Below are 57,671 nucleotides of genomic sequence, written 5' to 3'. Positions count from 1 at the left end.
GATCGTTTGCTTAATCAAATTCAAAACAGTCGGGTAATTGCTGCGGATGGTGGTATGCGTCATGCGGCAATGCTTAATGTGATGCCTGAATTGTGGTTAGGAGATTTTGATTCATCAGATGAGAATTTAATCCGCCAATATAGTCATATTCCTCGTGAAATTTTTCCCTCTGATAAAGATATGACAGATAGTGCTCTGGCATGTGAAAGAGCGCTGCAAAAGGGTGCTAAAAAGCTTATTTTATGCGGTGCTTTGGGAGGGGAGCGAAGTGATCATAGCCTTTCTCATATGACGCAAGCGTTGATGATGGCTGAAAGCGGCATTGCAGTGTTGTTGACAAGCGGTTCGGAAGAAGGTTGGCCGGTTTTGCCAAAACCTTATTCATATGATTTGCCTAAAGGGTGTTTGTTTAGTATTATCGGTTTTTCTGATTTACAAGGCTTAACGCTTACAGGAGTAAAATGGCCGATTTGTGATAAAAATGTGTCATTTGGCTCTTCTTTAACACTTTCTAACCGTATTTTTGGAACCTTTTCTTGCCATTTAGGTTCTGGAAAAGCTATATTGCTAGCGTCTGTGCCTATTCCGTAAAGCTCTTCCAATATATTTTAAATAAGGCAGGGGGGGGCTCTAGTGATGAAGTGCTGACATAAACGATATAATTTGTATTGATCTTGAGAAGGAAAGGTTTTGATATGTTAAAATCAATTTTTAAAGTGGCCGTTGTTTCAGCCATTGGTTTCAGTTCGGTTGCTTGTACTACAAATGATGAACGTGTTGCACGTTACGGCGTAGGAGGGGCAGCAATCGGTGCTTTGGCTGGAACTGCTATTGGTGGAAGTACGGCTGGAGCCGCGCTTACCGGTGCAGCATTTGGTGCTTTGGCTGGAACAGTAACCGGTGCAGCCGCAAATCAAAGAAAACAACAAAGACAGGCATCACAATTGTGCACGTATCGTGGTCGTAGAGGGCATGTTTACCAAGCACCTTGTGGGCAGAGAGTCCCTGTACGGCAATTGTGTGCTTACCGTGATGCAAGAGGGGTGATGTATAAAGCACCTTGTCCGCGCCGCGTTCATTAATGGTAGTGCCATTACTGCGGCTTGACCGCATTTTCCTAAACTTTGGAACAACACCTTTGTTCAACCAAGCTTCTTTATCGGTTGAGCGGGGAGCGCGTATAGCGCTGGTCGGCCGTAATGGTTGTGGAAAATCGACCCTGTTAAAAATTGCCGCAGGAATGTTAGAACCTCATGGTGGCGAAATTTTTCGCCACCCACAAGTGACGCTCCGTTATGTCTCACAAAATCCAGATTGTTCAGGATTTGAAGATATTAACGCTTATATGGAGGCGGGGCTGGACGATACATCTGATGTCCAGTGGATCAATACGCTTCGCACAAATTTAGGGTTTTCGGGGACGGAAAAATTGGAAACGCTTTCGGGAGGCGAAAAGCGGCGTGTTTCGTTGTTACGGGCCATTGCTGCAAAACCCGATATTTTGTTCTTAGATGAACCAACCAATCATCTTGATTTACCAACTATTGAATGGCTGGAAGCTGTTTTGTCTTCTTTGCGTTCAGCGATTGTGGTGATTTCCCACGATCGGCGATTTTTAGAAAATGTTACGCGGTCAACGGTATGGCTTGATCGTGGCACAACCAAAAGACTGGAAAAGCGTTTTTCAGAATTTGAAAATTGGCGTGATAAAGCACTGGAAGAAGAAGCCATCGAACAGCATAAATTGGGGCGCCAAATTGCTCGTGAAGAGCAATGGTTGCGTTATGGCGTGAGCGCACGGCGTAAGCGTAACGTACGGCGCTTAGCCGAATTAAAAGACTTAAGACAGCGTCATCAAACCTATAAAGGGCAGCCAGGAAATGCACTTTTGACAGCAGCGAAAAGTCATGATTCTGGGCAATTGGTGCTTGAAGCAAAGAAAATTTCAAAATCCTATGGTGAGCGCATGATCGTGAAAGATTTCTCTTTGCGCATTCAGCGGGGTGATCGAATCGGTTTGGTAGGGCCCAATGGTATCGGAAAGACAACGCTCCTTTCTGCATTAATTGGGCAAGAAGCCTTGGATAGCGGAACGGTGAGGTATGGCTATAACCTCTCTATGGCATTGCTAGATCAGCAACGTATTTTAAATGAAGAAGAAACTTTAGCGCATTATTTAACGGGAGGAAGGGGAGATACTCTTGTGATCAACGGGCTGGAGCGGCATGTCGTTTCTTATATGAAAGACTTTTTATTTTTGCCTGAACAAGCACGTACTCCCCTTAAAGAATTTTCAGGGGGAGAAAGAGCACGCCTCATGCTTGCACGCCTTCTTTCGCGTCCTGCAAACTTTTTGATTCTTGACGAACCGACCAATGATTTGGATATGGAAACTTTGGATTTGTTGCAAGAATTTATTGCTGATTTTGCGGGAACAGTATTGTTGGTCAGTCATGACAGAGACTTTTTAGATCGTACTGTAACGCATATGTTGGCACCTCAAGGTGATGGTCATTGGGTTTTGTATGCGGGTGGCTATAGTGATATGATAGCGCAAAACCAGCATGCTCTTCGTTTACAACGCAAAAAAACAGAATTATCGCAGCGTAAAGCACCTTCAAAATCTCAAGCGGGTGAGCTTTCAAAGCAGGACTCATCAACAGATCATAGCTTGGTAGGGCGGGAGAAAAAAACACGAGGTAAATTGTCTTATAAGCAGGTTTATGCATTAGAAAAATTGCCTGAAGAAATCGCTATTTTGCACAATGAAATAAAAAAGATTGAACAAGAGCTCTCTGATCCAACCCTTTATTGCCGCGATAAAGAACGTTTTGAGCGTTTATCAACGGCATTGGAAAAAAAGAAAAATACTTGCACACAAAAGCAAGAAGAATGGCTAGAACTTGAAATTTTACGCGAAGAAATGAAAGCGTGTTCACGTTAATGTTTAAGATATTTTAAAAGTCTTATATCATTACTTTATGTATAGTGTTTTAGGGCATTAAATTATAAAGAGCAGATGTGGAAAACATGCTTTTGATTACGGTTAAAAGTTATGATTATGGTTAATGGATGCTTAAAGAACATTTTACTTTTCTCAATTTTTTTCGTTTGGCTTTTTTGTACAATTCTTGATAAAGAAAAAATTATTGTAGCGGTGAGTTTTTCAAAATGTTCTGTATGCAAGCACGTCAGCACCATCGCACACTTTGTTTAGCTTCCAATGTGCTACAGTTCTTGCGTCTAAAAGGACTCATGGGATATATTTAGTTCTTCTTAGTTTTTATCTCTATGTCGTCTTGAGCTTGTAAGCCAATCCAGCTTATGATGCGCAAGAGATGTGATTTTTATAATTCAGAATAAGAAGATTAGAGATGAGAAAATCCTACGATAATTGGGATTCTTATTGAAGAAGGGTAATGATAAATTATCATTATAAATATATTATAATGTGTAAAGCTTTATCGATATATGGTCGCTTGATAGGACGGGAGAAAAAACACGAAGCAAATTGTCTTATAAACAGATGTAAGCATTGGAAAAATTTCCTGAAGAAATCGCTATTTTGCACAATGAAATAAAAAAGATTGAACAAGAGCTCCTTGTTCCAGCCCTCCTATTGCAATGATAAAGAATATTTTGTGCTTTTATCAACAGCGTTGGAAAAAATACTTGCACACAAAAAACAGCTGGAATTTTTATGCAAAAAGCGTGCAAAAGAAATATCTGCGGATTCGTAAGGTTTATATTTTATTGTTCTGTAAAATGCCATAATGAAGTCAACATATTGATTTATAATGATAGTTTAACGTTGTTCAACTTGAATTAGAGTCCCGAATAATGTACAATTCTCTCATTTCAAATTTGTCCCATGTTGAATCAACCAAAACCATTTGCTTGCACGTCACAAGTCGGTAGCCATATGGGTAAAAACTGTACAAAAAAGGATTAAAAATGCCTATAATGCACCGTCTTAAGTGCTAAGGGTTGCCGGTAATATTGGGGGAGAAAGTGTGTGATTTTAGGCTTACTTCTTCATAAGTATAAAGAATGGGGTTGCTCAATGGCTTTATTGTTATACCATTCATGGTTGATGCTGTAAAATGGCTTTGGAGCATTGAGAGATGTTTCTTTAAAAACAAGTCCATGAATTGGCAACCCAATGGCGTTCTGTTTTTCGTAAGGAATGTGAAGCCCATTAAAGCATGTTATAAACAAAAGCGTGAGGCAATGCGTAATCTCTGTTACTTACAAAAAATTGCTCTGGATACTTTTTTGAAAGTCGTAAAGCTGAATTAAAAGATGATGGTAAGACTGGAAATCAGTTTTTACCCTTAAAACTTCATATTTTATCAAAATTAGACTGCTTCCCTGTTTAGAGGGGAAGAGGTATGTTAATTTATCCATGAGGTGTTCATGATCTTGCATGTTTCATGAAACAGCGTTCTTTGAGGTGTGGTGATATGAATTCCATGAAGTGGTTAGGAGGGGTAAGCGGCTTTAAGAAAAACGAGATGGGGTTACAGATTCTTGTTTGTAAACTGGCGCGGGGAGGGGGATCCTTGAAGGGGGAAGGCCGTTGGTATATTTAAATATTTGGTAAAAACTCTATAGCGTTTTATCGTTTGTTGAGGTTAAATCATTTATTCGGGAAGTGAGAATGTGATCTCGCCATTTGCCAGAAATCATCAGATAGTCTTTGGCATAGCCTTCTTTTGCAAAACCAAGGCGCTTGAGTAAAGTTTCGCTTCTTGTGTTCTCAGGCATATAATTTGCCATGATTCTATGCAGATAATAAACGTGAAAGATATGGCGTATCAGAGCCGATAAGCTCTCGAACATGAGACCTTTGCCTTGTTGTTTTTCATCAAGAGAAAAACCAAGATGACAGGCTTGAAAAACACCACGAACCACATTTGTAAAGTTGACAATACCGATAATTGTGTTTTCATTTTTTAATCGTACGGCATATCGGTATGCTTGTCCTTGTGCGCTTTCACAAGAATAAGCATTGGCTCGTGTTTTCCAAGCTGTTAGGGTGTAGTAATCATCAGATCTTATGGGTTCCCAAGGGTGCAGATGAATCGCATTACGCAAGGAATAAGAAGACAGTTCTGCTGCATCTTTTAAACCGATTAATGTGGAAATGGTTCGCTTTGTTTTAATGGACATCGTTCTCTTTTCCTAGACGTTACAATAAACGTCAATTTATTGTGATAAATTATCATTTTAAAATTTAAATTATAACGTTGAATACAGTAAGTTTCTCTTATCACAATGCTTCTCATTTTAGAATCGATGAGGATCACTTTACTTGTCTGTTACAAGTGGGATTGGCGTGTTGAGGGTATAAGATCTAAAGGGAATACTTTATTATGAATACTCTCGAATACCAAGGTTTATAGCAATATTCAGGGATGTGTATAAATGGTGTCTGCTTGTTTACGAAGCCATATATTTTTCATGAAATTTTTCAAATATCTTTTTGTTTTTTGCAAAGCAGCGATTTATTTAGGAAAATTTTTCAGTGTATAAAACTGCTTACTAAGACGGATTTGCTTTATGTTGTTTTTTTGTCCTATAGCTGCGATTTGTTGATGAGGCATGTTTTGCATAGCTTGAGGATTTGATAACACTTTATGCTGTGATGATACTCTCTTTATCGAGAACCATGACAATAAAGCTAAGTGTGAAGAACAAGAAAAAGCGATTGATATTTTTTACAATATTCTAGATATTAGCGGAAGTGCTTCACTGTTTTTGCGTAAAAGTTTAACTCTTCTTTTTCTTTTGGCATTAGCATTTTTATTTTTTTCAGAGCTGTTTATAAACATTTGAAACGATTTTTCTACTTGTAATAGAAGGGGGAGAGAATTCTCATATTGTGTTTGGAGCAAATCACTTTCAAAAAGTGGAAAGTTAACGGTTTCATTAGCAATGATCATTTGAAGAGGAAAGAGAAATATTGCAAAGAATCAGATACCATTACGGATCATAATTGTTAAGTGCACTTTGTTTATGGTAAAATTTCTCTTTTATGGCAAGATATTGATTTATAATAATTTAGTATTGCTCATTAGTGGGTTAAAATTCTGAATACCGTAAGACTTTCTCATTTAAAATCTATTCTATGTTGAGTCAATCAAAATCCTTTGCTTGCACGTTACAAACGGAAAGAGCTATGAGGTTGATCTTCTCCTCACACCTCAAAGGATAGAGATTCTTACTCGCCATTGGCTTGTCAACGGTTCACCTTTTCATGGCAGGTTCCACCTGCTGACTACTCACGCAGTTTACTTCATAGGCGCGCGACAGACAAGCACAGCCCCGAATACTGATCACGATATCTAAAAACACTTAATATGTAAAGCTTTTCATGCCTTATATCATCGCTCTAAACAACGGTGTTTTACGGCATACATAAGATAAAAAAAACATTAAAGAAAGGAGTAAAAATGTCTCATCATATTCTGTTGTCCTGTAAAATATCGTCATTTATGGTGGTGATATAAGACATGCAAGATTTATTAAGTGATTTTAGAGTGTGTGCTAAATAGTCAAGGTAGGGCTTGCCTGTAGAGTCTTGTGAAGCAGTCCTATGAGTGGGAAACCAAGGGCAATATGCTAAAAAAGAAGCCGAATTGTTTGCAAATTAGTCTTGGTAAGGGGCTTTGTCTTTGTGTGGGGAGAAAGTACTGTACGCAAATGGGAATGCATAAAATTTTGGTGATTGAATGCGCCGTTGTGAATGATTTATTTTGTAACGGTTCTGTCTTTTCCTTTAAATGCCTGTCTTTTCCTTTAAATGATTGTGTCATGTATGCTTCATGATCATTCTCCATTTTTTGCTTTTTATACTTTTAATTTGTGTGCAGAGATGTAATCGTTTCGTAAGACGTTTATCATCCTATTTTAAAGGGAATGTTCTTACGGTTTAATCCGCAGCAGCTCTTTTGCCATGTGATTTGTGTAAAATCAGGTATATCATCAGTTATCTGGTACTTTCATTTTACCTGTCTCACTTTGCATCTTAACGACTGATTGCGCTATAAGAATAATTTGGGGTTCAAGAGATAGTATGCCCCTTCCAGTCATCTATACACAAATTATTTATCATATTGATTTATAAAGATAATTTATATTTTGCATGTTGAATGAATTTTCAGAATATTGTGAGATTTTCTTATTTCAAACCTTATAAGTTGAAGCAATCAAACCCCTTCTCTTGCACGCACAAAAAGGGTTGGCTTACGCGTGAGGGCTCGTATGGGTAAAAATGGTTGGATAATAAAAAGGCTTTGCATAAATCCTTTCAAATGTGAGGGCTGTTGCAATGGCATGTATTCTGTGATCGATAGTCTCTTCACAAGTTACACAAACTGCTTATTGTTGGTTGAAATTTTTATGTATTCATTCGCTTTTTTGCATTTTCCATTTTCTTTTCTTAGGAAAATTCCCAATGTTCTCAATGGTGTTAATTCATACCAAGCGCATTTTTATATAGCTCAATGATTGCTTCTTCTTCCATTCGTTCATGTTCTTCTTTTTTACGCAGGCGTATAATGCTTCGAACAGCTTTACTATCAAAACCAGAGCCTTTAAGTTCAGTATAAACGTCTTTAATATCATCAGAAATGGTTTTTTTCTCTTCTTCTAGGCGTTCAATACGTTCGATAAAAGAGCGTAATTGGTTTACGGATATAGCGTGTGTTTTATCAGTTACTGTATCGTTCATTATATTTTTCTCCAGGTTATATGTTTTAAGTTGTTTTTCAACGATAAATTTGTATTGAAAAAGCTTGAAAAACAAAAAGTAAATCAAGCTACACAGTTTTTTTACAAATTGACTTTAAATATTTTGTAAAATTTTTAAAATATATGCATTGATAAAAGGGCTATAAAAAGAAAAATATAAAATATATTTTTTGACTTGAAAGGCTTTTGAAAAAAGAGATGTTTAATTTGTTTTAAAAATGGGCATTATAAAGGAAGTTTTTGTGATTTTTAACAAAAAAGATTGGGCGTTTCAGAAAGGATTAAAGGTTTTTCTCTCGAGCATTTTGCTCTTGTTTCCCCTTGTCATTTTTGCAAAAGCTGACTTTAGAGTTTGTAATACAACCCAACAGTCTGTTGGGGTTGCTCTTGGATATCGTACGTTTTTCGGGTGGGTGAGCGAAGGCTGGTGGGTGGTTCCCGTCACAGAGTGTAAAACCTTAATTGAGGGGCCTCTTGCTTCACGGTTTTATTATTTTTATGCGGAAGGGGCACAAAAAAAAGGAAATTGGGCAGGTTCTGTAACTATGTGTGTGCAAGATAGCCAATTTACAATTCAAGGGGTTCATGATTGTTTCCCTCGAGGATATCAAAAAGCTGGATTTAAAGAAATCGATACCGGAAATCAAACCAGTTGGATGGTACAGTTGACGGATGAATCTTTGCTAAACAATTCAGTTATACCTTCTCTTTCAGGAAATTCTCCACCGTGAAACGTGCACGTAAAGTAAAAATTATTGCGACTCTTGGTCCTTCTTCTTTTTCTCGTTCGATGATTGAAAAGCTTTTTAGGGCAGGAACAGACGTTTTTCGTCTTAATATGAGTCATACTGATCGTGACACAATGGGTGATTTGGTTAAGTCCATACGAAAAGTTGAAAAAACGGTTCAGAGACCCATTGGTATTTTAGTGGATCTTCAGGGGCCAAAACTACGTGTTGGTTCTTTTGCCAAAGGTCAAGAGGATTTGCGTGTTGGGCAAAGCTTTACATTAGATAATCACGATGTTCTTGGTGATGCGCAGCGTGTTTTTTTCCCTCATGAGGATGTATTTTCGGCTGTTAAACCAGGCGACCGGTTGTTGATTGATGATGGAAAACTGGAACTACGTGCAGAGTTATGTGATGGTTATTCTGTCCAGTGTCGTGTGGTTGCTGGATCCCGTATTTCTGATCGAAAAGGTGTGAGTTTTCCCGATACCATTTTGCCTTTTGATGCGATGACGTCAAAAGATAAAGAGGATCTTCAGGCTCTTTTACAGCAGCCTGTTGATTGGGTTGCTCTTTCTTTTATTCAGCGTCCGGAAGATATTATAGCGGTGCGTCAGTTGACGAAAAGCAAGGTGTCTTTGATGGCTAAAATCGAAAAACCTCAGGCCTTGGAGCATATAGAGAAGATTATTGATGTATCTGATGGTATTATGATTGCACGGGGAGATCTTGGAGTGGAAATGCCTTTGGAAAAGGTTCCTGCACTTCAGATGGAGCTCATAAAAGCTTGTCGTTTAGCAGGAAAGCCTGTTGTGGTGGCAACACAAATGCTCGAATCAATGATCACATCTCCAGTTCCGACACGCGCAGAGGTGTCAGATGTTGCGACAGCCGTTTATGCTGGAACAGATGCGGTGATGTTGTCTGCTGAATCTGCTTCTGGTCGTTATCCTGAAGAAGCCGTGCTTATGATGGATCGAATCGCACGGCAAATCGAACAAGATCATACTTATGCTGCTCAGGTTGGAGCACAACATCCTGCACCAGAATCAACAGGAACGGATGCAATTTCTCTTGCAGCACGTCAGATTTCTGAAACGCTTGCATTATCAGCTATTGTTGCCTATACGACTTCAGGAACAACCGGGGTGCGCGCTTCTCGTGAACGTCCCAATCGACCTATTATTGCTTTATCGCCCATTGTAGAAACAGCACGGCGTTTGGCTCTCGTTTGGGGGCTTCATTGTGTTGTGAGTGAAGATGCTCGCAATTTAGAAGATATGGTTGATCGAGCAGCAGCCATTGCGTTTCAGGAAGGTTTTTGCCAAGGAGGGGATCGTTTCCTTGTAACAGCTGGTGTTCCCCTTGGAACGCCTGGGGCCACAAACCTTTTACGTATTGCTTCTGTTTCTCAGGATGGAACGAAGGGGATTTAAGCTGTTTAGGGAACTAGGAGTGTGTGCTTTTCGTGAAGGCTCCAATCGACCTGTTACTGCTTATCGCCTATTGTGGAAACAGCACGGTATTTGGACATCAGATTTGGGAGCGGGATGTGGTGATGTTGTCTGTTAAATCTGCTTTTGGTCGTTATCTTGAAAAAGTTGTGGTTATAGTGCGGCATTGATGGGAAAATTGCCAGTAGAATCGAATAAGATTGTATCCCTAAAAAGTGAGTTATTTAGATGTCATAAACAAAGTGATGGGTGAATGTGTTTCGTGTTCTTATGCGCGGTTTTTATGCAAATGGCATTGGCTTTATGCATTGTCATAATCAATAGGCAATATATTGATTTATAATGATAATATAGCGTTATTTGTCTTGAATTAGAATCTCTAAAACTGTAAATTTTCCTTATTTGAAATTTGTTTATGTTGAGTCAATCATAACTATTTGTTTGAATGTCACAAGCGGGTGGGCCATGTGGGTAAAAACTGTATAAGAAAAGACTAAAAATACTTCTTATAAATCGTTTTAAGTTCTAAGAGCTTATCGCAACAATGAGGGTTGGCAAAGTGTGTGATGGTGCTGGCTTTCTCTTTTATTAAGCGTAGAGATTTTTGAGAGTTGGGAAGAGGGGCGTATTGTTGTGTTATAAGGATAAAAATGGTGGTAGGGGATATTTTCAAGCGTTATTATTGTTGTTGATGATGTTTGAAATTGTGGGAGATGAATATAATCTTTGGGGTGGGCTTTTTTCCTGTCTTAAGGAATGAAAATTCTTAACTTACGCTGGTTTGTAAATGATACGGCTCTTCTCGACGAGTTTCATTTTCTAGGTAGTTCAGGTGCAAAAACTATATCGTCAAATGACGGAGTTTTATAGTATGGAGGTGAATAATAATTGGGAAGTATTTTTTAATATGTCTATCACAATCCCATGATCTTACATGGACTATATGGGGCATTGTATGGCACTTTATTCTGGATATTTTATTTTATGTGAGAGATATAGCGTCCATTAAAAACAAGAAAAACCCAAAAATTGAAACAATACGTCTCTCATTAACACACGCTTTACAGCAACTTTATAGGCATAAATTATAGAGTATAAATTGATTTATAGGACCTTGCGATATTTGGCATAGTCTGATTATTTTCATAGCCAAAACAAAACCACACGATATATCAAAAGAAAGTGTTCCAGCTGCAATAAATTGGAGCCGATTCTCTAAAAGATCAATTACATCCCATTCCATCGTTTGAAAACAAAACCTTTTTGCCATAAGCTTAAGATCTTTTTCTAGACTCAAGTAGAAATGAGGGGGGAAAAGCACTCTAGATTGGTTTTCGTTGTGAAATTTTGGTTGTAAAAAATGGATATACTGCTCTAAATATCTCAAGAAAGAAGCAAGGAGCTATTTTTCTCAGAATGCCCAAAAGCTGTTTTCAGTAATTCGATTTATTTTTCCACTGGATTATCATCGTTCAAGATACAGCGGCCGCTTATTGACCAAAGCGCTTAAACTACAGCAGCATCTCTAAATGAAACAAAATGCACGCTTCTAAACGCAATGAATGAGAAATAAATTGGCGGAAAGTTTCTGGCAATTCATGCCAATAAAAGGGAAAAATTCCAATGTCGGTGTATGAAGTGACACTTTTACAATTTCCTTTTTTATTTGTTCTGATGATATTTTCCCTTCGCGCAAAACAAGGGGAGTACCTCTAAGAACGCCCAAAGGCTGTTTTGAGCAATTCGATTTGTTTTCCTACTGGATTATCATCTTCTAAGGTACAGGAGGCCGCAGTTTCCCACCCAGCACGCAAATAGGTTATGCGCGCTTCTAAACGCAATGAATGAGAAACAAATTGGCGAAAAGTTTCTGGCAATTCATGCCAATGATGGGTTTCAAGTTCCAATGTCGGTGTATGAAGAGATACTTTTACAATTTCCTTTTTTATTTGTTCTGATGACATTTCCCCTTCGCGCTCTGCTCGAAGAAGAAGGAGTTGAGAAGCGATTTGCATAAGTCGTGTACTTAAATACATAGCCTCTTTCGCATAGATTGCAGAAACTTCTGTTGAAAGGGAACGTGCCACTAATTTCCCTTCTGAGTCAATGTATGCTGCAGTTTTTTCAATCAGCGCCATTGTTTCTTCATAGAGACGATTAAAAGCATTTTCAAAAGCATTATGCTCAATCATGATAATAGGTTCATCATATGGACGTTTATGTACGCTCACGCTTTTATACTCCAAGTATCAGCACAAAATCATACCCCTTAACGAACAGAGGATTAAAAAGTTTCTTTTATTGCTGTATAGAATGCTTTTTTTTTAAAATTGCTACCTCTTTTAAATCTTTTGCGCAACGCGCTTTTTATACTAAGGTTAACGCGCCAAACAAACACTATAGGAATGTTTTTTATAAACGGATCATTTTCCTTGAAAAGGACCACTGCCAAGATTGCCGTTTTTCACAATAATAAGCGACTCCAAATTGCAAAGCAATACCCGTTATTATTAAGAAGGTATCGGAAAAAACCGTTTCTGTCATCACTGTTTTTACAATTTGTCCAAACATCGCAAAAATGGTTCCCGTTACAAAGACCGGTAAACTATGTTTTCCTAAAATTGCTAAAGGATGTTTTGGAGAGACATAAAACCATTTATTGACATGTGGCAAAGAAAAAATGAGAAAGGTTAATGCAAGAACATGAAGTAAACGTGGCAAGCTTAAAAAGGTTTTATTAAAGTTCATCAACGGGGAAGACCAGCCAAGCCAGCCCAAAATGCCCCACCAGTTTAAGCGAACCCATAACAGCGCCAACAAGAGATACGCTGCCGCACAAACAATCCAAAAAGACTGAAACGCGATTTTTTTTCCTTGTTTAAGCGCTAAAGTACTGGTCAATCCTATGACAAATAAGAATTGCCAAGACAAAGGATTTAAAAACCACTTTCCCTCTAAAGGATAAGAAGGAGGAGCAATTTTATAAAATCCGCAGATAAGATACAGTGTAAAGGAGCCCAAAAGCAGCCATTTTGTCTGTTTACAACTCAAATAAAGGATAAAAGGCGCAAAAAACATCAAAACGATATAAAGAGGAAGAATATTATTATATCCCAATTGATGGCCAAAGCTTAAGGTACTCAAAAATGCGATAACAGGCTCTTTAAAAAAGAGTCCTACATTGTTCATTGATAAAAGTTTTTCTGTTCGCCATAAGAAAAATGCCCCTAAAAAAAGGCTTAAAGTTACAAAAGTCGTAAAAAGATATGCACCATAGAGCTGCAGAGCTCTGTACCAAAGTTTTCGGATAATAAAAGCAAAGGATTTTTGCTGTAACCGCGCATGAAAGCTTAACCCCAGAGAAACCCCTGAAAGCAAAACAAATATTTCTGCACAATCAGAAAAACCGAAATTTCTATGAGTAAAAGACTCATAGATCGTTCCGGGAATATGGTTAATGAAAATCGTCAATAAGGCTAAAGAACGAAAAACATCAATACGTGTATCTCGATGAGAAGATTGTGTATTATACTCAAGAACACCTTGGTATTTCATCAGTGGACTCCCACACGTTGCAAACCCCTTGAAGTCCCATAAAAATGGTGCTTACCCTTATTGCCAACAAGCATGAACAGGATGAAATTTTAATTTTTAAGTGTCAAGTTTCATTTTAAGCGTTTATTTTTTAAAAGGCAAAAGTTTTTTAAAGGCAAAAGAACGAAAAGCGTCCATACGTGTATCACAGCAAAAAGGCAACATATTATGCTTAAAAACACTCTCATTTCTCATAAGCAGGCCTCCACACACCCACAAATCCTTTAAATTACGTGAAAATGGTGGTCACTTTCATCGCAAATAAGCATAATAGAATGAAACTTTAATTTTTAAGCGTTATTTTTTCTAAGAAACAGGGATTTGACATGACACAACAAAAAAATAAACCAATTGATCCACCTCTTTTCCCTCAGTTGATTTTAACACTTGATGTTCGGCGCAACACCCCACAAACATTTTTGCAGCAAATTTTACAAACAAAGTCTTTTGCATGCGTCATCCTCTATGATTCTGAAAAGTTGAAAGATGATAGCTCTTTTTTACAACAACAAGCGCAAATTTACGCAGAAGATATTCAACATCATGACGCAGCCCTTCTCATCGCTGATGACAGCCGCATTGCTGGGCGCATAAAGGCTGATGGATTGCACATAGAAGATGATCTTAACGCTCTTGAAAGCTTCAAAAATCAGCAAAAGGAACAAAAAATCATAGGCTTTGGCAATTTACGCAATCGCCATAGTGCTATGCTTGCAGCGGAAACAGGTGTTGATTATCTATTTTTTGGCAAATTAGGGGCTGATAAAAAACCCCATGCTCACCCCCGCAATCTCCAGTTAGCAACATGGTGGGCAGAAATTATGGAAATCCCTGCTGTTGTGCAAGCAGGAAGCGATTTTTCAACCTTTGATGAAGCCTTAAAGACTGGATGTGAATTCATTGCTGTAGAAGAAGTGATTTTTGGGAACGACAACCCCTTAATACTGCTTAAAACAATGCAAGAAAAATGTGAGAAAACCCCCTTGTAATATAGGAGGAGAATTTATAAATAAAGCGTTAACTTTTGTGTTTCTTATAGAGAACATAATGATATATAAAAATAGGAGAAAAATTCTTTTCGTTTATTCATAATTCAATCAGATCGCTTCATCACGCAGTAAAATTTCCCATCATTTAGTTAAGTTTTCCCACGTTTCAATCAATTGAATGGAAGGTGACTGTCTCTTTTTGTGCATAGTATAAGAAAATGAAATCATAGCGCTCTTTAAATTCAAATAGTTATAAAAATAAACCACCATTTTATATTAACAGCCAGCAATATTGAAAGAATACAAACAGTGAAATATAGCGGAACCGTCGAAGACCTTAAAAATATAGTTAAAACAGCTGGATATAAAATCATAGAAATTAAGTCTCTATCACTTAATTCTTCTAGAGGATATCAGATCAAAACCTCCGAAGGAGGCGTTATTAATTGGTATGAAAGCACAGGAACAATCAACGTTCAAGGCAAAGAAAACATAAAACAAAAGTTAATAGAAGATTTAGCAAAGCATCTAGAAGAAACATCAACGATTCCTTCCTCAAAAACTGCTTCCAATCCTTCAAATAAAAAAATCTTTATCGTTCATGGCCATGATTGTTATGCCTTAACGGAGCTTGAAAATGTTCTTCTCAAGCTTGGTCTCAAACCATACATCTTACAAAATACGAGTGGCAATGGTTTACCCATCATTCAAACTTTGAAAAAAGAAATTTGTGACAGTTCTATAAGTTTTGGTATTGTACTCCTCACGCATGATGACATGGGTTATGCTATATCTCAAGGTGCAGAAAAAATTCAACCCCGTGCACGACAAAACGTTATTTTCGAAATGGGCATGTTAGCTGCCACACTTCCTCTTGAGAGGATTGCTATTCTACAAAAAGAAGGTATTGAAATGCTTTCAGATGTTGGTGGAGTTTACTACCTTTCTTTTAAAGAACACGTAAAAGAAACATTTCCCAAACTTATAGAGCGCTTACAAGAAGCTGATTTCTCTTTTAATACAGATACAATTCATGCATTAAAGTAAATTTGAATAATGCTTATGTTTATTTTTTAAGTGCACACCTAAAACTACAAGGCACCCCACCACATGCCACAGACACACTCATCCTATAGGCTCAAAGAAATGATTACCCCCACCCTTCTTCAAACAGCAAGCGATTGTGCAAATTTTAATGAAGGAACAGCAATTCATTACCGTGGAAGAAATCATTTTAGTCTCTTTGATAAACGCGGGGCTGTTGTCATAATTTTGATGCACTTGCAAAGTTTAAGAGGCAGATAGACTCTCATTAGATTAAAGAAAAATAGGAAATTCACGTCGGGCATGTACTACAGCTACAATTTCGATTTGATTTGCAGCTACTCGATACAATATAAGGTAATTTGGATGCGCTACAATTTCTCGTAATCCTGATACCTTCCCGCTTTTTTTGTATAAATATGGATGTTCAGCCAATGGCAGTACGGATGCTTCCAAAAACCTTTTCATTCGGCACGCCAGCGAATGGATTTTCGCGAGAAATGTGAGTAAAATCTGACGCAAATCGTCGCGCACCGAAGACAACCAAACAACCGGAAGCATCACTTTTTCTGTTCAGCTTCAAGCTGACTGATTATAACTTCCATTTCAGCCATAACCTCATCATGCGGAATAGGAGGATATGGATTTGCAAGACTTCTCGCTACCTTATCGCGCAGCCATGCAGTGTAGCTGCTTTCCTGTTCAACGGTTTCGAACTCTGAAATTAGCGGAGAAAGGGTGGTCTTCATAATATATGTATATATGTCCTTTCTATTCCTGAATATTGAAGATAATTACTCTTGGCTATGTTGTCAATACTAGCGAATTGAAAATGTTTAACTTTTAAGCGTCCAAAGTTCTTTTGATCTTGAAACTTAAGGCTTTTTAACCCTCTCAAAAAACACGGGGCTGTTGTCATGATTTTGGTAATTATTCCAGAAAGGTTTAAGAGGCAGATAGCCTCTCATAAAAAAACAAATTTTGTAAGTAAAAAACTATTTTTATTGTAAATTTCCTGAAATTACTTTATGAATTAAAAGATGTTTTGGTCGCATACGCAACGACCAAGAGGGAACTGAAAACCCTAGATCCGGGCGTAAAAATAAACCCACTCCTGTGGGTATCCCGGAATTCCGGGAGTTTTTGCTATGTCCAGGTGCTTTAAGCACTAAAAGCAAAAAAAGCTGATTAGATTTCAGTACTTTCAAGCTCCCGGAATACTCATGCGAGGGCGCTCGCGACCGGCGGGGGGCTTTAAAATGCAAACCAGAGATCTTGATAACGACATTTTCATTGGCAAAAAAATTCGTTTGAGACGAAAAATGTTGAAGATGTCTCAAAAACATTAGGTCAGCACTTAGGTATCACTTTTCAACAAATCCAGAAATATGAAAACGGCTTAAATCGTGTCAGTGCAGGACGATTAAAGAGAATTTCTGATATCTTGGATGTTCCCATTGCCTTTTTTTATGCGGATATCTTAACAAAACAACAGCCCCCATACCTTCATGATGAAATCGCATCAAGCACAGAAGAATATCTGCTACTCAAAAGATTTAGAGTTTTACCAACGGTAAAAAAGAAAGCTTTTTTACAGCTGATCTCTGATGAGAATGCAAGCTAATATCACGCGATAGCATGCGCTATTCATAATCCCCCTTTGTGAATACTTTATTGCTTGAAGGAAAAACATGCCACCTCTCTGTTTTAAGAAACGACACGTTAAGAGACACTATTTTAATTTTTATTGTAAATTTCTTGAAATTACTTTATGAATTAAAAGATGTTTTGGTCGCATACGCAACGACCAATAGGGCCTTGAAAACCCGAAAACTCAAACATGAATTTATCCCACTTTGTGGGTATCCCGGAATTCCGGGAGTTTTTGCTATGTCCAGGTGCTCTCAGCACTAAAAGCAAAAAGGCTGATTTGAGTTCAGTATTTTCAAGCTCCCGGAATACTCATGCGAGGGCGCTCGCGACCGGCGGGGGGCTTTAAAATGCAAACCAAAGATCTTGATAACGACATTTTCATTGGCAAAAAAATTCGTTTGAGACGAAAAATGCTAAAAATGTCTCAAAAAACATTAGGTCAGCACTTAGGTGTCACTTTCCAACAAATCCAGAAATATGAAAACGGCTTAAATCGTGTCAGTGCAGGACGATTAAAGAGAATTTCTGATATCTTGGATGTTCCCATTGCCTTTTTTTATGCGGATATCTTAACAAAACAACAGCCCCCATACCTTCATGATGAAATCGCATCAAGCACAGAAGAATATCTGCTACTCAAAAGATTTAGAGTTCTAACCTCGATAAAACAGAAAGCCATTTTACAGTTACTCGCTGATCGGAATGAGAACTTTTAACATCATGATACAGAGCACTATACTCTCTGTTCTTGGCTTTCTTTCCACACTTCAAAGGACGAAAATCCCTTTCCTATCCGGTTGGTAAACAATCCTGTTTCTCAAGAACTGCTTCTTCTTAGCTTCCCATTTCATATGGTTCGTTTCACAAGATTGTATGGACAAGCCCTCTTTTGAAGATTTACCACATACTCTTATAAAAACACTATATGGTAAATTTTACACCTTACAGTACTACAGCTCGAACAATAGCATTTTATAGTACAACAGGATAAGCACTCATGTGTATTTTTCAAAAAGCGCCCCTCAAAAGCAATGCTTGAAAATTTATTTGGTTGATCTGGAGCAGTATACGCATCATTTTATAAGGATGATGAAGGATGTAATCTTAACATGTAGGTGCAAAAGATCGCCTTTTTATCGCAATCACTAAAAGTAAAAGTTTATTTAAAATAGGCGCTGCAAGAGGCACTACAAGAAGCCTTAAGTTAAGGCTGGAACCATTATTTATTGATGAATTACCGCTTGAGTGAAAACCGATATGTTGTTAATAAAGTTATGGACAGAATTGCTGTTATTTCAATGTAAGAGCTTTGCAAAAAAGAGCAACAATAAGTAAGGGGAATTAAAGATGTTAAAATATTTATTGTTGTCACCAGTTGTGTTGGTGGCTGGTTGCGCATCTGTAGGGAGTTATTCATCAAATTATGTTGATCAAAGTCTTACAAAGCGTCAGGCACAATTAGTCGCTAACAAATTTATTAGCGATATCAAGAGACCTCTACCACCAGCTACAACCACACTTCTTATAAAGAAAAATAATACAGCAGACAACTTTACTCCTGTATTTATCAATCTGTTGCGACAAAATGGATATAATGTGATCTATACAGATCAACCTCAAAAGCAACAAAACATGGGTGTGAATTTGAGGTATAGAATAAGATTAAATAGTAGCACTATAGTGTCTCTTTTTCAGTATAACGTGAACGGAGAACTACGTGCTCATATAAGTACTCAGCCCAAATGAACCCGCTATTTAATGTAAACATTCTCTATATTTTACACGTAAAGACTTAAAAGCTCTTGTTAAAGAAAAGAGGTTTGCACCTCAATAAAAACTCTTGTTTTTTAGCCAGAGTGAACAAATTTTTCTGTATTTCATCACGATATGAGAAACAATACGTACGAGAAAATAAGTTATGATTTTAGGTTTAAGTATAAGGGAAAGAAGAGTATTAAAAAATAATGAAAAATCCTCCACACTCTAGTGAATTATTGTGCGAAGATTTAAGTGCAAAACTTAGTTTATTTAGTGATTCAAGCAGTTGAATAGTCCGCTGTTTGCAAAAAATGAGTTTTTTAAAAATAAAAGGAAAGACAATGGCAAAAAACACTGTCCAACTGCACTAATAGAAGAACCTTTTAAAATATCATAGTAATAAAAAATGGATAGTTTCCAATGTAATTTATCCACGGTGGTTTATTCAAAAGAAATTTTGTAGAAATAGGATATTTTTAACGTTTTTTGCTTCTCATTTAGTGTACCATAATTCTAGCATACCACAATTCGGAGGTTTTGTGGTTTTCATTGCTAATTGTTATGGTACTATGATGAACGAACAGAGTTTACAACAGCTATTGCAATGCTTTGCGCTTGTGTAAAGAAAATTATGGCTGTTATTGGAGCACTTTAAAAATATCCTCCGTTAAACTTGAAAAAGCCATTGGGCTTTTAAACTTTTAAAATGGATGCTAAATCGTCGTTTTTCTCATAAACAATGGTATGCACATACTTGCCTTTCACTCCTCAAAGGAAAAAAGCTCCTACAGTTGCCGATCTGTAAAAAGTTCAGCGTCTCTTAGGACTAGTTTTCACTGCTTGATCCCTCATGCGGTTCACTTCATAGGGTTTTATGGATAAGCTACCTTGAAGATTTATCACACTTACCCAAAACACTTGATATAGTAAATTTACTACGCCTTATATCACTGTCCTAAAGAACAGTGTTTTAGGCAAAAACAAGATATACAACCTCTCACTTAATAAGTCATTGTAGCAAAGCTGATAAAAAGCCACACTCTCACCCTCGTAATCTCCAATGAGCAAGGTGGTGGACAGAGATCTATGGAAATTTTTGCTGTTGTTCAAATGGGGAGCGATTTCTCAGCCTTTTACAACTTTAATGCGGGAGAGAAAACCGCAATATAAATTTATGTCCTTGAAGATAAGTATTTTTACGCAAGATAATTCTTTGCTCATACTTGATATGATGAAAGAAAAATGTGAAAATTCTGTTCGGTAATGAGGAGAAAACACCATGATCAAGAGAAGCGTTAAGCTGCTTATCTTAGGAATGATTGGGCTTGCAAATTCTGTTGTAAATTCTTCTGGAAATACTGAAGAATTCTCAAGTTTTGAACGTTCTTTCAATACGGTTCAAGATGCGTCAAACACACAAAAACCTTTTCAGCCTTTAAAAGCTGGAGATTATGACCAAGCCTATGACTATTACATTCAAGGTTATTATTTAAAAGCTTTTCGTGAAGCACTCCGACGTGCTGAAAAAAATGATCCTTTTGCACAAACTCTTCTTGCCCGAATTTATATGGAAGGATGCGCTGTTCCTGTTGACGGTGCGCGTGCTGCTTTATGGTTTGAGCGTGCAGCAAAACAGGGGGAACCTCAAGCACAATTACGCTATGGGCTTATGTTGTTTGATGGTCATTTTATGAAACAAAATCAAGATCTTGGTGAACAGTTTATTCGAAAAGCTGTCAATGCAGGCGTCAAGGAAGCCTATTTTTATTATGGACAACTGCTTCTTTATAAAGCCTCACGTGAAAAACAAGCTCTCCCTGGTGTTTCTTCCCAAAGTCGTGAAAATGAAGCAATCGAGCAAGCCTTAAAATGGTACTTAAAAGGTGCTGCTCTTGGGGATGCTGAAGCTGCTGTTTCTGCTGCCAAAATTCTGTCTTTAGGCACATTAAATCGACCAAAGGATGATCGTAATGCCCGTAAGCTCATAGAGGTAGCGGCTCAAAACAACCACTTAGAAGCTCAACTTCTTTTAGCGCAATGGCTTGTACAGGGACGTGGAGGAGAAACAGATTTTCACCGTGCTTTTCATTTACTTCAAAGAAATGCCGTCAACATGATTGCGCCGGCACAAATTTCCCTTGCAAGACTTTATCGAGATGGCACAGGAACAAAAGGCGATATAATCATGGCAGCAGCATGGTATATGCTCGCAAAGGAAGCAAAAATGCAAGCCCCTGATCTTGAAATAATGCTCCAAGGCATGGACAAAACACAACTAGAAAAAGCGCACAAAGAAGCAATAAAGCTCCTTCCTGTTTTTTAAAATACTCCTCTCTGCTGCAAAAAGACAAAATTTATAGAAATTCCGGGAGTTTTTGCACTGTCTAGGTGCTCTCAGCACTAAAAGCAAAATGGCTGATTTGGGTTCAGTGTTTTAGACTTCCAGAATACTCATGCGAGGGTGCTCGCACTCGGAGGGGGCTTGAAAATGCAAGCCCAAAATCTTGATAACGACATTTTCATTGGTAAAGAAAACGCACTGGTAACATTTGCTTAAGCAAACGATATCCAATAAGCAAAAGAGCTAGGCTATTCCGAAAATTCCGAAAGCTCTATTTTTTATTTTTTTGCTTGGATGAAAAACACGCCGACTCTTATTAAAAAACTATTTTTTATTGCCAAGCCCCCGAAATTACTTTACATATTAAAAGGTATTTTTGATCGTATACGCAACGATCAACGGGGATTAAAAACCCTAAGGTCCGATACATAAAAATGAACCCACTCTGTGGGTATCCCGGGATTCCGGGAGATTTTGCTATGTCCAGGTGCTTTCAGCACTAAAAGCAAAATGCTGATTCGGACTCAGTGTTTTTAACTCCCGGAATACCAATGCGAGGGCGCTCGCACTCGGAGGGGGCTTTAAAATGCGAGCCAAAAATCTTGATAATGAAATTTTCATTGGCAAAAAAATTCGTTTGAAACGAAAAATGTTGAAGATATCTCAAAAAACATTAGGTCAACATTTAGGTGTCACCTTCCAACAAATCCAGAAATATGAAAACGGCTTAAATCGTGTCAGCGCAGGGCGTTTAAAAGAAATTGCCGATATTCTCAATGTTCCAGTTTCCTTTTTCTATGCGGATATCTTAACAAAACCACAGCCTCCGTACCCTTATGATGAAGTTATATCAAGTACAGAGGAATATCTGCTGCTTAAAAAATTTAGAGTCCTAACCTCGATAAAACAGAAAGCCATTTTACAGCTGATCTCTGATTAAAATGCAAGCTAACATCACACGATAGTGCACACCACGCTCTATCCCATGAGGCACTATAATAAACTCCGTATTCACATGCTCTCAATTAAAAATACCTCATGTTTACGGAACTTATATTATTGCCATCAATGATGATATTTTACGACACAACGGGATAAATTTTCCCAAAATCCCAAAAAATGTTTGTGTAAATTTTTAAAAAGCTTGCGTCTGAGCACTTTTTATGGTCTTGCAAAGAACTGAAAAGCAAAAATACATAAAGGTCCTTTTGTACTTTTTTCTGCAACGCCCATAAGCAAAGACAATGAAGAGCATACAAGGATTATGGAGAGAGCCGCAAGGCTAACAAGGGGGGGTAAACCCGAAAATAAAAAAAGAGCTTGACTGTTAAAGGCAGCAAAGAAAAGTGCCATAAAGACAACAAGAGAGTTCTTTTTGCAAGAATAGAATTGGATAGAAACGATGAAAATTAATGGCAATGAAATTCGTCCTGGTAATGTGATCGAACATCAAGGGAGCTTATGGGTTGCTGTTAAATGTAACGCTGTAAAACCAGGAAAAGGTGGTGCATTTAACCAAGTTGAAATGAAAAATTTGATTGATGGTACAAAACTTAATGAACGATTTCGTGCTGCTGAGACAGTTGAACGCGTGCGCCTTGAACAAAAAGATTTCACCTTTCTTTATCAACAAGGGGATGCTTTGGTCTTTATGGATTCAGAATCTTATGAACAACTTGAACTCCAAAAGGATTTTGTTGGTGAACGTGCCGCTTTTCTCCAAGATGGGATGACTGTCACAGTTGAACTTTATCAAGAAAAGCCTATCGGCATCTCACTTCCTGATCAGGTTGCTGTCACGATTGCTGAAGCCGATCCTGCACTTAAAGGACAAACAGTTACAGCTTCTTATAAACCCGCTATTCTTGAAAATGGGATTCGGATTCTTGTTCCTCCCTTTATGAATGCTGGTGAACGTATCATTGTAGACACCAATGAGTTGATTTATTTGCGTCGTGCAAATGAAAAAGATAAATAAAGGAATAAACAATGGCCCATTCTGCAGTCATGAATGTCATGGTGCAAGCTGCAATGAAAGCAGGACGCTCGTTGGTACGTGATTACGGTGAAGTGCAAAATTTGCAAGTGTCTTTGAAAGGACCTGCAGATTATGTCAGCCAAGCAGATCGCAAAGCGGAAAAAATTATTTTCAATGAACTAAGCAAAGCACGTCCCAAATTTGGTTTTCTGATGGAAGAGTCTGAGGAAATCATTGGCGAAGATTCACAACATCGTTTTATTGTTGATCCTTTAGATGGTACTACAAATTTTCTCCATGGCATTCCTTTTTTTGCTGTTTCCATTGCCTTAGAAAGCCAAGGAAAAATCGTTGCTGGTGTCATTTACAATCCCGTGAGTGATGAACTCTTCACCGCAGAACGTGGGTGTGGTGCTTTTTTTAACGACCGGCGCTGTCGCGTTTCTGCTCGACGCAGACTAGAAGGTTGTGTCATTGCCACAGGCATGCCTCATTTTGGTCGCCCAAATCATGGAACCTATCTTATTGAATTACGTAATGTGATGATGGAAGTTGCTGGATTGCGCCGTTTTGGCGCTGCTGCTCTTGATTTAGCTTATGTTGCTTCTGGCAGAACCGATGGCTTTTGGGAAGATAACCTGCAAATTTGGGATATGGCTGCTGGAATACTGATGGTTCGTGAAGCCGGTGGTTTTGTCACTGATAAAGAAGGCGGCAACAATATATTCCGTAAAAAAAATATTATCGCCGGCAATGAACACATTCGCCTAAAATTAGAAAGAGTTCTCAAAAAAGGCATTTAAGCCTTAAAGAAAATCCAACAGATTACCTCAGCCAAGCAGATCGCAAAGCGGAAACAATATTATCAATGAATGAAGCAAAGCACACCCCAAATTTGGTTTTCTGATGGAAGAGTCTGAGGAAATCATTGGCGAAGATTCACAACATCGTTTTATTGTTGATCCTTTAGATGGTACTACAAATTTTCTCCATGGCATTCCTTTTTTTGCTGTTTCCATTGCCTTAGAAAGCCAAGGAAAAATCGTTGCTGGTGTCATTTACAATCCCGTGAGTGATGAACTCTTCACCGCAGAACGTGGGTGTGGTGCTTTTTTTAACGACCGGCGCTGTCGCGTTTCTGCTCGACGCAGACTAGAAGGTTGTGTCATTGCCACAGGCATGCCTCATTTTGGTCGCCCAAATCATGGAACCTATCTTATTGAATTACGTAATGTGATGATGGAAGTTGCTGGATTGCGCCGTTTTGGCGCTGCTGCTCTTGATTTAGCTTATGTTGCTTCTGGCAGAACCGATGGCTTTTGGGAAGATAACTTGCAAATTTGGGATATGGCTGCTGGAATACTGATGGTTCGCAAAACCGGTGGTTTTGTCACCGATAAAGAAGGCGGTAGCGATATATTTCGCAAAAAAAATATCATTGCCGGCAATAAACACATTCGCATTAAACTATAAAAAACCCTCAAAAAAGGCATTTAATTCTTACAGTTTTTTACAAAACCCTTAGAATCTTAAAAAACCACATGAAGAGAGAGTTTTTAATTTTCTTACAGAAAACGATAGAAACTCGCGAATGAGATAGTGACAAAAAACATCACCACGAACAAAAAATGTACTTGCTATAAGCCCCCACAAAAGCAATCCCCAATAGCTTACCTTATTGACGTTTCTGTTATTCAAATTCCCCTGCAAACAAACTGAAAAAGGCAATAAACAAAAAAACATCATAACCAAACGCCCCAAAAAGCAATTATCGCACCTGAGGCAAAAACCTCTCCTACTTCTCTTGAGAGATCACTCTTATACTGCGCGCAAAAAAATTGACTCTAGAAGAGCCCACTCTCTCCTTTTTGGTAAGAACTGCTGTACATTACTCTCACTGCTTATCAATATGTTTCACCACCGCGTGTGATAACAGAGGTTTCAGTAAATTCACCGATTCATACAATTGTTATCAGCTTCTTCTTCTTTTCAGCATTATTCTAAAGTATGTATCAAATAGGCATAAGATTTATAAAAATGCACATTTTTGTTCTCGAGAATTGCTTCTTGAAATTCGCTCACGAACTGTTCTTGATCTTTTTTGATAGCCTCTTCCAGTGCATTTACCTTTTTATCACCAAAAATGATTTTTAATTTTTCTTTTGAATTTCCTATTTTGACAAGCATTTTCCAAAAAATCCATTGATTATCACATTTCTTACTTGACCACTTCATCCATTCTATGACTCCTAATTTATAGGCTTTTTCATATGTTGGAGTCTCTTTAGCAATACGCAACCCCTTTTTCTTTTCTTTATCTTTCTCTCTACAAACCTCCATTGCCCTTTTAACCGTGGAGTAACAACAATCCTTATCAAAGGCCATATATCCTTCTTTTACCGTATCAATAAGCTGCTTATAGTAAATAAAAGTTTTTCTTGCCGCTTTATAAGCACTGGAAATATCATACAATAATGCTAGAAGCTCTCTTTTACGAATGCATAGTAATTTAGCATCTCTAGGCAGACTAAGATACCAACAAGACAGTATCTCTTCTAGCGTTTCATATTCTGTATATTTAGGTATATCTTCATAATAAATTTCCAAAGACTTTAACTCTTCATAGTATCCTGAAGCCTTTTTTTGTAGTTGCTGTTCATATTCAGCCGTAATCATATTATCAACCATATATAAACACCAATGAAGCGACAACATTGTATGTTTATATCGTTTTTTTTCGTAAGAGGATCTACAAACTTTTGCAAAGTGATCCTATTCTTTCTCATCAATCGCACTGCTTTGAGATAAGTTTTCTTAAAAGTGATTATGAATGCATTTATTTTTTTGATATGTTCATCAGTCAGTTCTTTTGTCAGCGCCTTTTCATACAAAAACCACGCTTCTCCATATCCTTGCATACAAATATCTTTTACCATCAAAGGCCATTGTCCGCTCGATTCAGAAGATAGCCAATGTTCAGGATTTTTTATCTCCAGTAAATCTCTTTCCCAATGCTTTGCTTCTTCATCCCATTGTTTAATCCATTTTGGCGATATTTTTTGAGTTTTTTTAACAAGCCTTTGTTCCCATTGTGCAATAATATCGTGGTATATCGCGCACTCTCGATCTTTTAGCTGCAGTAATTTCTCAAACTGTTCAAGTTGTTCAATTAATTGCTTTTTATGGCTATTTGCGAACGCCAGCATCAAACTTTCCACAAAATAGGCTATAACTGCCACACTTAACAAAGTCTCCATTGAAAATTCGCAAAACCAAAGCACACCGAGTATGATAATGAATAAAATTGTATCTCCGAATCCTTTCCACACCTTTTTCATAACCTCCACAAAAACCTCTGCCACAACCTCAAAAAGATAGTTTAATATAACCATTCCTATGATAGCGATTGCCCCTATGACTATCAGTAATATGAAGCCCATTACCACTTCGCCCAATTCACTCATTCTTGCCTTCTTTTATTCTCACCAACATTTAACGCAGCTCTTTTATCGATCCCTCGATATTGTGTCATTACGTGTATATCTGATTTGAAAATCACTACATATTATATTTTAATAAAAATAATACACAAAATATAGATATTTTTATTGGTAAAATAAAACAATTTGTATTTAATTGTATTGCTCTTATGCTTTATGCACTTTAAAGAAAAGCCTTATAATTCTTAAAATGCACTCCCATAATATTGGTTCAAAGTACTCAAACGCCTAAAGCCCCTAAAACTTGAGACGCTTCATGAAGAGGACTTATTCTTTCTAAAGTGTTTACCTCACGCAATCTTCCCTGCTTGGTATATGCAAGAGACATGGTTTTAACTGATTTAACATAACCAAATTTGAAATACGAAAATCCTATGGTATTCATGATCTCTCATGAAAAACAATGCGTTATCATTATAAATCAACGTGACAGTGCTGTTATGAAGAGAACTCCTTGCACATCTTAATAGTCCATAGCGATTTAACTGGATATTATTTTATATTCTGTACACAAATGAAGTATTTTTATAAAAATGCTTCATCTCAGGCAGAAAAAAGAACAGCCCGTTAAAAAAGAAAAACACCTTAAAGCTTGCCTTTCTTTTTTCCATGAGAGTTTCAAATTGATAAGCCTGTCTGAAAAGAGTGCTGTTTATGCCTTTAAAGATACTGCTCTTGTATCAAGATCACTTACTCAGATGAGAATTGCAGTTTAGCCAAATGCGCATAAACATTATTTTTTATAATGAGTTTTGTGTGTTCCTTCTTCCACAAGAGAGCCTTTATCCATCACGAGAATACGATCCGCTTTTAAAATTGTTGCAAAACGATGTGCAATGACCAAGGTTGTACGATTTTGCATCAACCCTTCTAAGGCATCTTGCACCAACTTTTCACTGTTTGCATCTAAAGAAAATGTTGTTTCATAAAGTAGTAATACTTTGATTTATAATAATAATTCATTGTCTTGTATGTTGAATGAGAATCTCGAATACCGTAGGATTCTCTCATTTCAAATCGGTTCCATGGTGAATCAATCAAAACTATGTTTCTTGCACGTACCAAGCGGGGAGAGTCCGCGTGAATAAAAAAACTATTAAGAAAAGATTTAAAATGCCTCTCATGAATCGTCTCAAGTGCTAAGGGCTGTAACAACATCCACGAGTTGGCAAATATAATGATGGTGCTGGCTTGCTTTTTCATAAGCGTAAATATGCAGGTGCACAATAGCTTTACCGTTATAGCATTCATGGATGCCGTCGCGAAATAAGCTTGGATGCTCTTTGAGAGATATATCTTTAAAATAAGCCTGTGAAACTGTAACAAAACGGCGTTCTGTTTTCCGTGAGGAACAAAATCCCATTAAAAAACGGAATAAACAAAAGTGTGAGGCAATAAGCAATCTCCATTATTTAAAAGATATTGCTCTGAGCTGGCAAAGTGTGTGATGGTGCTGGCTTGCAGTAAGAGGGCTGCATTTCTTAAAATCGCCTATGCAATACCAATGCGTTGTCTTTGCCCTCCAGAAAGCATGGTACTGCGTTCTCCTCCTTGCGTATCAAAGTCGTTTGGTAAAGCTTGAATAAATTCAAGTGCATTGTCCGCTTTAGCGGCAGCAAGAATTTCTTCTTCATGGGTATTTTCAATTCAAAAAAGATGAACTGTTTGCAATCGTTTTATCTGAGATTTTTATACGCTATGAGAAGAGGTGTATGCGTGTATTTCAAAATGATTTTTGAATTTAAAAAACGCAACCACTACGATTTATAAGGGTTTAAGACCTATCTTTTTCTGTTGGATGCGTTTTTGAATTAAATTTAAAGTGCACTCTTTGACAGGATAAAAAAACCATCGTTTGCAATCGTTTTGTTTAAAATTTTTGTACCCCATAAGAAGGAGGCTTTTACATGCCAATATTACCAAAACGATTTTTGAACTTAGAAAGACGACCACCACGGTCTACAAGTGTTTGGGATCCACCTGTCCATGCTGGATGCGTTCTTGGGTCAATATCTAGATTAAGGGTATCACCTTCTTTTCCCCAAGTGGAACGCGTCGTATATTGGGTTCCATCCGTCATTACAACGGTAATTTTGTGATAGTTGGGATGAATATTCGCTTTCATGCGTCAAACCTTTTGCGTTTATAGAATGAAAGAACACTTACTCATTTTTTTAAGTGCGCTTCCTTTGTCTTTTTGATACACTGATTTAAAGTATTTATTTCTATAGCTGAGCACGCATCAAAAAACAAGTGTTCAAGATACATCATTGTATCAAGTGTTATAAATCATTTAATAGAGTGAGCGAAATTTTATAATGTTACATTATCATTCAGAAAAATCTACGAAATCTTCCCATAAAAAATCTTCATTCTCTTCGCTTGCAATTTTTGTTCCTTATCTTTTGCGCTATCGTTGGTTGTTTATCTTTGCCTTTATTGCTTTGTCTGTTGCTGCTCTGATCACATTAGCTTTGCCAGTGGCTATCCGACAAATGTTTGATCATGGGTTTTCTACTTCAAGCCATGGACATATCAATTTTTACTTCGGAATTTTATTTATCTTAGCTTTGTTTCTCGCATTTGCTTCAGCAGCCCGTTATTACTGTGTTATCACCTTGGGAGAACGGATTGTTGCCGATTTACGGCGTGATGTGTTTGTTCATATTATGAGACTCTCTCCTGCTTTTTTTGATCGGTCACATTCAGGAGAGATTGTTTCAAGGCTTCTAACCGATACAACACAAATAAAATTAGCCGTTGGTTCAACTGCTTCTACCGCTTTGCGTCAGTTGATTATCGTGATCGGAGCCGTCGTGATGATGGTGATCACCAATGCTAAATTATCTTTGCTGGTTCTGGCTGCTATTCCTATTGTGGCCATTCCCTTGGTAGTCTTTGGACGTAAAGTTCGTACGCGTACACGTGCCGCGCAAGATCGTCTCGCAGATGCCAATGCTGTTGCTACAGAGCAGGTAAGTGCTATTCGCACTGTGCAAGCTTTTACCGCTGAAAAACTCGTTACAATACGTTTTTCACAATTGATAGAACGTGCTTTTCAAACAGCACGTGCTTCTGTAATCTTGCGCTCCTTTTTTACGGGGTTTGCAATTTTTTTGGTTTTTAGCAGTGTGGTTGCTGTTTTATGGATTGGATCGCGTGATGTTTTGAATGGAACGATGACAGGAGGGACCTTAGGACAATTTGTCCTTTATGCGGTTTTTGGAGCTTCTACTTTTGCGCAATTATCGGAACTGGGAGCAGAATTAATCCAAGCAGCAGGCGCTGCTGAACGGCTTGCCGAATTGTTACAAGAAAAACCTACTATTGTAGCTCCTAAAAATGCTTTATCATTAGAGCAACCTGTTCGAGGTGAACTTGTTTTTGATCAGGTTGATTTTACCTATCCCTCTAGACCACAAGAGAAGGTTTTACGCTCACTTTCATTTTCTGTAAAAGCAGGCGAAACGGTTGCTTTTGTTGGGGCTTCCGGAGCAGGAAAAAGCAGCATTTTTTCTTTGATCCTTCGTTTTTATGATCCAATAAGTGGAACAATTCGGTTGGATGGCATGGAAATTAATCGCCTTTTTTTACAAGATTTACGCAGTGCAATTTCCTATGTTCCACAAGATGTCGCCATTTTTGATGGAACATTGCGTGATAATATTATTTTTGGAACTGAAAATACCCATGAAGAGGAAATCCTTGCTGCTGCTAAAGCGGCTAATGCACTTGAATTTATTCAAGCTTTACCAGATGGCTTGGATACGCAAGTAGGAGAACGCGGTACCATGCTTTCTGGGGGGCAAAAACAACGCATTGGTATTGCGCGGGCAATTTTAAGAAATGCACCCCTCTTGCTGCTTGATGAAGCAACATCTGCTTTGGATGCAAACAGTGAAAAGTTGGTGCAAGACGCCTTAGACGGGTTGATGCAAAATCGAACAACATTGGTCATTGCGCACCGTTTGGCAACAATTTTAAAAGCAGATCGTATTCTTGTGATGGATAAAGGCGCTCTTGTGGAAGAAGGAACCCATGCCGAACTTGTGGCAAAAAATGGCGTTTATGCCTATCTCGCAAAACTCCAATTTTCACCTGAGTGAGTGATCTTGATACAAGAGCAGTACTTGGGCAGCAGTACTTGGGCGTGAATACCGCGCTTTACAGGCAGAGGATTATTAATTTAAGGGCTCATGGAAAAAAGAGGGATAAGAATTAAGATGAAAAAGAGGAGCAAGAATTGAGGCAGTTTCTTTTTGAATTACAGGTTGTTCTTTTTTCTGCATAAGTTAGATCATTTTTATAAAAACGCTTCTATGTACAGAATATAAAACGATGCCAAGTTAATCTCTATGATTAAGGTGTATAAAGAACTCTCTTCATAATAAAACCGTCATGTTGTTTATTATAAAGATAATTTATTATTTTTCGTGAGAAATCCTAATACCATAGGATTTTCTTATGCTGAACTCTCATAGTGAATCAAACAAAATCTTTTGCTTGCGCATCACAAGTGGGGTTGGCGTGTGGAGTGAAACTGTACAAGAAAGGAGCAAGAACCTCTCTTGCCCCTTTAAGTTCCAAGAACTGTCACAACATTGGAGCGCTGACAAAAGAATATACGCTGGCAAAGATTAATAATGGTGCTCGCTTGCTTGAGTCCCTTATGCAGCTTACTTGATAGATTCTACCCTAAAAACTTACCCCACTCTTTAAAAAAAATTAATATGAAAAATTTTTCATGCCCTCTATCTCAGCGCTCTAAACAATAGTGTTTACCGAAAATCATGACAAGCTGTAATTTATAAATACGCTTCTCTCATCTGTAAAAGTATCCTTTTATTCTCTTTTAAAAAACGAACATTGTTTGCAGATTCTTATTATTGAAAAAGAGCAAAGATTTTTTTAGCGTTTTTGGGTGTCTCTATAATTTTTGTGTGAGCGCGTATGAGCAACAGCTTTTGTAATAAACCCGCTTTTGGCAAAATTGTAAAATTTTATCAAATTTATTGTTTGTAAATATCACCACGACCACTGTTCTTCTCTTGCAGACACAACAACCTCAAAACACTTTCTCTTTGCTCACAAATCGTCTCTCCAACTCTCTCTTCCAGTCATAGCCTATAAAAGTAAGGATAGAGTGCTTTGATTGGACACCATCTTCTCATCCCCAAGACCCACAATCCCATCATTTATATTTACAGCCCTCATTTATAGCACCTCCTGTCGTGCTTTAAGAAGGCATTTTAACGATGATAGGAACGTGTACAAAAGTATCTAGAGCAATATTTTTTAAATAATGGAGATTGCTTATTGCTTCACACTTTTGTTTATTCCGTTTTTAATGGGATTTTGTTCCTCACGGAAAACAGAACGCCCTTTTGTTGCAGTTTCATGGGCTTGTTTTAAAGATATATCTCTCAAAGAGCACCCAAGTCCATTTCGCGACGGCGTCCATGAATGCTATAACGGTAAAGCTATTGAGCACCTTCATCTTTACATTTGTGAAGAAGAAAGACGGCACCATCACACTCTTTGCTAGCTCGTGGATGTTGCGACAGCCTTTGGCACTAGAGAGGGGTCATAGGAGGGATTTTAATCTTTTCTTAATAGTTTTTTTATTCATGCGAGCTTTCCCCGCTTGTGATGTGCAAGGGAATGGTTTTGATTGATCCAAGATAAACAGATTTGAAATGAGAAAATCTTACGTTATTCGGGAAACTAATTCAATATAAATAATGCTAAATTATCATTATAAATCAATGCATTGTGCAAATATGATATATCTTTAGGGTCTTTATGTTTTAAAGCTTGCACAAAATCATAATTTTTTTGTATAGCGAGCCAAGTGTGTGTAAAATACACACCCTAACCATTTCAAATCATTCAGCTGTTTCAAGAACAGATAAGCCAAGTTCTACGATTATATCTTCAATCACAAATTCATCGAAGTGCAGCGGATTTTCATCATTTGTTAGCGCTCCCTCTTCAGTAATCCTCTAGATAATTAACTCATTCAGCATCTATACCAGCAAAGCGAAATATTATGTGCTAATTTTTCTTTACATTCATTAACCAAGAACCCTCAAAATGACCTTTTAGCGGATAGAGCCAAAAGGATGAGTCATTCAAAAATCATTTGGTGATATAACTATATCAAGAGCACCGAGAATATGTCTTAGTTTCTAAGTATAGGCGATTTACTCCCTTTTATCGTATCAGTCTTGTCGAAGGCTTTAAGTCTTTTATGTTTAAATCAAAAAATCATAATTGGATTATATTGCATAAAGATGCTTTTTTTGATTTTTTCATTTAACACACGATAAGGTACCATTTAGGCACGATGAGAAGCTTTCCCCTTATATCATGATTTCAGAGCTGCATGAGAAGAATAAAAGATGATGTGGCTTAATAAGAGAGTTTGTTCATAAGCCGTTTGGGTGTCTTAATCAAGGATGCCGTTAGGCGCCTCTGTAAGGTTTTCCTTGAGCTTGAGGAACCAAGGCTTGTTAGTCCCTTCGTTAAAAGCGGGTCTGATGTCATGATTTTGGAGAGCAATTATGAAGAATTTGAGAGGCTGTCGGCCTCTTATTTTGGATTAAGTTATGTATAAACGAAGGGCGCTTTTTTTATTCAGGGAGAATAAGAACATATCCAGAAGGGGCTAAACGGAATAAGAGAGCGTCGTAACCCCACGCAGCAGACATGCATACAACAGAAAAAACGCCTTCACCAATTATTAACATCAATGCGGACGATATAGCGGCTTCATCTGTGGCTTCGCGGCATTCTATAAGATATCCGAAAAAAAATAAAAAGCACGCTAATCCACTCGCACCTGCAAAGAAGCTTAATACGGCATGAACCGGTCCACGAAGACGGAACAGGATAAGAAAAATTATGAAAGTAAATACTGTAAAGATCCCTTCGAATACCCCACGCACCATATTGCACAATTTTCGCATCATAATTGCAGAAAAGCTCTGTTCTGCGTATCGATTTTTTCTTTTGATGCTTGTATTCTTAGAAGATATGCCGTCCAGAATTCCCCCCGTTTTAAAGCAAAAACGCTATAAATCTAGTCGCTTATAATTATATCATCACAAAAGACAAGAAAAATTTATTCATTTTAACGAAAAAATAGGTGTTTTATTGAGGGGCAAATCTATTTTCTTTTGCAAAAATTATTCAATCCGTTCGTCAATAGAAAGTCTACCCCCATTGAACAGGAAACTATCCTGATGCACAAAAATTTCATAAGCTGTATGTCTAATCAATTCAGAAATCGTAATTCTTCAATCTATCAGCTTATCCACTTTTGCAACTACACTCAAATGGATTCTGCTGATGATAAGTAATGATAACATGAAAAAACATCACACTATAAAACTCTTCAATACAGTATTTGCTTTATGATTTTCACTCAAAAAGCAAGTGCCCATCCATGAACGACACCATACTAAAGTGCTGTGCATTCACAAATTTCCTAGCATTATCTCCCCTTCTCAAAATTGCACCTTTCCCGCAATCTTATCTCTCAGGTAGCACCCATTAAAGACTTTTAAAATATCCAAGGAAACAATTTTCTGAGAAGCTTTCAAGCCTAAAACGCCCCCGCCATTTTATCTATGGTGAGGGCACCCCAAATCACGCAGAAACATGAAAAATCTCTCCGCATTTAAAAACAGAGCTTGTGCTTCAATTGCACGCTTTTTCCTGTTCTTTGGTCCATTGTCCTAAAGCCGCAAGATGATTCATCCGAGCCCGATGACTAAAGGCTTTCTGTGCAACAGCAATATTTTCATTTTTTCCAGCCCATGCTTTTAAGGCAGCTGCTTGCAATGCGCGTCCATAGGAAAAGGTCAATTTCCAAGGCAATGAGCCTAAAGAATTCATGGCAGATAAATGCGCTGTTGCTTCCTGATCAGACTGTCCTCCAGAAAGAAAAGCAATTCCAGGAACAGCAGCAGGAACCGTTTGTTTAAGCACCTGGACGGTCTTTTCAGCAACTTCTTCAACACTAGCCTTGCGTGCATCCTTGCCATCAATCACCATATTGGGCTTTAAAATCATCCCCTCCAAAAGAATACGGGCTTCAAACAATTCTTTAAAGACAGCCTGTAAAACAGCGCGTGTCACCTCAAAGCAACGCGTAATGGAATGCCCACACGACGGTCCATCCATTAACACTTCCGGTTCAACAATTGGCACAATATTCAACTCCTGACACAAAGCAGCATAGCGTGCGAGAGCTTGTGCATTTTGGTTGATGGCCCCTCTTGTTGGCAAAGTATCGGCATTAATAGCAATTACCGCACGCCATTTAGCAAAACGTGCTCCCAAAGCATAATAATCTTTTAGCCGCTCACGAAGACCATCCAACCCTTCGGTAATTGTCTCTTGGGGAAAAGCAGCCAATGGTTTGGCTCCCGTATCAACTTTAATGCCTGGCAAAGCGCCTGAATCCCGAATAAGATCCGTCAACATTTGTCCAGTTGATGCTTTTTGCCGAATGGTTTCATCAAATAAAATGACTCCAGAAATGGCATTTTCCATAGCTTCTTTTGCGCTAAAAAGCATTTCACGATAAGCACGGCGACTATCTTCATGAGATTCAACACCAATGCTTTCAAAACGCTTGCCAATGGTTGCCGTACTTTCATCTGCTGCTAAAATACCTTTACCTGCATACACCAAAGAAAGTGCAATATCTTCAAGCCGTTCGTTCATAAAAAAATCCTCTTTAATTTTGTCTTTAAATTTTCCAAAAGTGCGCACCACGCGCGATATACTCTACACAACAACACACAGTTCTTTTTTTAGCTGCTCTTTAAATAGACATTTAAGCTTGCATAAGGGCAAAAATGCCAGGTAAAATCTTACCTTCCATCCATTCCAAAAAAGCTCCTCCAGCAGTCGAGAGATAAGTAAAATCATTGGCAACACCAGCATGATTAAGGGCGAAAACCGTATCGCCTCCTCCCGCAATTGAAACCAATTTTCCTTTTTGACTACGTTCTGCTGCGTGGCGTGCCACGGCAATCGTTCCTTTATCAAAGGGAGGCATCTCAAAAACACCAAGGGGTCCATTCCACACGAGGGTAGCAGCTTCATCAATTGCAGCATTGATATGCACAATAGAACGTGTACCAATATCCAATATCATGCCATCTTGTGGAATATCTTCAATATCATAGAGACGATGTGGTGCATTTTTTTCAAAGCGAAAGCCAACAACAGCATCTACCGGAAGCAGAAGCTTACATTGACACTCTTGCGCTTTTTTAATGATTTTTTTAATCGTTTCCATCAATGTATGTTCACAGAGTGATTTTCCAACATGAACACCTTGCGCCGCTAAAAAACTGTTGGCCATGCCCCCACCAATAACCAAGGAGTCGACTTTTTCCACCAAATGATTGAGCACAAAAAGCTTACTAGAAACCTTGGCACCTCCCACAAGAGCAATTACAGGACGTGTTGGATTGCCCAATCCTTTTTCTAATGCCTGCAACTCACCTTGCAAAGAACGCCCCGCATAGGAAGGCAACAAATGTGTTATGCCCTCTACCGAAGCATGAGCACGATGAGAAACTGAAAAAGCATCATTAACATAGAGATCGCCATTATGGGCTAAAGCCTCAGCAAAAGAACAATCATTTTTTTCTTCCCCTGAATGAAAACGAACATTTTCAAGCAGTAAAACACTACCATTTTGTAATGCTTCAACAGCTATCTGTGCTACTGTACCGATACAATCGGGAGCAAAAGCAACCGGCTGATTAATGATCTTTTCCAATACTTGTACAACAGGACGGAGTGAAAATTCTGGCTCTACCTTTCCTTTAGGGCGACCACAATGAGAAAGCAGAATAAGTTTAGCACCACGCTTTTGTAGCTCAACGAGTGTTTCTTTATGTCGTACAAGACGTGTCTCGTCACAAACTTTGGCCTGTGCCATAGGAACATTAAAATCCACCCGCACAAGAACACGTTTTCCAGTGACATCAACATCATCAAGTGTGTGAAACCCCATCACTTTTTCCTCTTTATTTTCCATGTGTTTTACATAAAAATGTATCTGCCTAACTTTACTCTCACTTAATGCCTCTTTGCTTTTACATGAATACATGAAAAGGATCTGCTTTTTTTGTTTTTTTCAAACTTTGTCTCGTTTAAATCGCATTCTTTTGAATTCTGTTTTCTCTTGTATTGTTTAAAACCATGTATGTTATTAAAATAAACTGCACCATTCATTTCTCAACAGCGTCTTCTCTTCAACACACGAAACAATCGTCTTTATCTCCTTTTTTAAAGAATGCGCCTTAACTTTTACAAAAACGAGACTTTTTCTTATTCTTATAAGAAAAGGACCCGAAGGTCCTTTTTTCTCCCTTTTTTCTAAATTGTTTGAGCAAAAGCTACAGCCGTATCACTCATACGGTTAGAAAAGCCCCATTCATTATCATACCAAACCAAAACACGACAGAGCTGACCATCAATTACTTTGGTTTGATCATTGTGGAAAATCGCTGAATGAGGATTATGATTAAAATCACAACTCACAAGTTTTTCTTCTGTCGTGTCTAAAATTCCCTTCAGAGGACCTCGTGCAGCCGTAGTCATAGCTGTATTAATTTCTTCAATTGTTGTGGAACGCTTAGCGGTAAATGTTAAATCAACCACAGAAACATTAGGGGTTGGAACACGAATCGACACACCGTCAAGCAGCCCCTTTAATTCTGGCAAAACCAATCCTACAGCTTTCGCTGCTCCTGTTGATGTAGGAATCATAGAAAGAGCTGCCGCACGTGCACGATAAAGGTCACGATGCATTGTATCCAATACAGGTTGATCACCTGTATAAGAATGGATGGTTGTCATAAAGCCCTTTTCAATGCCCACTGTGTTATGCAAAACTTGTGCAACAGGCGCCAAACAATTGGTGGTACAAGAAGCATTTGAAACAACGCGATGCTCTTTGCTTAAAGATTGATGATTAACCCCATAGACAACCGTAAGATCTGCGCCTTCAGAAGGAGCAGAAACAAGAACACGCTTTGCTCCCGCATCTAAATGAGCACTCGCTTTATCACGCGCCGTAAAAATGCCTGTACATTCTAAAGCAATATCGATATCCAAATCTTTCCACGGCAATTGTGCAGGGTCACGCTGTGCGCATACCTTGATTAATCTACCCCCTACATCAATGGCATCCCCCACCACCTCAACAGTTCCAGGGAAGCGCCCATGAACTGAATCATAGCGCAACAAATGGGCATTTGTTTCCACAGATCCTAAATCATTAATTGCAACCACTTTAATATCTTGTCGTCCACTTTCTACAAGCGCACGTAAAATATTGCGTCCAATACGACCAAACCCATTAATTGCAACACGAACCGTCATTTCACATGTTTCCTCATCAATTTTTAAAAGCACACCATTTAAAACACAATAAATAGGTATTTCATCAATCCCAAATCATTAATTCCTATAACGTCAATATCTTGATTAATCACTTACTTATCCACAATAATGCACAAGATCATCCACAACACTGTACAGTATAGACGCCCTACGACCAAACCAACTCATGACAACACAAGTTGTCATTTTGTCTTTTCCTCTTTGATCTTTCCAAGCTCTTTTTCTGCGATTGCCACGACATTTTCACACGTAATATTAAAATGCGCATAAAGGGCATCAATCGTTCCACTTGCCCCAAAGCTATCCATGCCAATAAAGATACCATCACAGCCGATAAAAAGTTCCCATCCTTGGCCGACGGCAGCTTCAATAGCAATTTTAATCGGTGCCTCTCCAATGAGAGCACGCTGATAAGAGCAAGATTGTTGAGAAAATAGTTCAAAACAAGGAACAGAAATCACACGCGTTGGGATATTTTTTTCTTCTAAAACCGCATGTGCTTGTACCGCAATTTGCAATTCTGAACCGGAAGCGAATAAAGTCACTTGCGCTTCATCACTGGCCGTTAATAATTCATAAGCACCAAGCATACAGAGATTTTCTTCTTCATACTCTTGACGCAAAAGCGGTAGATTTTGTCGACTCAAAGCCAAGGTAGAAGGTGTTCCGCGTGCTTTCAAAGCCAATTGCCAACACTCGACTGTCTCCATGGCATCAGCAGGGCGAAATACAAGATGATTAGGCATGGCGCGCAGGCAAGCCAAATGCTCCACAGGTTGATGGGTAGGACCATCCTCCCCAAGACCAATAGAATCATGGGTCATGACATAAATTACCCGCAACCCCATAAGAGAAGACAAACGCATAGCGGGACGCATATAGTCAGAAAAGCATAAAAATGTTCCCCCATAAGGAATAAAGCCCCCATGAAGAGCAAGCCCATTCATTATAGCGCCCATTGCGTGTTCGCGAATACCATAATGGAGATAGCGCCCTGAAAAATCACCGGCAGAGATACTTTTCATTTGGCTGCTTTTTGTGTTATTGGACCCCGTTAGGTCGGCAGAACCACCAATGGTTTCCGTAATGACTTCATTGATCACTTCCAGAGCCATTTCCGAAGCTTTACGCGTAGCAACAATAGGGCGCTCTTCAACGAGTTTCTGTTTATAAGCATCGATAGCGCTATCAAATCCCCCCACAAGATCACCACGCATCAATCTTTCAAACTCCACTCGTTCTGATACAGGGAGATCAGCCAATTTTACTTCCCACTTTTGCCGTTTTTTAGCGGCATTAAGCCCCGCTAAGCGCCAACTATCGAGAATATCGGCTGGAATAACGAAAGGCTCTGCCTCCCAGCCTAAAGCGATACGGGTCTCAGCAATTTCCCGTGCTCCTAAAGGGGCTCCATGAACTTTATTGGTTCCAGCCTTATTCGGTGCTCCAAAGCCAATGGTTGTTTTACAGGCAATTAACGTTGGTTTATCACTCTCGCGTGCTGCTTCAATGGCGCTTGCAATTGCGGCTTGATCATGGCCATCCACTTTGTGTGTATTCCAACCGCACGCTTTAAAACGCGCAATCTGATCTGTACTGTCAGCAAGAGAAATCTCTCCATCGATAGAAATATTATTATCGTCCCACAACACAATAAGCTTGTTGAGTTTCAAATGACCGGCAAGAGAAATTGCTTCTTGAGAAATCCCTTCCATAAGGCAGCCATCGCCCACCAACGCGTAAGTGTAATGGTCGATAAGATCACCAAAACGAGCATTTTGCAAACGTTCCCCAAGCGCCATCCCCACGGCATTCGCCAACCCTTGTCCGAGGGGACCAGTGGTTGTTTCGATTCCTGCCACATGCCCATATTCTGGATGTCCAGCAAGTTTTGCCCCTAGTTGGCGAAAATTTTTGAGATCTTCAATGCCAATATCTTCATAACCAGAAAGATACAAGAGAGCATAAAGCAACATAGATCCATGCCCTGCTGATAACACAAAACGATCACGGTTAGGCCAACGGGGTTTTTGGGGGTCATGAGCAAGGAATTTCGTATAAAGAATCGTAGCAATATCGGCTGCCCCCATTGGTAAGCCTGGATGACCAGAATTTGCTTTTTCGATTGCATCAATAGCAAGAAAACGAATAGCATTGGCCATCTGATTTTGTTGTGGGTTGTTTTTCATAAACGATAAACCATTTCGTTAAGTACGTTATTCTGTTGCTTTTTCCGTATTCTCTTTAAAAATTCCTGAGAAATACTATTTTCTAATCCTCAGCGTGAGACTTTTTGACACTACTTTGATCACATTTAAATAACATTCCCCTCACGCATCCTGTATATTCATGTCATTTATGCCAATATGTTCAAAAAATCCAGCTTTTAATTCATATCTATCCCCTGCTTTGCTTGCTAAAATATCCTACTTCCTTAAAAATAAAATGCACGCAATACAAAAGTGTAAGTGATTCGTTTTTGCATAACGCATTGATAAAGGATATAATTACCCAAAGGATAAAGGCAATGAACCAAGAGACTACGGTTCTACAAGATGCTCTAGAACAATTGGAAAAAGCACTCAGAACCTTAGAGATCACTATAATAAATCGCAATGCCGTTATTGATAAAAATAACGAATGGGAAGAAGAAATTCAACGAATGAATGCTGATCGCAGCCATCTTGCTCAAGCGCTTGACAAAGCTGAAGCCCAAATTGAACGCTTAGAGTCCGTAAACAGAGAAGTTTCCAAACGTCTTATTAAAGCAATGGAAACGATTCGTGTCGTCATTGATAGATAAAGGTTTGAATGTATGGAAACTGTTTCCGTTACCATTGATGGTAAAAATTATCGTATGGCTTGTGATAAAGGACAAGAACGTCATCTTATTGCGCTTGCGGCTCAATTGGACCAATATATCGCACATTTAAAGAAAAATTTTGGTGAAATTGGCGACCATCGTTTATCGGTTATGGCAGGCATAATGATTATCGATGAAATGGAAGAAATAAAACGAGAAAATAAAAAATTACAAGAAGACTACAATGCTCTTTTAAGACTCCACAATGAAAGAGATCGTACTATGGGAAAAATTATGCGTGACACCACACAACGCATTGAAAATCTCACCAACCAATTGCTCAAAGATGATCAAAATAGCACACACATTCAAGAACAAGAACAGGAAGGCTTCTAAAAAGTACATCAGCGCGTAATAAACCAGAGATTTGACTTGCCTCTCACACTTTACAGAATAAAAATCCTAAAACCCACATCAGTCTGTAAACAGGTTGGATTCTTAATCAAGACTGGTTTTTCTTGGCTTGCACGTCATGTGATTGACATGCATTAAGCGTAACAAACAAGGCCTTTCCCGAATATCCAATGCCTCTTAAAAAACGCTTAAACGTTTCAAGGAGGCTTGTATCATTACGCTTCAAATAAAGTTTCTTTATGCCGCGCATCAAGATGATAATAAGACCAATATCATTCTAAACAATCATAGAAATTACAACAGAAACCAGCAAAGCATCCTTCAAGAATAAACATCTTTATTCCATTTCCCCAAAAGCTCTAGTTCTATCAAAAGTCCTTGTCCCCCTCGATAGCACCAAGCAGATTCATATGTATATATATTTTAAAAATAACCTTATTCTCTTATATCTTGGTGGCATCATGGTATAATGTAAAAATTTTCCGTGAAGTGTATCCCATCCATTGAGTAGCATCTTTACACTGATGAATGTACAATTTGGTATCATCTATTTGCTCACTTGCGATGTTTAATCGTTATGGTATGGAAGGTGATAGAGAAGGGGAATTTTATATTTTGCTTTTGATTTATAGGTTGCTTTCTTGTGATGTGTGAATGTTTTTGATTGATTTCGTTTGTGCTCTTTAAAGCTGCTGTTTGTTATATGTATAATGTATAAATTCCTTAGGTATGACTATCTTTTTACTTGTTTTGATCTTTGCTGCTGTTTTCTTTCCAGGCGAGCCTTTATCCAAGAGGGATAAAAGTGTATAAACTGAAGTTTATGGCAGAGACGATTCGTATTATAGGCATTGATCCCGGATTACGGCATACAGGGTGGGGTGTTATCGATCTTGCAGGTAATCGTCTTCAGTTTATTGCAGCAGGGACGGTTTCTTCTAATGTACAGTGTGATCTGGCTTCCAGACTCTGTCAGATCCACAAAGGTCTTTCAGAGATTATGCATCAATTTATGCCCCATGAAGCCGCTGTGGAACATGTGTTTGTCAACAAAGATGCTACGGCAACTTTAAAACTTGGGCAAGCGCGCGCGATTGCGCTGCTGGTTCCTGCCCAAGCAAACCTTCCTGTTTTTGAATATGCCCCCAACAAAGTGAAAAAATCGGTTATTGGTGTTGGGCATGGTGCTAAAGAACAAATCCATATGATGGTAAAAGTTCTCCTACCACGGGCTGAATTTGATAGTAATGATGCGGCTGATGCTCTTGCTCTTGCTCTTTGTCATAGTATGCATCGTAAGAGTATGGGCCAATCTTATCAGGCAAGGATGGCGATATGATTGGGGTGGCAACATGATTGGCAAATTAAAGGGCACCCTTGAACATATCTTTGATGATCATATTCTTCTTGATGTTCATGGTGTGAGTTATGTTGTTTTTGTGTCAAATCGTCTGCGTCCTTCTTTACCCTCTGTTGGGGAGGCGTTAAGCCTTTTTATTGAAACGCATGTTCGTGAAGAAGCAATTCGCCTTTTTGGTTTTGCTACAAGAGCTGAACAGGAGTGGTTTTGTCTTCTACAAAATGTTCCTGGAGTAGGGGCAAAGGTTGCTTTGGCAATCTTGGGGACTTTATCGCCAGATGAACTTGCTCAGGCTATCGCTTTAAATGATGTTGCGATGATTAGTCGAGCGCCGGGCGTTGGTAAAAAAGTCAGTGAAAGAATTGTGGGTGAACTGAAAAGTAAAACACTTCCCTTTGAACAAGCGGTCAAGACTGTTTCGGTTCCTCAGCGTGAGATGACCAATCAACCTGCGCATGATGCGCTTTCCGCGTTGATGAAGCTAGGGTTTGAACGGGAGCATGCATCCCGTGCTCTTGCTCTTGCGATGAATGCGCTTGAGGGGGAAACTGTTTCTTCTGCCCTGCTGATCCGCCATAGTCTCAAATTGCTTTCTTCTCTTACTTAGAATCAAGGTAACAATGCATAAAGATGAAGATAAACGCCTTCTGGGTTCCGCCCTCCTTCCTAACGATCCAGATCGTTCCTTAAGACCACAAGTTCTCGATGATTTTATTGGTCAAGAAGCGGCACGGGCTAATTTAAAAATATTTATTGAAGCAGCAAAAACACGGCAAGAAGCGCTGGATCATGTTTTGTTTGTAGGACCACCGGGGTTGGGAAAAACAACGCTTTCACAGATTATGGCAAAAGAATTAGGCGTTAATTTTCGCTCTACTTCAGGGCCGGTCATTGCTAAAGCAGGAGATTTAGCAGCTCTCTTGACCAATCTCGAAGAACGTGATGTCCTTTTTATTGATGAAATTCATCGCTTAAATCCGGCAATTGAAGAAATTTTGTATCCGGCAATGGAAGATTATCAACTTGATCTTATCATTGGTGAGGGGCCTGCTGCCCGCTCGGTTAAAATTGATCTGGCTAAATTTACTTTGGTGGCGGCAACCACACGTTTGGGACTTTTAACCACACCGCTGAGAGACCGTTTTGGAATCCCAATTCGTCTCAATTTTTATACGATAGAAGAATTGGAATATATTGTTCAGCGTAATGCACGACTTTTTGCTGTCAAGATCAGTGATGATGGAGCCCATGAAATTGCACGCAGAGCACGCGGGACGCCTCGCATTGCTGGACGCCTTTTACGGCGCGTTTGTGATTTTGCTCTGGTTAAACAGGCAAAACAAATTGACCGAAAAATCGCCGATGAAGCCCTTTCGCGCCTTGAAGTGGATCATCTTGGGCTTGACCCGCTTGACCGTCGCTATTTGCTCCTGATTGCGGAAACTTTTTTAGGGGGACCGGTGGGGATTGAAACGATTGCTGCTGCTTTATCAGAACCACGCGATGCCATTGAAGATATTGTTGAACCCTATTTGCTCCAACAAGGGTTTATTCAAAGAACCGCTCGCGGACGTATTCTGAGTGAAAAGGCTTGGAGCCATTTAGGGCTTTCTGCGCCTGCTTCTACAATGTCTATACAAAGGCGTGCTCAATTTTCTGATGCTCAAGACAATTCATCACTTCAGACGACTTTATGGGATGGGGAAGATGACTAAGACATTCTCTTTAAAAAAATAAGACATTTTCTTAAAAAAAATTGCGTGAATATTGTATCGCAAGGTTATAAATACAAGAAATGTATTTCTTTTAGCAGATTCTGATCAAAAAGATTTGGAACGATTGAGGATTTTGTGCTTTTGCGTTTCATAACATTAACACAAAAATGTGTTCAATCTTTTGATCTATAAATAATTTGCTCTATTCAATGATTTTATGGGACGTGAAGTAGATGACAGAAGTGACTCCTTTCAAGAGAAATCATACAAGTGCTTTTCATAATTTTCAGGTTCGCGTTTATGTTGCGGATACAGATTTTTCCGGTGTGGTTTATCATGCGCGTTATCTTGAGTTTTTTGAACGAGGACGGTCAGAGTTTTTACGCGATACCGGTTTTAATAATAAAATGTTAGCAGCAGGGCTTGAGGGGGAAAAACTGTTTTTTATTGTGCGTCATATGGAAATTAATTTTGCACGACCAGCCAAAATTGATCATCTTTTAGTCGTTAAAACACGTGTTAATCACATCCAAGGGGCACGCTTTTTTATGGAGCAAGCTATTTTGCATGAAGAAACCACGTTGGTAACAGCGAAAGTTGAAATTGCTCTGATTAATGAGGAGGCAAAACCGCGTCGGTTACCCAAAGAGCTTTTGGTAAAAATACTTGGTTAAAAGTGTTCTTTATGGAACAGAGGTTTCATAGCCGTTTCATGAAACATAAGTTGATCTACAATCTAAGATTATACATCGACCATAGTCTACTTAAATGTTTTTCCTTGATCATCAATAAGGTCACACAATACATTAGAAAAAAGCTTCCCTGCTCCAATAAATTAAAGATAATATCCTCATTACGCCTCATCCATGTTGTGGTGCAAAATCAGCGTCTCACCATCCATTTTCTGCCATGAACTCAAAATGTTTTGCTTCCTCTTGGAAGAGAGTTCGTTTGCATCAGAAAACAGCAGAAAAGTGCAAAATATAAAAAAGAAAAAAATGAATGAAGTTCATTTTTGTGATAAAAAATGTACATACTCAGCAAAATAGTGTAATCAAAGTGATCATAAGCAGCAAGATTGAAAATCCGCTTAAAATACTGAGAGGTAAGGAGTTTGTTTTGTTGCAGGGTTGTCCTTTGATCTCACAAGAGAGAGCTCTCCATCCATAGTGCATGACTTTCATGTGCATTTTTCAACGCAATAAAAACGCAATAAATAAGTGAGAGATCAATACATATAAGGTAGAAATGCATTCTTGATTTAAAGTTTCAAGAGCATAGTATTCTCTAGAATAAAGTGATTGGGAACGGTCATTTATTTTTTCTCACGGCGATAAAGCCCAAGAGAGTAAAACGCTTTCATTTCAAACCTGTTCATGTTGCACCATGTAAAACCATTTGCTTAAACATTATAAGAGCGCAATATATTCCATTGAAAAAAGATGTAAAAATGCTTTTTATATACAATCCTCAATGCAATAACGAACCAATATTGCAAGGGTGCAAAGAAAGTGAAGGGGCGGTTTATTGCTTCATAAAGTAAAGATGGTGACGTGGCTTTTTTCACTTCCCAGAAGTTTTTACGGTATACCATGATGCCATCATCAGAGGGATGATAAGCATTGAAAGGTGTTTTCTAACGATAAAGCCACTGAGCTCCCCCTCTTTACGCTTATGGAGAAGTAAGCCGGCACCATCACACATTTTGCCAACTCGTGGGGGACGACAGCCCTTGGCACTTGAAAAGGTTTATTAGAGGCACTCCTTTCTTATACAATTTTTACCCACACACCAGCTTCGCTTTTGACGTGCACGCAAGTGATTTTTATTGCTTCAACATGGAACAAGTTTAAAATGAAAGAATCTTACGACATTCAAGGTTTTAATTCAATATGAGTAATGCTAAATTATATTTATAAATCAGTATTTATCGTATACATAAATTCACAGAACAATAAAATTTTATGGCATTACATGAGACTTACATAGGAGCATTATGTGGAGAACGTCGGGCGAGGTATGGTGGTTTATTTTTTATGCCCCAAGGGTGTAATCCCATTAAAAATGAGAGAAAGAAAAGCTTTAAGGCAATGCGGTATCTTATCATGATGTTAACATATTTATTTATAATGATAATTCATTGCATTGCAATTTGAAATGAAAATCCTGAGACGTGTCAGATTTTTTCTTTTCAAGCTCTTTTACTGTAAATTAATCAAAAATATTTTCTTGTATGTCACAAGCGGGGTTGGTGAATTGGGACAAAAACACTTGAGAAAGGAATAACAATGCCTCTTATGAACTTTTTCAAAGTGCCAAGATTTAGATCATAACATTTTGAGCTGGGAAAGCGGAGGATGGTTTAGCTTTTTTTTCAAAGTGTAAAGATGGTGGCGCATAATAGATTTTATATTATTTATGGGGGTATCGTTATATCTTTCATAAATGCCGTTGTGAAATGAGGGCGACGTGCATTGAGGCATGCCTCTCATCATCACTTTTAAAAGAAATTTAAGAAATGGCTCTTGTTTTGGCACGTAGATTTATGTGAGTCTAAAGTTTTTTACTTAAATTTAGAAACTGTAAAACAATCTGTTTTATAGAATTTTAATCAATGCACCTTTCATTTAGAGGGACAACAATTATGCCGCAGGTAGAACTAACGAATCTGGAAACAATGGGAATGTTGCATTTGTTTATGCAAGCGAGTTGGATCGTTAAAGGGGTTATGATTGGGTTGCTACTCGCTTCCGTCTGGAGTTGGGCCATTATTTTTGATAAAATTTTTACTTATCGGAGAATGCAGCGTGAAATAAAGCAGTTTGAACGGATATTTTGGTCAGGCAAAGCGCTAGAAGATCTTTATACATCATGTAAAAGTCAACGCACCAATAGCATATCTGCTGTTTTTATGGCGGCAATGGTTGAATGGAAAAAATCTCTTGAAAAAGGGACCCATACATCGAAAAGTTTGCAGAGCAGAATTGATAAGGCTATGGATTTGACGCTGGGACGTGAAAGTGAAAAAATAGAATCAAAATTAAGTTTTCTTGCGACACTGGGGTCTGCGGGACCTTTTATCGGACTTTTTGGAACAGTTATTGGTATTATGGAGTCTTTTCTTTCTATTTCAGTTTCTCAAAATACGTCACTTGCCATTGTAGCGCCAGGGATTGCAGAAGCGCTTTTGGCAACCGCGATTGGTTTGTTTGCAGCAATTCCAGCTGTTATTGCTTATAACAAGTTGACCCATGAAAGTGCGCGCATCATTGCACAAATAGAAAATTTTGCCGATGAATTTTCAACAATTGTATCGCGACGTATTGATGAAACACGCACAGCACCTTCCCCTTTATAAAAAGGAGCTTATCCCATGGGAATTTCTGTTGCTTCTTCTTCTCGCAAAAATACACGTGGGCGGCGTCATTCACGAAGCCAACTGATGAGTGAAATCAATATCACACCTTTTGTGGATGTCATGCTGGTCTTGCTCATTATTTTTATGGTTTCTGCACCTCTTTTGGTGAATGGGGTTCCTTTGGATTTGCCTCGTAGTCAAGCGGGGCCCGTACACGCGCAAAAAACGCCCCTTACGGTTTCACTTGATGCGCAAGGGCGCTTGGCCATTAATCAAGATTATTATGAAACGTCACAAGCGCTGATTGCACACCTAAAAACGCTTCTGGAAGCGGATGCTGCCCAAAAAGATCAACGGATTTTTGTGCGGGTTGCTAAAACTGTTGAATATCAACAAGTATTAAAACTCTTGGCCGATATTCAAAAGGCAGGTTTTTCTCAAGTTGCATTAGCAAGTTTAGCGCAATAAATGATAAATTGCGCATAAATGGTTGTTTTTAAAAAGAGCATAGAGTGATTAAAAATGAAAAAATGTAAGGCGTAAATAAGGCATAAAGAATGAACAAAGACTCCTATCATAGCATGAAACGAGGCTTGGCTTTATCCCTTATGGTCCATGTCATTTTTCTTGGTTGGGGAGCCGTTCAGTTTGCAAGCTTTGTCTCTTTACCACAACAATTGGAAGCAATTCCTATCACTCTGGCTCCTTTGATGGAAGAGCTTTCCTCTCAACAAGGAGCTGTGAAGGCTCCTATCCGTGCGATTCCTGCCATTAAACCAACCATGCAACCACAAGAAAAAGAGGATGCACGCCATATTGGGGAGGGACAAATAGATCGTCTTGCGCCTTTTAAACCAAAAGAAAAGTTGCTCCCCGTTGAGACAACACCGCCGCCAACAAGCGAAAGTACGTCGGAAACATCCACATCCGAACTTACACAACCAGAATTATTAGAAGCAAAAACAGAAGAGATTTCAAAAGAACCAGAGAATGAGCCTAAGGTTGCGCCTGAGATGCCTTTGAAAGTACCGGAAGATGCGCCAAAGCTTGCACCTGAGATGCCTTTGGAAGCACCGGAAGATGCGCCAAAGCTTGCGCCTGAGGTGCCTTTGAGAGTACCGGAGGACGCGCCTAAGGCTGTACCTGAGGTGCCTGTGAGAGTACCGGAAGATGCGCCAAAGCTTGCGCCTGAGATGCCTTTGGAAGCACCGGAAGATGCGCCTAAGGTTGCGCCTGAGATGCCTGTGAGAGTACCGGAGGATGCGCCCAAGGTTGCACCTGAGATGCCTTTGGAAGCACCGGAAGATGCGCCCAAGGTTGCACCTGAGATGTCTGTGAGAGTACCGGAAGATGCGCCCAAGGTTGCGCCTGAGGTGCCTTTGAAAGTATCGGAGGATGCACCCGAGACTGCGCTTAAGCCTTTGCACAAAAATGAAGAGATGGTATCGCCAAAAGAATTGACTCCAACGGTACAAAAAGTACCGACAGAGCAGGTGGTTCATCAAGTGCCCAAAATTGTGCTTCCAGAAAAAATTCTTCTTCCACAGTTGAAACCAAAATTTGACGAAGAATCTACAATGAAAAATAAGGCGGCATTGAATCAAAATACGCCAAAGCTTAGCAAGAAACACCAAGAGAAACAGACCATTGAAGATATTCTGGCCATGGAGGAAAATAATTTGCTCAATCGTGCGCGGTCACAAGGAGGAGGAGCAAAACGTTCTCATACACCAGAAGCTTTGGGGGCAAGAAAAAATATTAGTGATACCACAAAAATGGCACAAACATTGGTCAATATTGTTGGGGGGTGTATTCAACAGAAGCTTAAACTTGTAGCGCTTGGTGGCGATTTAAAAAACCGTCCGGTCGTGCGGTTGCGATTTTATTTGGACCGTGAAGGAATGGTTGTGGGTGATCCTATCATTGATCCTGTAAGCGGTCTTGAGAGTCAACAAGCTATTATGATAAGGCAGGTATACGCGGCTGTTTTTTCATGCCAACCTTATGCAGATCTCCCACGTGATCAATATGGCCTGTGGGGGCAAGGTTTTGACTTTAATGTTGATCCCCTCCAAGAAATAAGATGATAAAAAAATCGCTTAACGAAAGGACGCATTCCATGATGACTATAACGAGATATAAAGTTTTTGCTTGGTTTATTGTCACTTGTGGGTTGTGGCTTTCAAATATTTCATTGGTTTATGCGCAATTGAAAGGGACGATTTCAAGCGCTGATTTTAATCCCATTCCCATTGCAATTACAGACTTTATTTCCAATGATTCGATTGGATCTAAAATAACGGCTGTGGTGACAGCCGATCTGGAACGGTCGGGGCTTTTTTTACCGCTTGATAAAGCAAATTTTGTTGAAAACACTTCTAGTCCTAATAAACAACCGCATTTTGCTTATTGGCAGAAAATAAAAGCGCAAGGTTTGGTAACGGGGCAAGTCATGAGAGAAATCGATGGACGATTGAGAGTCGATTTTCGTTTATGGGATGTTTTTGGAGAGCGACAACTGAAAGGACGGCGTTTTTATACCGCGACAGAACGGTGGCGGCGTGTGGCCCATATAATTGCAGATGAGATCTATAGTGAGATGACAGGAGAAAGTGGTTATTTTGATACAAGAATTGTTTTTATCGATGAAACAGGACCTCAAAATGCACGCATTAAACGCTTAGCCATGATGGATCAAGATGGAGCAAATTTGATTTATATGTCCGATGGAAGTGAATTGGTGCTTACACCGCGTTTTTCCCCAAAAAGACAAGAATTGACCTATATGGCTTATGAGGAAAATCAAGTACCTCATGTTTATCTCCAACAAATTGAAATGGGGCAAAGAGAGTTGATTGGAACGTTTAATAACATGACAATTGCTCCGCGTTTTTCTTCTGATGGACAAAAAGTCATCATGAGTTTGTTACAAAATGATGGGAGTGCCAATCTTTACACCATGGATTTACGAACCCGTACGATGACGCGACTTACAACAACTTCTGCTATTGATACTTCTGCTTCTTATTCACCGGATGGCAAACAAATTGTTTTTTCTTCAGATCGTAGCGGAAAGCCGCAAATCTATAAAATGAATGCAGATGGGAGTGATATTCAACGTATTTCTTCAAACGAGGGGAGTTATTCAACACCTATTTGGTCTCCACGGGGTGACTATATCGCCTTTACAAAACAATTAAGCGGACAATTTTCTATCGGTGTTATGCGCCCAGATGGACAAGGAGAACGAATTTTAACCACGGGTTTTCACAATGAAGGACCAACTTGGGCGCCAAATGGTCGTGTGCTAATGTTTTTTCGCAAAAATCCGGGTATGGGACCAAAAATTTATACCATTGACATTACGGGACGCAATGAACGTCAACTCCCCACACCCAATGATGCTTCTGATCCAGCATGGTCGCCATTGCTTACTATACAATAAAACAAAGTGCTTAAAAACAGAACATAGAGGGAATATAGTCTATACAGTTTCAAGTTTACACAATCTCAATTGTCTTTAATTATTTAAAAGAAGGAATTGATTATAGTGGGCATGGGGAGTTATGTATATTTCACCTATCATCTACGGTTATTTGTAAATAGTGAAGTTTCCTTGGGGAAAGGGTTTTAAAAAACAATACCTTAAAAAGTATAACCGAAAGTTTTGAGGTTTCTAGATTTCAACTTTTTATGCAAAGTGCTGCTAGATATATTTTTTTTGATTTTCTTTCCGATTTAGTTTGTGAAGAATCCGGATTTTTGTCGAGGATGTTTTCTCTGCTGGCTCTTCATGCGTTTTCTGTAATTAAAGGAAGCTTTAAGAATATTGGTCACGGCCTTTAAAAAATATTGAATGTGTCAATGAATTCTAGATGCTTAATAAAATAGAGTAAGTCGGCACCATCATATGTTTAGCGTCTAATGTTGCAACAGCCCTTTTCCCTTGAAACGGTTCATAAGAAGCTTTTTTATTCTTTTGAAGTGTTTTACGCTACATAGCTCTCCCCGCTTATAACGTGTAAGAGATATGATTTTGATTGATTCAAAAGAGAACAGATTTGAAATAAGAAAAATTTACGATTCACGGTTTTTATTCAAGGTATATAATGCTAAATTATCATTATAAATCAATATGTTGATAACCTTATACTATCATACCGTAGATGACGGTATTTTACTCCATAAAAGGATAATTCATTGTTTTGCATCATAAGAGCTCTCAATATTATAAGATTTTTTCTTATCAAATTATTCTGTTACAGGTCACAAGCGACATTGATGGAAACATTGATACCAGCGTTGATGTATGAATAAAGTTCTTTCAAAAGGGAACTAAAATGTTTTTCATGAATCATTTCAAGGGCTGAGAGTTTACAACATTAGAAGCTAGAAAAGAGCATAATGATGCCGGCTTATCGCTTTACGAAGTAAAGATGGTAGAGAGGCTTTTATACCCTACGGGGAACTTACGTTATACTATGGCTGCTTTCATGAAATGAAAGGCATGCGCATTGAGAGATTTTTCTTTAACAAAAACAGAACCAGAGCATGAATTCGCAATACAATAATATTACGTAGGGAGATTGCGTGGAGGCCATTGGGGGATATTGCGCGTGGCATTTTATCGTGTCGTGTTTTGGGTTTTTTGTTTTGTAAGGAGTTTCTTCTCATTAACGAACAAGAGAAATAAAAGTGTGAGGCAAATGTGGAATCTCCATTCTTTAAAAGATATTGCTTTAGATACTTTTAAAAAGCTGTAAAGTTAAAAAGCCGTAAACTCGTATGAAAGGTGGTGATATGGGTATTAGTTTTTATACGGTTTTATTGTTTTGACCAAATAAGATTGTTTTTTCGTTTCGAACATACCTGATACTGTTGACCTCTTCTGGTTTATACAATACATTGATTTATAATGATAATTTAGCGTTATGCACCTTGAATAAGAACCGTGAATATCGCAAAATTCTCTCATTTCAAATCTGTTCTCTTTGAATCAATCAAAATCATATCTCTTGAACGTCAAAAGCGGGATAAGTGCGTGGATAAAACTGTACAAAAAAGAACTAAAAATGGCTCTTATGAACTGTCTTAAGTACTCAGGGCTGTCGCAACACCCACGAGCTGGCAAAATATATAATGATGGTTCCGGCTTGCTTCTCCACAAACCTAAAGATGCAGGTGTTCAGTGACTTTATTGTTATATCATTCACGGGCGCTGCCGTGAAATGGGCTTGGGAGCGTTCAGACATGTCTCTTTAATAAAAGTTTATAACAGTCTCCAAAGTGCTCAATCGTTTTACTCTTTATCTCAAGTATATTGTGGTTTTCGGTTTGAATATTGAGGGATAGGTAACAGAAAAAGGACAGATTTTATAAGATCAATGACGCTATTTTTAGGAAGCATACAATGCCATAAATTAATGCTATAAAGTCAAAAATTTATCTGCAATAGATTAGAGAGATATACCGGTTTTTTATAAAATACTTTGCCAAACAGCCCGCTCTGGCTTTATAATTACTTATTCTGTTATATCATTATAATATATTGATTTGTAATGATAGTGTAGTATTTTTAAACTTTAATAAGAGCCCTGAATATCGTAAGATTTTCCCATTTTAAATCTGTTCTCTTTTGAATCAATCAAAATCCATATTTCTTGTACGTCATAAGCGAGGAGAGCCGTGTGGAGAAAAACACTTCAAAGGAGTAAAAATGCCTCTTAAACTGTCTCAGAGGCTAAGACTTATCAGCAACATTAGGTGTTGGCAAAGTGTATGATGGGGGTGGTTTGTTCCTTCATAAACGAGAAACACTGTCTTTGAGGTGTGGTGATATAAGATATGTAAATCTCCTTGATATATTTTCAGCGTGTTTTTTAGTGGGTGGTGAATATTTAGAGGAGGGCTTGTTTGACAGGACTTAAGGTACAAACAAATCTCATGCGTGATGCGTAAAGTGATTCGTCATAGGAATACGTCAAGAAAATCAAAACTGTTTACAGATCAGATCGGGGTAAAATCTTCATCACTTGAGAGCAAGGAGGAAAGGTTAATCTTAAAGAATAAAAAGATCAAATAGAAAGGGGATTTATGGATAATTCTTGGGGTATGTAACACAAGGTGATGCTATAGAGTTTTGTGTGCTTTATTATCAGAAGTGTTTGGGCGTTCAAGGGTGCATGCTTTTTTGCAATGCTTTCTTTTTTCTGCGATTGATTGCGGTTTTATTACTACAAAGCTTGGCTTTATAATAATTTATTGTTTTGTATATTGAATGAGAGTCTCGACTATCCTAGGATTCTTTCATTCCAAACCTATTTCATATTGAATCAACCAAAACCATTTGTGTGCACGTTACAAACAGGGAGAGCCGTGTGGAGTGAAACTGTATAAGATAAGGAATAAAAACAGCTCTTATGAACCGCCTCAAGTGCCAAGGGCTGTTGCATAACCTCTATGAGTTGGTAAAGTGTGTGATGATGCCTTGGGTTTTGCACCAATGGTTGACCCCGCTATCGACGCGGGGCTTTTATATCTGCGGATAAAGAAGAAGGATGATAGATACTTTTGCGTCTCTCATAGATGAAGAGAGTGCCTATGCTAATGATGGGAATTATACAGACAGTTTTGCTAAAATCTCATCACTGACATCAAAATTGGCATAAACATTTTGCACATCATCATCTTCTTCTAATGTTGAAATCAACCGTAAAACGGATAAAGCTTTTTCTTCATCTATTGGTGCAAGGGTGGTGGCTTTCCAAATCGTTTTAATCGATTCTGCTTCCCCAAGTTTTGCTTCAAGTGTTTTTGAAACTTCACCAATATCTTCAAATGCGCAGGTAATATGATGTCCGGTTTCTTCTGATTGTACATCTTCGGCCCCAGCTTCAATTGCTGCATCCATGATGTTATCTGCTGTTCCTGCTTCTGGCTTATAAATTATTTCACCAATTCGATTGAACATGAAGCTTACAGAACCTGTTTCCCCCAAGGCTCCTCCTGATTTGGTGAAGGCTGCTCGCACGTTTGAAGCGGTGCGGTTGCGGTTATCGGTTAAAGCTTCAACAATGACCGCAACACCCCCTGGTCCATAGCCCTCATAGCGCACTTCATCATAATTTTCGACATCGGTGCCTGAAGCTTTTTTAATCGCGCGTTCAATATTATCTTTCGGCATTGACTGTGCTTTAGCATTTTGAATAGCAAGTCTTAAACGTGGATTCATGGCTGGATCAGGAGCACCTTGTTTTGCTGCTACAGTAATTTCGCGTGCAAGCTTAGAGAATATTTTCGAGCGCATTGCATCTTGACGCCCTTTGCGGTGCATAATATTTTTAAATTGTGAATGGCCTGCCATAGTTTTCTTTCCTGTTTGAGGGCTTTCTTTCCAGTTGGATACTTTTTAGAATTTCAAGGCGATAAAACGTGCATCCCACCAGAGTAAATGTGCCACAACGTGAGGTGAAATAATCGAATAAAGCCTTTATAAAAAAATTCATCTTAAAGGTAAAGATACCTTGTTGAGGATCATTACAAGAGAGCTCTCTTGTCGTTGAGCAAAAATCACGCTATAACAGAAGGCAGTTTCATGGCAAAATGGTTTATTCCATGCCACGCTTTGTTTTAAGAGTGGGTGGGGAAAACCTGATATGTAATTATGTAATAAAGTTTCAGTGCTCTTAAGTGAGCGGGTAACCTAGGCGCAGAAGAGGATTTATAAAAATGGCAACGCAACTTTTGATGCCCAAAGCAACAGCTGTTTGGTTGGTTGATAATACAGCTCTTTCTTTTGATCAGATTGCAGAATTTTGTAAATTGCATGTCTTGGAAGTAAAAGCTATTGCCGATGGTGAGGCGGCTTATGGTATTAAAGGTTTAGATCCAATTAGTTCTGGGCAATTGACACGCAGTGAAATTGCACGGGTGGAAGCAGATCAAAACGCACGCTTAAAAATTTCTCAATCTAGGGTGCACATTCCTGAAAAAAAACGTAAAGGGGCGCGCTATATCCCTCTTTCTCGACGTCAAGATCGTCCCAATGGTATTCTATGGTTGGTCACTAACCATCCCGAATTGAAAGATGCACAAATTGCACGGTTGATTGGAACAACAAAAGCAACGATTGAACAAATCCGCCTTAGAACCCACTGGAATAGCGCTAATTTGGTCCCTCTTGATCCTGTAGGACTTGGTTTGTGTTCGCAAATCGATTTAGATTTTGAACTCCAACGTGTGGCAAAAAATCGCCCTATTGCTGCGGAAGAAGATAGGTCATTGCTTCCCGCATCTGTGACGGAAAACGCTGCTCTAGAAGACAATGAGCGTGAAGAAAATCTACACAAGACTTTTGATGCCGATAAGGTTTTTGCAAAGTTGAACGCGTTGCAAAAAAATCGTCAAGACCGAGATGATGCATAAACAGCGTGATGTATAAGTACAACGTTTTTTAGGGAAATGTTAGAGGAAGTTAATGGTGAGAGTGAAAAAAATCGGCAGAGATTCAAAAATGGTGACAAAGGACAAAAAAATTTCGTCTTCATTAGGAATTAACAGTTATTTTTAAAAATATTCTAAGAATTTGCCCTTTTTTACGAAACTCAAGGAGAAATAGGCTATGTGCTCTACCCAAAATACTCTCTTTCATTCTTTAGCGGTTATCTTTTTTTTATCATTGTGCTTGGGTGGGTGTGACAAAAAAAATATCGGTGCACTTAACGGTATGAATGGCGCTTATATGAATGATGCTGGTTTGAATCAGGCACCATCAGGTTCAGGACAAGAATTTACAGTTAGTGTGGGTGATCGTGTATTTTTTAGTCTCGATTCTTCTTCACTTGATGCTGATGCTGAACGTATTTTAACGCGCCAAGCAGAATGGTTGCTTCATTATCCTTATTATTCTATTATGGTTGAAGGTCATGCTGATGAGAGGGGAACACGTGAATATAACTTGGCACTTGGACAGCGCCGTGCTGTTGCTGTGCGAGACTATTTGGTGTCTCTAGGTGTGTCTGCGCAACGAATTCAAACAATTTCTTACGGGAAAGAAAGACCTGTAGCGGTATGCGATGATATTTCCTGTTGGAATCAAAATCGACGTGCTGTTACAACGTTGAGTAACGCGAGTAGTCATTAAAAAAAATTATTTGTTTCAATTATTCAATGAGCTCTTAAGGGGAGAAAAGAATGTATCGTAAAATCAATTGGAAAGCACTCTTTTATATGGCGGTTTTCATAGTTTTTTCAGCGCCATTTGCTCAAAGTGCGGCGCGAAAGGCTTCTGAATATCCTGCACATGATACGGATAAAGTTGATACCGCCGATAAAGCCGTATCTGATGCGGTAAAGAAAGCCACGGATGCTGCCGATAAAGCAGCTTCTGATGTGATGGAAAATGCCCTTGATGCTGCGGGTAAAGCCGCATCTGATGCGGTAAAGAAAGCTACGGATGCCGCCGATAAAGCTTCTGATGTGTTGGAAAACATCCCTGATGCTATGGGTAAAGCAGCATCTGATGTAATGGAAAATGCCCCTGATTCTATGGGTAAAGCCGCATCTGATGCGGTAAAGAAAGCTACGGATGCCGCCGATAAAGCTTCTGATGTGATGGAAAATGCCCTTGATGCTGCGGGTAAAGCCGCATCTGATGCGGTAAAAAAAGCCACGGATGCCGCCGATAAAGCTTCTGATGTGATGGAAAACATCCCTGATTCTATGGGTAAAGCCGCATCTGATGCGGTAAAGAAAGCTACGGATGCCGCCGATAAAGCTTCTGATGTGATGGAAAA

General features: G+C 38.7%; 46 protein-coding genes and 8 pseudogenes (1 of these 54 running past the window's edge). 36 read left to right on the top strand and 18 right to left on the bottom strand.

Annotated features, from left to right (window positions below; translation table 11 throughout):
- The 6 genes and pseudogenes from ACFIM1_RS05405 to ACFIM1_RS05385 form a co-directional block, all read left to right on the top strand.
- Window positions 1-591 carry the 3' portion of a thiamine diphosphokinase gene (locus ACFIM1_RS05405; protein WP_375608408.1) on the top strand. Its footprint begins 45 nt before the window's first position, so only the last 591 of its 636 coding nucleotides appear in the window; the start codon falls outside the window, past its left edge; its stop codon occupies window positions 589-591.
- Window positions 592-695: 104 nt separating this feature from the next.
- Window positions 696-1,082 carry a hypothetical protein gene (locus tag ACFIM1_RS05400; protein WP_375608409.1) on the top strand — a complete coding sequence of 129 codons (387 nt, stop codon included), beginning with the start codon at window positions 696-698 and terminating at the stop codon, window positions 1,080-1,082.
- Window positions 1,082-2,944: an ABC-F family ATP-binding cassette domain-containing protein gene (locus ACFIM1_RS05395; protein WP_375609442.1), complete on the top strand. Its 1,863-nt coding sequence runs from the start codon at window positions 1,082-1,084 to the stop codon at window positions 2,942-2,944. The genes ACFIM1_RS05400 and ACFIM1_RS05395 overlap by 1 nt, the downstream gene beginning before the upstream one ends.
- 546 nt (window positions 2,945-3,490) lie before the next feature.
- A pseudogene (locus ACFIM1_RS09535) lies at window positions 3,491-3,740 on the top strand (hypothetical protein); the annotation flags it as partial.
- 275 nt (window positions 3,741-4,015) lie between these two features.
- Window positions 4,016-4,376: pseudogene (locus ACFIM1_RS05390) on the top strand (integrase); the annotation flags it as partial.
- Between the two features lie 87 nt (window positions 4,377-4,463).
- Window positions 4,464-4,592, top strand: coding sequence for a hypothetical protein (locus ACFIM1_RS05385; protein WP_375609424.1), 129 nt, complete (start codon window positions 4,464-4,466; stop codon window positions 4,590-4,592).
- 16 nt (window positions 4,593-4,608) lie between these two features.
- Here ACFIM1_RS05385 and rimJ read toward each other — a convergent pair whose 3' ends face one another.
- Together rimJ and ACFIM1_RS05375 are read right to left on the bottom strand one after the other, a co-directional pair.
- Window positions 4,609-5,172, bottom strand: a complete 564-nt coding sequence (gene rimJ, locus ACFIM1_RS05380; RefSeq protein WP_375609423.1) for a ribosomal protein S5-alanine N-acetyltransferase — start codon at window positions 5,170-5,172, stop codon at window positions 4,609-4,611.
- A gap of 2,302 nt (window positions 5,173-7,474) precedes the next feature.
- Window positions 7,475-7,735, bottom strand: a complete 261-nt coding sequence (locus tag ACFIM1_RS05375) for a DUF2312 domain-containing protein (protein ID WP_375609422.1) — start codon at window positions 7,733-7,735, stop codon at window positions 7,475-7,477.
- Window positions 7,736-7,973: 238 nt separating this feature from the next.
- Between ACFIM1_RS05375 and ACFIM1_RS05370 the strand changes: the two genes are divergently transcribed.
- The 3 genes from ACFIM1_RS05370 to ACFIM1_RS05360 are packed head-to-tail and all read left to right on the top strand — an operon-like array spanning window position 7,974 to window position 10,107.
- Complete coding sequence (locus tag ACFIM1_RS05370) at window positions 7,974-8,486, top strand: DUF1036 domain-containing protein (protein WP_375609421.1); 513 nt, start codon at window positions 7,974-7,976, stop codon at window positions 8,484-8,486.
- The gene (pyk, locus tag ACFIM1_RS05365; protein ID WP_375609420.1) at window positions 8,483-9,919 is read left to right on the top strand and encodes a pyruvate kinase; all 1,437 of its coding nucleotides are present in this window, start codon (window positions 8,483-8,485) and stop codon (window positions 9,917-9,919) included. Before ACFIM1_RS05370 ends, pyk begins: the two co-directional genes overlap by 4 nt.
- Before the next feature lie 23 nt (window positions 9,920-9,942).
- The gene (locus ACFIM1_RS05360; protein ID WP_375609419.1) at window positions 9,943-10,107 is read left to right on the top strand and encodes a hypothetical protein; all 165 of its coding nucleotides are present in this window, start codon (window positions 9,943-9,945) and stop codon (window positions 10,105-10,107) included.
- A gap of 902 nt (window positions 10,108-11,009) precedes the next feature.
- Here the strand turns inward: ACFIM1_RS05360 and ACFIM1_RS05355 are convergent.
- The 3 genes from ACFIM1_RS05355 to ACFIM1_RS05345 all read right to left on the bottom strand — a co-directional run bounded on the left by ACFIM1_RS05355 (window position 11,010) and on the right by ACFIM1_RS05345 (window position 13,492).
- Complete coding sequence (locus ACFIM1_RS05355) at window positions 11,010-11,207, bottom strand: hypothetical protein (RefSeq protein ID WP_375694488.1); 198 nt, start codon at window positions 11,205-11,207, stop codon at window positions 11,010-11,012.
- Between the two features lie 442 nt (window positions 11,208-11,649).
- Window positions 11,650-12,168, bottom strand: a complete 519-nt coding sequence (locus tag ACFIM1_RS05350) for a DUF1465 family protein (protein WP_375606544.1) — start codon at window positions 12,166-12,168, stop codon at window positions 11,650-11,652.
- Between the two features lie 181 nt (window positions 12,169-12,349).
- Window positions 12,350-13,492 (bottom strand): OpgC family protein, encoded by a 1,143-nt coding sequence (locus ACFIM1_RS05345; protein WP_375609418.1) that lies wholly within the window; start codon window positions 13,490-13,492, stop codon window positions 12,350-12,352.
- Between the two features lie 365 nt (window positions 13,493-13,857).
- Between ACFIM1_RS05345 and ACFIM1_RS05340 the strand changes: the two genes are divergently transcribed.
- The 3 genes from ACFIM1_RS05340 to ACFIM1_RS05330 all read left to right on the top strand — a co-directional run bounded on the left by ACFIM1_RS05340 (window position 13,858) and on the right by ACFIM1_RS05330 (window position 15,825).
- Window positions 13,858-14,520: a thiamine phosphate synthase gene (locus ACFIM1_RS05340; protein ID WP_375606546.1), complete on the top strand. Its 663-nt coding sequence runs from the start codon at window positions 13,858-13,860 to the stop codon at window positions 14,518-14,520.
- A gap of 309 nt (window positions 14,521-14,829) precedes the next feature.
- On the top strand, window positions 14,830-15,567 hold the full coding sequence (locus tag ACFIM1_RS05335; protein WP_375609417.1) for a TIR domain-containing protein: 738 nt from the start codon (window positions 14,830-14,832) through the stop codon (window positions 15,565-15,567).
- A 63-nt stretch (window positions 15,568-15,630) separates the two neighbouring features.
- Window positions 15,631-15,825, top strand: a complete 195-nt coding sequence (locus ACFIM1_RS05330; RefSeq protein ID WP_375609416.1) for a hypothetical protein — start codon at window positions 15,631-15,633, stop codon at window positions 15,823-15,825.
- 12 nt (window positions 15,826-15,837) lie between these two features.
- Here ACFIM1_RS05330 and ACFIM1_RS05325 read toward each other — a convergent pair whose 3' ends face one another.
- Both ACFIM1_RS05325 and ACFIM1_RS05320 read right to left on the bottom strand, forming a co-directional pair.
- Window positions 15,838-16,125 carry a type II toxin-antitoxin system RelE/ParE family toxin gene (locus ACFIM1_RS05325; RefSeq protein ID WP_375609415.1) on the bottom strand — a complete coding sequence of 96 codons (288 nt, stop codon included), beginning with the start codon at window positions 16,123-16,125 and terminating at the stop codon, window positions 15,838-15,840.
- Window positions 16,125-16,313, bottom strand: coding sequence for an antitoxin (locus ACFIM1_RS05320; RefSeq protein ID WP_375609414.1), 189 nt, complete (start codon window positions 16,311-16,313; stop codon window positions 16,125-16,127). The genes ACFIM1_RS05325 and ACFIM1_RS05320 overlap by 1 nt, the downstream gene beginning before the upstream one ends.
- 474 nt (window positions 16,314-16,787) lie before the next feature.
- On the opposite strand from ACFIM1_RS05320, the pseudogene ACFIM1_RS05315 reads away from it, so the two are divergent.
- The 8 genes and pseudogenes from ACFIM1_RS05315 to ACFIM1_RS05280 all read left to right on the top strand — a co-directional run bounded on the left by ACFIM1_RS05315 (window position 16,788) and on the right by ACFIM1_RS05280 (window position 24,767).
- Window positions 16,788-17,188 (top strand): annotated as a pseudogene (locus ACFIM1_RS05315) (helix-turn-helix domain-containing protein).
- 340 nt (window positions 17,189-17,528) lie between these two features.
- On the top strand, window positions 17,529-17,933 hold the full coding sequence (locus ACFIM1_RS05310) for a helix-turn-helix domain-containing protein (RefSeq protein WP_375609412.1): 405 nt from the start codon (window positions 17,529-17,531) through the stop codon (window positions 17,931-17,933).
- 631 nt (window positions 17,934-18,564) lie between these two features.
- Complete coding sequence (locus ACFIM1_RS05305) at window positions 18,565-18,963, top strand: hypothetical protein (protein WP_375606552.1); 399 nt, start codon at window positions 18,565-18,567, stop codon at window positions 18,961-18,963.
- Between the two features lie 1,291 nt (window positions 18,964-20,254).
- Window positions 20,255-21,298, top strand: coding sequence for a tetratricopeptide repeat protein (locus ACFIM1_RS05300; protein WP_375608417.1), 1,044 nt, complete (start codon window positions 20,255-20,257; stop codon window positions 21,296-21,298).
- A gap of 604 nt (window positions 21,299-21,902) precedes the next feature.
- Window positions 21,903-22,256: a helix-turn-helix domain-containing protein gene (locus tag ACFIM1_RS05295; RefSeq protein ID WP_375608418.1), complete on the top strand. Its 354-nt coding sequence runs from the start codon at window positions 21,903-21,905 to the stop codon at window positions 22,254-22,256.
- Window positions 22,257-22,718: 462 nt separating this feature from the next.
- A complete protein-coding gene (gene efp, locus ACFIM1_RS05290; protein WP_375606557.1) occupies window positions 22,719-23,294 on the top strand; it encodes an elongation factor P in 576 nt (191 codons plus the stop codon).
- Between the two features lie 11 nt (window positions 23,295-23,305).
- The gene (locus ACFIM1_RS05285) at window positions 23,306-24,097 is read left to right on the top strand and encodes an inositol monophosphatase family protein (RefSeq protein ID WP_375609411.1); all 792 of its coding nucleotides are present in this window, start codon (window positions 23,306-23,308) and stop codon (window positions 24,095-24,097) included.
- A 103-nt stretch (window positions 24,098-24,200) separates the two neighbouring features.
- Window positions 24,201-24,767, top strand: a complete 567-nt coding sequence (locus tag ACFIM1_RS05280) for an inositol monophosphatase family protein (protein WP_375609410.1) — start codon at window positions 24,201-24,203, stop codon at window positions 24,765-24,767.
- A 522-nt stretch (window positions 24,768-25,289) separates the two neighbouring features.
- Here the strand turns inward: ACFIM1_RS05280 and ACFIM1_RS05275 are convergent.
- From ACFIM1_RS05275 to ACFIM1_RS05265, 3 genes and pseudogenes are all read right to left on the bottom strand, one after another.
- The gene (locus ACFIM1_RS05275) at window positions 25,290-25,982 is read right to left on the bottom strand and encodes a hypothetical protein (RefSeq protein WP_375609409.1); all 693 of its coding nucleotides are present in this window, start codon (window positions 25,980-25,982) and stop codon (window positions 25,290-25,292) included.
- The gene (locus ACFIM1_RS05270; protein WP_375609408.1) at window positions 25,967-26,758 is read right to left on the bottom strand and encodes a hypothetical protein; all 792 of its coding nucleotides are present in this window, start codon (window positions 26,756-26,758) and stop codon (window positions 25,967-25,969) included. Before ACFIM1_RS05270 ends, ACFIM1_RS05275 begins: the two co-directional genes overlap by 16 nt.
- Before the next feature lie 726 nt (window positions 26,759-27,484).
- Window positions 27,485-27,734: pseudogene (locus ACFIM1_RS05265) on the bottom strand (ABC transporter); the annotation flags it as partial.
- Between the two features lie 305 nt (window positions 27,735-28,039).
- Here ACFIM1_RS05265 and ACFIM1_RS05260 point away from each other — a divergent pair.
- Window positions 28,040-28,224: pseudogene (locus ACFIM1_RS05260) on the top strand (integrase); the annotation flags it as partial.
- A gap of 473 nt (window positions 28,225-28,697) precedes the next feature.
- Here the strand turns inward: ACFIM1_RS05260 and rpmE are convergent.
- The gene (gene rpmE, locus ACFIM1_RS05255; RefSeq protein ID WP_005774581.1) at window positions 28,698-28,919 is read right to left on the bottom strand and encodes a 50S ribosomal protein L31; all 222 of its coding nucleotides are present in this window, start codon (window positions 28,917-28,919) and stop codon (window positions 28,698-28,700) included.
- Between the two features lie 190 nt (window positions 28,920-29,109).
- On the opposite strand from rpmE, the gene ACFIM1_RS05250 reads away from it, so the two are divergent.
- Window positions 29,110-30,900 (top strand): ABC transporter transmembrane domain-containing protein, encoded by a 1,791-nt coding sequence (locus ACFIM1_RS05250; RefSeq protein ID WP_375609441.1) that lies wholly within the window; start codon window positions 29,110-29,112, stop codon window positions 30,898-30,900.
- Between the two features lie 1,166 nt (window positions 30,901-32,066).
- Here ACFIM1_RS05250 and ACFIM1_RS05245 read toward each other — a convergent pair.
- From ACFIM1_RS05245 to tkt, 6 genes and pseudogenes are all read right to left on the bottom strand, one after another.
- A pseudogene (locus ACFIM1_RS05245) lies at window positions 32,067-32,259 on the bottom strand (integrase); the annotation flags it as partial.
- Window positions 32,260-33,426: 1,167 nt separating this feature from the next.
- Window positions 33,427-33,765: a hypothetical protein gene (locus tag ACFIM1_RS05240; RefSeq protein ID WP_375609407.1), complete on the bottom strand. Its 339-nt coding sequence runs from the start codon at window positions 33,763-33,765 to the stop codon at window positions 33,427-33,429.
- Between the two features lie 730 nt (window positions 33,766-34,495).
- Window positions 34,496-35,527 carry a class I fructose-bisphosphate aldolase gene (locus ACFIM1_RS05235; protein ID WP_375609406.1) on the bottom strand — a complete coding sequence of 344 codons (1,032 nt, stop codon included), beginning with the start codon at window positions 35,525-35,527 and terminating at the stop codon, window positions 34,496-34,498.
- 112 nt (window positions 35,528-35,639) lie between these two features.
- Window positions 35,640-36,833, bottom strand: a complete 1,194-nt coding sequence (locus tag ACFIM1_RS05230) for a phosphoglycerate kinase (protein ID WP_375609405.1) — start codon at window positions 36,831-36,833, stop codon at window positions 35,640-35,642.
- A 365-nt stretch (window positions 36,834-37,198) separates the two neighbouring features.
- Entirely contained in the window at window positions 37,199-38,206 is a 1,008-nt protein-coding gene (gap, locus tag ACFIM1_RS05225) for a type I glyceraldehyde-3-phosphate dehydrogenase (protein ID WP_375608425.1), read from the bottom strand.
- Window positions 38,207-38,409: 203 nt separating this feature from the next.
- Window positions 38,410-40,416 (bottom strand): transketolase, encoded by a 2,007-nt coding sequence (tkt, locus tag ACFIM1_RS05220; RefSeq protein ID WP_375608426.1) that lies wholly within the window; start codon window positions 40,414-40,416, stop codon window positions 38,410-38,412.
- Between the two features lie 338 nt (window positions 40,417-40,754).
- On the opposite strand from tkt, the gene ACFIM1_RS05215 reads away from it, so the two are divergent.
- The 11 genes and pseudogenes from ACFIM1_RS05215 to ACFIM1_RS05165 form a co-directional block, all read left to right on the top strand.
- Complete coding sequence (locus tag ACFIM1_RS05215) at window positions 40,755-41,030, top strand: DUF4164 domain-containing protein (protein WP_375608427.1); 276 nt, start codon at window positions 40,755-40,757, stop codon at window positions 41,028-41,030.
- 12 nt (window positions 41,031-41,042) lie between these two features.
- Complete coding sequence (locus ACFIM1_RS05210; RefSeq protein WP_375608428.1) at window positions 41,043-41,426, top strand: cell division protein ZapA; 384 nt, start codon at window positions 41,043-41,045, stop codon at window positions 41,424-41,426.
- Window positions 41,427-42,267: 841 nt separating this feature from the next.
- Window positions 42,268-42,783, top strand: coding sequence for a crossover junction endodeoxyribonuclease RuvC (gene ruvC, locus ACFIM1_RS05205; RefSeq protein ID WP_375608444.1), 516 nt, complete (start codon window positions 42,268-42,270; stop codon window positions 42,781-42,783).
- A 13-nt stretch (window positions 42,784-42,796) separates the two neighbouring features.
- Window positions 42,797-43,411 carry a Holliday junction branch migration protein RuvA gene (gene ruvA, locus ACFIM1_RS05200; protein ID WP_375609404.1) on the top strand — a complete coding sequence of 205 codons (615 nt, stop codon included), beginning with the start codon at window positions 42,797-42,799 and terminating at the stop codon, window positions 43,409-43,411.
- Between the two features lie 13 nt (window positions 43,412-43,424).
- Window positions 43,425-44,519: a Holliday junction branch migration DNA helicase RuvB gene (gene ruvB, locus ACFIM1_RS05195; RefSeq protein WP_375608430.1), complete on the top strand. Its 1,095-nt coding sequence runs from the start codon at window positions 43,425-43,427 to the stop codon at window positions 44,517-44,519.
- Between the two features lie 233 nt (window positions 44,520-44,752).
- The gene (gene ybgC, locus ACFIM1_RS05190; protein ID WP_375608431.1) at window positions 44,753-45,193 is read left to right on the top strand and encodes a tol-pal system-associated acyl-CoA thioesterase; all 441 of its coding nucleotides are present in this window, start codon (window positions 44,753-44,755) and stop codon (window positions 45,191-45,193) included.
- Between the two features lie 1,970 nt (window positions 45,194-47,163).
- Window positions 47,164-47,877 (top strand): protein TolQ, encoded by a 714-nt coding sequence (tolQ, locus tag ACFIM1_RS05185; RefSeq protein ID WP_375608432.1) that lies wholly within the window; start codon window positions 47,164-47,166, stop codon window positions 47,875-47,877.
- A gap of 15 nt (window positions 47,878-47,892) precedes the next feature.
- Entirely contained in the window at window positions 47,893-48,345 is a 453-nt protein-coding gene (tolR, locus tag ACFIM1_RS05180; protein WP_375608433.1) for a protein TolR, read from the top strand.
- An 89-nt stretch (window positions 48,346-48,434) separates the two neighbouring features.
- Entirely contained in the window at window positions 48,435-49,964 is a 1,530-nt protein-coding gene (locus ACFIM1_RS05175) for a cell envelope biogenesis protein TolA (RefSeq protein ID WP_375608434.1), read from the top strand.
- Between the two features lie 32 nt (window positions 49,965-49,996).
- Window positions 49,997-51,322, top strand: coding sequence for a Tol-Pal system beta propeller repeat protein TolB (gene tolB / locus ACFIM1_RS05170; RefSeq protein WP_375608435.1), 1,326 nt, complete (start codon window positions 49,997-49,999; stop codon window positions 51,320-51,322).
- Window positions 51,323-52,949: 1,627 nt separating this feature from the next.
- A pseudogene (locus ACFIM1_RS05165) lies at window positions 52,950-53,144 on the top strand (DUF4102 domain-containing protein); the annotation flags it as partial.
- A 1,349-nt stretch (window positions 53,145-54,493) separates the two neighbouring features.
- Here ACFIM1_RS05165 and ACFIM1_RS05160 read toward each other — a convergent pair.
- Entirely contained in the window at window positions 54,494-55,240 is a 747-nt protein-coding gene (locus ACFIM1_RS05160; protein WP_375608436.1) for a YebC/PmpR family DNA-binding transcriptional regulator, read from the bottom strand.
- A 365-nt stretch (window positions 55,241-55,605) separates the two neighbouring features.
- Between ACFIM1_RS05160 and ACFIM1_RS05155 the strand changes: the two genes are divergently transcribed.
- From ACFIM1_RS05155 to ACFIM1_RS05145, 3 genes and pseudogenes are all read left to right on the top strand, one after another.
- Window positions 55,606-56,301 carry a DUF1013 domain-containing protein gene (locus tag ACFIM1_RS05155; RefSeq protein WP_375608437.1) on the top strand — a complete coding sequence of 232 codons (696 nt, stop codon included), beginning with the start codon at window positions 55,606-55,608 and terminating at the stop codon, window positions 56,299-56,301.
- 196 nt (window positions 56,302-56,497) lie between these two features.
- A complete protein-coding gene (gene pal, locus ACFIM1_RS05150; protein WP_375608438.1) occupies window positions 56,498-57,019 on the top strand; it encodes a peptidoglycan-associated lipoprotein Pal in 522 nt (173 codons plus the stop codon).
- Window positions 57,020-57,069: 50 nt separating this feature from the next.
- Window positions 57,070-57,671 (top strand): annotated as a pseudogene (locus tag ACFIM1_RS05145) (tol-pal system protein); the annotation flags it as partial.

The organism is Bartonella sp. AC158YNML (genome assembly GCF_042196725.1).
In the GTDB taxonomy this organism is placed as follows: Bacteria; Pseudomonadota; Alphaproteobacteria; order Rhizobiales; family Rhizobiaceae; genus Bartonella.
This window is presented reverse-complemented; position numbering and strand designations above follow the sequence as displayed.

Coding starts and splice junctions, on each gene's coding strand:
- ACFIM1_RS05400 (WP_375608409.1), top strand. CDS start 696: ATGTTAAAATCAATTTTTAAAGTGGCCGTTGTTTCAGCCATTGGTTTC.
- ACFIM1_RS05395 (WP_375609442.1), top strand. CDS start 1,082: ATGGTAGTGCCATTACTGCGGCTTGACCGCATTTTCCTAAACTTTGGA.
- ACFIM1_RS05385 (WP_375609424.1), top strand. CDS start 4,464: ATGAATTCCATGAAGTGGTTAGGAGGGGTAAGCGGCTTTAAGAAAAAC.
- rimJ (WP_375609423.1), bottom strand. CDS start 5,172: ATGTCCATTAAAACAAAGCGAACCATTTCCACATTAATCGGTTTAAAA.
- ACFIM1_RS05375 (WP_375609422.1), bottom strand. CDS start 7,735: ATGAACGATACAGTAACTGATAAAACACACGCTATATCCGTAAACCAA.
- ACFIM1_RS05370 (WP_375609421.1), top strand. CDS start 7,974: ATGGGCATTATAAAGGAAGTTTTTGTGATTTTTAACAAAAAAGATTGG.
- ACFIM1_RS05355 (WP_375694488.1), bottom strand. CDS start 11,207: ATGGCAAAAAGGTTTTGTTTTCAAACGATGGAATGGGATGTAATTGAT.
- ACFIM1_RS05345 (WP_375609418.1), bottom strand. CDS start 13,492: ATGAAATACCAAGGTGTTCTTGAGTATAATACACAATCTTCTCATCGA.
- ACFIM1_RS05340 (WP_375606546.1), top strand. CDS start 13,858: ATGACACAACAAAAAAATAAACCAATTGATCCACCTCTTTTCCCTCAG.
- ACFIM1_RS05330 (WP_375609416.1), top strand. CDS start 15,631: ATGCCACAGACACACTCATCCTATAGGCTCAAAGAAATGATTACCCCC.
- ACFIM1_RS05325 (WP_375609415.1), bottom strand. CDS start 16,125: ATGCTTCCGGTTGTTTGGTTGTCTTCGGTGCGCGACGATTTGCGTCAG.
- ACFIM1_RS05320 (WP_375609414.1), bottom strand. CDS start 16,313: ATGAAGACCACCCTTTCTCCGCTAATTTCAGAGTTCGAAACCGTTGAA.
- ACFIM1_RS05310 (WP_375609412.1), top strand. CDS start 17,529: ATGCGAGGGCGCTCGCGACCGGCGGGGGGCTTTAAAATGCAAACCAAA.
- ACFIM1_RS05305 (WP_375606552.1), top strand. CDS start 18,565: ATGTTAAAATATTTATTGTTGTCACCAGTTGTGTTGGTGGCTGGTTGC.
- ACFIM1_RS05300 (WP_375608417.1), top strand. CDS start 20,255: ATGATCAAGAGAAGCGTTAAGCTGCTTATCTTAGGAATGATTGGGCTT.
- ACFIM1_RS05295 (WP_375608418.1), top strand. CDS start 21,903: ATGCGAGCCAAAAATCTTGATAATGAAATTTTCATTGGCAAAAAAATT.
- efp (WP_375606557.1), top strand. CDS start 22,719: ATGAAAATTAATGGCAATGAAATTCGTCCTGGTAATGTGATCGAACAT.
- ACFIM1_RS05285 (WP_375609411.1), top strand. CDS start 23,306: ATGGCCCATTCTGCAGTCATGAATGTCATGGTGCAAGCTGCAATGAAA.
- ACFIM1_RS05280 (WP_375609410.1), top strand. CDS start 24,201: ATGGAAGAGTCTGAGGAAATCATTGGCGAAGATTCACAACATCGTTTT.
- ACFIM1_RS05275 (WP_375609409.1), bottom strand. CDS start 25,982: ATGGTTGATAATATGATTACGGCTGAATATGAACAGCAACTACAAAAA.
- ACFIM1_RS05270 (WP_375609408.1), bottom strand. CDS start 26,758: ATGAGTGAATTGGGCGAAGTGGTAATGGGCTTCATATTACTGATAGTC.
- rpmE (WP_005774581.1), bottom strand. CDS start 28,919: ATGAAAGCGAATATTCATCCCAACTATCACAAAATTACCGTTGTAATG.
- ACFIM1_RS05240 (WP_375609407.1), bottom strand. CDS start 33,765: ATGATGCGAAAATTGTGCAATATGGTGCGTGGGGTATTCGAAGGGATC.
- ACFIM1_RS05235 (WP_375609406.1), bottom strand. CDS start 35,527: ATGAACGAACGGCTTGAAGATATTGCACTTTCTTTGGTGTATGCAGGT.
- ACFIM1_RS05230 (WP_375609405.1), bottom strand. CDS start 36,833: ATGGGGTTTCACACACTTGATGATGTTGATGTCACTGGAAAACGTGTT.
- gap (WP_375608425.1), bottom strand. CDS start 38,206: ATGACGGTTCGTGTTGCAATTAATGGGTTTGGTCGTATTGGACGCAAT.
- tkt (WP_375608426.1), bottom strand. CDS start 40,416: ATGAAAAACAACCCACAACAAAATCAGATGGCCAATGCTATTCGTTTT.
- ACFIM1_RS05215 (WP_375608427.1), top strand. CDS start 40,755: ATGAACCAAGAGACTACGGTTCTACAAGATGCTCTAGAACAATTGGAA.
- ACFIM1_RS05210 (WP_375608428.1), top strand. CDS start 41,043: ATGGAAACTGTTTCCGTTACCATTGATGGTAAAAATTATCGTATGGCT.
- ruvC (WP_375608444.1), top strand. CDS start 42,268: ATGGCAGAGACGATTCGTATTATAGGCATTGATCCCGGATTACGGCAT.
- ruvA (WP_375609404.1), top strand. CDS start 42,797: ATGATTGGCAAATTAAAGGGCACCCTTGAACATATCTTTGATGATCAT.
- ruvB (WP_375608430.1), top strand. CDS start 43,425: ATGCATAAAGATGAAGATAAACGCCTTCTGGGTTCCGCCCTCCTTCCT.
- ybgC (WP_375608431.1), top strand. CDS start 44,753: ATGACAGAAGTGACTCCTTTCAAGAGAAATCATACAAGTGCTTTTCAT.
- tolQ (WP_375608432.1), top strand. CDS start 47,164: ATGCCGCAGGTAGAACTAACGAATCTGGAAACAATGGGAATGTTGCAT.
- tolR (WP_375608433.1), top strand. CDS start 47,893: ATGGGAATTTCTGTTGCTTCTTCTTCTCGCAAAAATACACGTGGGCGG.
- ACFIM1_RS05175 (WP_375608434.1), top strand. CDS start 48,435: ATGAACAAAGACTCCTATCATAGCATGAAACGAGGCTTGGCTTTATCC.
- tolB (WP_375608435.1), top strand. CDS start 49,997: ATGATGACTATAACGAGATATAAAGTTTTTGCTTGGTTTATTGTCACT.
- ACFIM1_RS05160 (WP_375608436.1), bottom strand. CDS start 55,240: ATGGCAGGCCATTCACAATTTAAAAATATTATGCACCGCAAAGGGCGT.
- ACFIM1_RS05155 (WP_375608437.1), top strand. CDS start 55,606: ATGGCAACGCAACTTTTGATGCCCAAAGCAACAGCTGTTTGGTTGGTT.
- pal (WP_375608438.1), top strand. CDS start 56,498: ATGTGCTCTACCCAAAATACTCTCTTTCATTCTTTAGCGGTTATCTTT.